Origin of the sequence: Fictibacillus sp. 7GRE50 (genome assembly GCF_015903875.1) — a bacterium.
GTDB lineage: Bacteria > Bacillota > Bacilli > Bacillales > Fictibacillaceae > Fictibacillus > Fictibacillus phosphorivorans.
Genome location: NZ_JACZDW010000003.1, coordinates 115,099 through 172,769 on the forward strand (window position 1 = coordinate 115,099; position 57,671 = coordinate 172,769).

51 protein-coding genes and 2 riboswitches (2 of these 53 only partly in view) are annotated in these 57,671 nt (G+C 37.4%); of the genes, 10 read left to right on the forward strand and 41 right to left on the reverse strand.

Going from position 1 to position 57,671, the window contains the following annotated elements; genetic code table 11:
• The 8 genes from IHV12_RS11825 to IHV12_RS11860 all read right to left on the reverse strand — a co-directional run.
• A protein-coding gene (locus IHV12_RS11825; RefSeq protein WP_197191334.1) for an aldehyde dehydrogenase crosses the window boundary here: on the reverse strand, window positions 1–171 show its beginning. 1,215 nt of this gene lie to the left of the window's left edge; 171 of the gene's 1,386 nt are visible here — the first part of the coding sequence; the start codon lies at window positions 169–171; its stop codon lies off the left edge, out of view.
• Window positions 172–395: 224 nt separating this feature from the next.
• On the reverse strand, window positions 396–821 hold the full coding sequence (locus IHV12_RS11830; RefSeq protein ID WP_197127968.1) for a VOC family protein: 426 nt from the start codon (window positions 819–821) through the stop codon (window positions 396–398).
• Window positions 822–988: 167 nt separating this feature from the next.
• Window positions 989–2,986, reverse strand: a complete 1,998-nt coding sequence (locus IHV12_RS11835) for a bifunctional 2',3'-cyclic-nucleotide 2'-phosphodiesterase/3'-nucleotidase (RefSeq protein WP_370568803.1) — start codon at window positions 2,984–2,986, stop codon at window positions 989–991.
• 576 nt (window positions 2,987–3,562) lie between these two features.
• Window positions 3,563–4,867 carry a nucleobase:cation symporter-2 family protein gene (locus IHV12_RS11840; RefSeq protein WP_197191016.1) on the reverse strand — a complete coding sequence of 435 codons (1,305 nt, stop codon included), beginning with the start codon at window positions 4,865–4,867 and terminating at the stop codon, window positions 3,563–3,565.
• Window positions 4,864–5,454 (reverse strand): xanthine phosphoribosyltransferase, encoded by a 591-nt coding sequence (locus tag IHV12_RS11845; RefSeq protein WP_197191017.1) that lies wholly within the window; start codon window positions 5,452–5,454, stop codon window positions 4,864–4,866. Before IHV12_RS11845 ends, IHV12_RS11840 begins: the two co-directional genes overlap by 4 nt.
• Window positions 5,455–5,588: 134 nt before the next feature.
• Window positions 5,589–5,690: riboswitch (purine riboswitch) on the reverse strand.
• 62 nt (window positions 5,691–5,752) lie between these two features.
• The gene (locus IHV12_RS11850) at window positions 5,753–6,469 is read right to left on the reverse strand and encodes a GDSL-type esterase/lipase family protein (RefSeq protein WP_197191018.1); all 717 of its coding nucleotides are present in this window, start codon (window positions 6,467–6,469) and stop codon (window positions 5,753–5,755) included.
• Window positions 6,470–6,650: 181 nt separating this feature from the next.
• Window positions 6,651–7,277 (reverse strand): class D sortase, encoded by a 627-nt coding sequence (locus IHV12_RS11855; protein WP_197191019.1) that lies wholly within the window; start codon window positions 7,275–7,277, stop codon window positions 6,651–6,653.
• Complete coding sequence (locus IHV12_RS11860; RefSeq protein WP_197191020.1) at window positions 7,277–8,611, reverse strand: processed acidic surface protein; 1,335 nt, start codon at window positions 8,609–8,611, stop codon at window positions 7,277–7,279. Before IHV12_RS11860 ends, IHV12_RS11855 begins: the two co-directional genes overlap by 1 nt.
• Window positions 8,612–8,842: 231 nt before the next feature.
• Between IHV12_RS11860 and IHV12_RS11865 the strand changes: the two genes are divergently transcribed.
• Both IHV12_RS11865 and IHV12_RS11870 read left to right on the forward strand, forming a co-directional pair.
• Complete coding sequence (locus IHV12_RS11865; RefSeq protein ID WP_197191021.1) at window positions 8,843–9,559, forward strand: DsbA family protein; 717 nt, start codon at window positions 8,843–8,845, stop codon at window positions 9,557–9,559.
• A gap of 2 nt (window positions 9,560–9,561) precedes the next feature.
• The gene (locus tag IHV12_RS11870) at window positions 9,562–9,969 is read left to right on the forward strand and encodes a disulfide oxidoreductase (protein ID WP_197191022.1); all 408 of its coding nucleotides are present in this window, start codon (window positions 9,562–9,564) and stop codon (window positions 9,967–9,969) included.
• Window positions 9,970–10,048: 79 nt separating this feature from the next.
• On the opposite strand, the gene IHV12_RS11875 is transcribed toward IHV12_RS11870, so the two are convergent.
• From IHV12_RS11875 to IHV12_RS11915, 9 genes are all read right to left on the reverse strand, one after another.
• Window positions 10,049–10,765 (reverse strand): YebC/PmpR family DNA-binding transcriptional regulator, encoded by a 717-nt coding sequence (locus tag IHV12_RS11875; RefSeq protein ID WP_197191023.1) that lies wholly within the window; start codon window positions 10,763–10,765, stop codon window positions 10,049–10,051.
• Window positions 10,766–10,880: 115 nt separating this feature from the next.
• Window positions 10,881–11,570: a response regulator gene (locus tag IHV12_RS11880; protein WP_197191024.1), complete on the reverse strand. Its 690-nt coding sequence runs from the start codon at window positions 11,568–11,570 to the stop codon at window positions 10,881–10,883.
• 12 nt (window positions 11,571–11,582) lie between these two features.
• Complete coding sequence (locus IHV12_RS11885) at window positions 11,583–13,154, reverse strand: ATP-binding protein (RefSeq protein ID WP_197191025.1); 1,572 nt, start codon at window positions 13,152–13,154, stop codon at window positions 11,583–11,585.
• Between the two features lie 65 nt (window positions 13,155–13,219).
• Complete coding sequence (locus tag IHV12_RS11890) at window positions 13,220–14,746, reverse strand: tripartite tricarboxylate transporter permease (protein WP_197191336.1); 1,527 nt, start codon at window positions 14,744–14,746, stop codon at window positions 13,220–13,222.
• An 11-nt stretch (window positions 14,747–14,757) separates the two neighbouring features.
• Window positions 14,758–15,219, reverse strand: coding sequence for a tripartite tricarboxylate transporter TctB family protein (locus IHV12_RS11895; protein WP_197191026.1), 462 nt, complete (start codon window positions 15,217–15,219; stop codon window positions 14,758–14,760).
• A gap of 57 nt (window positions 15,220–15,276) precedes the next feature.
• Complete coding sequence (locus IHV12_RS11900; RefSeq protein WP_197191337.1) at window positions 15,277–16,287, reverse strand: Bug family tripartite tricarboxylate transporter substrate binding protein; 1,011 nt, start codon at window positions 16,285–16,287, stop codon at window positions 15,277–15,279.
• 167 nt (window positions 16,288–16,454) lie between these two features.
• Window positions 16,455–17,273 carry an adenosylmethionine decarboxylase gene (speD, locus tag IHV12_RS11905; protein ID WP_197191027.1) on the reverse strand — a complete coding sequence of 273 codons (819 nt, stop codon included), beginning with the start codon at window positions 17,271–17,273 and terminating at the stop codon, window positions 16,455–16,457.
• Window positions 17,274–17,648: 375 nt separating this feature from the next.
• Entirely contained in the window at window positions 17,649–18,866 is a 1,218-nt protein-coding gene (locus IHV12_RS11910) for an MFS transporter (protein WP_197128238.1), read from the reverse strand.
• Between the two features lie 62 nt (window positions 18,867–18,928).
• On the reverse strand, window positions 18,929–22,249 hold the full coding sequence (locus IHV12_RS11915) for a hypothetical protein (protein ID WP_197191028.1): 3,321 nt from the start codon (window positions 22,247–22,249) through the stop codon (window positions 18,929–18,931).
• A gap of 233 nt (window positions 22,250–22,482) precedes the next feature.
• Between IHV12_RS11915 and IHV12_RS11920 the strand changes: the two genes are divergently transcribed.
• A complete protein-coding gene (locus tag IHV12_RS11920; RefSeq protein WP_197191029.1) occupies window positions 22,483–23,883 on the forward strand; it encodes a hypothetical protein in 1,401 nt (466 codons plus the stop codon).
• A gap of 272 nt (window positions 23,884–24,155) precedes the next feature.
• Here the strand turns inward: IHV12_RS11920 and IHV12_RS11925 are convergent, their stop codons facing one another.
• Window positions 24,156–24,695 (reverse strand): AAA family ATPase, encoded by a 540-nt coding sequence (locus IHV12_RS11925; RefSeq protein WP_197127941.1) that lies wholly within the window; start codon window positions 24,693–24,695, stop codon window positions 24,156–24,158.
• A gap of 644 nt (window positions 24,696–25,339) precedes the next feature.
• The gene (locus IHV12_RS11930; RefSeq protein WP_197127940.1) at window positions 25,340–26,014 is read right to left on the reverse strand and encodes a hypothetical protein; all 675 of its coding nucleotides are present in this window, start codon (window positions 26,012–26,014) and stop codon (window positions 25,340–25,342) included.
• A 441-nt stretch (window positions 26,015–26,455) separates the two neighbouring features.
• Between IHV12_RS11930 and IHV12_RS11935 the strand changes: the two genes are divergently transcribed.
• Window positions 26,456–26,593, forward strand: coding sequence for a hypothetical protein (locus IHV12_RS11935; RefSeq protein WP_197191030.1), 138 nt, complete (start codon window positions 26,456–26,458; stop codon window positions 26,591–26,593).
• Window positions 26,594–26,772: 179 nt separating this feature from the next.
• On the opposite strand, the gene IHV12_RS11940 is transcribed toward IHV12_RS11935, so the two are convergent.
• Together IHV12_RS11940 and IHV12_RS11945 are read right to left on the reverse strand one after the other, a co-directional pair.
• On the reverse strand, window positions 26,773–27,948 hold the full coding sequence (locus IHV12_RS11940; protein ID WP_197127939.1) for an alanyl-tRNA editing protein: 1,176 nt from the start codon (window positions 27,946–27,948) through the stop codon (window positions 26,773–26,775).
• A 118-nt stretch (window positions 27,949–28,066) separates the two neighbouring features.
• Entirely contained in the window at window positions 28,067–28,828 is a 762-nt protein-coding gene (locus tag IHV12_RS11945) for a MerR family transcriptional regulator (protein ID WP_197127938.1), read from the reverse strand.
• Window positions 28,829–28,966: 138 nt separating this feature from the next.
• Here IHV12_RS11945 and IHV12_RS11950 point away from each other — a divergent pair, with 138 nt between their 5' ends.
• Window positions 28,967–29,245, forward strand: a complete 279-nt coding sequence (locus tag IHV12_RS11950) for a hypothetical protein (RefSeq protein WP_197191031.1) — start codon at window positions 28,967–28,969, stop codon at window positions 29,243–29,245.
• A gap of 63 nt (window positions 29,246–29,308) precedes the next feature.
• On the opposite strand, the gene IHV12_RS11955 is transcribed toward IHV12_RS11950, so the two are convergent.
• From IHV12_RS11955 to IHV12_RS23080, 3 genes are all read right to left on the reverse strand, one after another.
• Window positions 29,309–29,884, reverse strand: a complete 576-nt coding sequence (locus IHV12_RS11955; RefSeq protein WP_197127937.1) for a hypothetical protein — start codon at window positions 29,882–29,884, stop codon at window positions 29,309–29,311.
• A 191-nt stretch (window positions 29,885–30,075) separates the two neighbouring features.
• Complete coding sequence (gene aac(6') / locus IHV12_RS11960; protein ID WP_197191032.1) at window positions 30,076–30,468, reverse strand: aminoglycoside 6'-N-acetyltransferase; 393 nt, start codon at window positions 30,466–30,468, stop codon at window positions 30,076–30,078.
• Window positions 30,469–30,725: 257 nt separating this feature from the next.
• Window positions 30,726–30,854, reverse strand: coding sequence for a hypothetical protein (locus IHV12_RS23080; RefSeq protein WP_370568804.1), 129 nt, complete (start codon window positions 30,852–30,854; stop codon window positions 30,726–30,728).
• Window positions 30,855–30,999: 145 nt separating this feature from the next.
• Here IHV12_RS23080 and IHV12_RS11965 point away from each other — a divergent pair, with 145 nt between their 5' ends.
• Window positions 31,000–32,100: an AbrB family transcriptional regulator gene (locus IHV12_RS11965; protein ID WP_197191033.1), complete on the forward strand. Its 1,101-nt coding sequence runs from the start codon at window positions 31,000–31,002 to the stop codon at window positions 32,098–32,100.
• Window positions 32,101–32,183: 83 nt separating this feature from the next.
• On the opposite strand, the gene IHV12_RS11970 is transcribed toward IHV12_RS11965, so the two are convergent.
• The 3 genes from IHV12_RS11970 to IHV12_RS11980 are packed head-to-tail and all read right to left on the reverse strand — an operon-like array spanning window position 32,184 to window position 34,146.
• Window positions 32,184–32,648, reverse strand: a complete 465-nt coding sequence (locus IHV12_RS11970) for an aminoacyl-tRNA deacylase (protein WP_370568805.1) — start codon at window positions 32,646–32,648, stop codon at window positions 32,184–32,186.
• A gap of 14 nt (window positions 32,649–32,662) precedes the next feature.
• Window positions 32,663–33,229 (reverse strand): DUF6944 family repetitive protein, encoded by a 567-nt coding sequence (locus tag IHV12_RS11975; RefSeq protein WP_197191034.1) that lies wholly within the window; start codon window positions 33,227–33,229, stop codon window positions 32,663–32,665.
• 41 nt (window positions 33,230–33,270) lie between these two features.
• Window positions 33,271–34,146 carry a chemotaxis protein gene (locus IHV12_RS11980; protein WP_197127933.1) on the reverse strand — a complete coding sequence of 292 codons (876 nt, stop codon included), beginning with the start codon at window positions 34,144–34,146 and terminating at the stop codon, window positions 33,271–33,273.
• A 97-nt stretch (window positions 34,147–34,243) separates the two neighbouring features.
• Between IHV12_RS11980 and IHV12_RS11985 the strand changes: the two genes are divergently transcribed.
• Window positions 34,244–34,852, forward strand: a complete 609-nt coding sequence (locus IHV12_RS11985) for a DUF2238 domain-containing protein (protein WP_197191035.1) — start codon at window positions 34,244–34,246, stop codon at window positions 34,850–34,852.
• A gap of 90 nt (window positions 34,853–34,942) precedes the next feature.
• The gene (locus tag IHV12_RS11990) at window positions 34,943–35,242 is read left to right on the forward strand and encodes a hypothetical protein (RefSeq protein ID WP_197127931.1); all 300 of its coding nucleotides are present in this window, start codon (window positions 34,943–34,945) and stop codon (window positions 35,240–35,242) included.
• Window positions 35,243–35,271: 29 nt separating this feature from the next.
• Here the strand turns inward: IHV12_RS11990 and IHV12_RS11995 are convergent, their stop codons facing one another.
• The 7 genes from IHV12_RS11995 to gltB form a co-directional block, all read right to left on the reverse strand.
• Window positions 35,272–36,069: an energy-coupling factor transporter transmembrane component T family protein gene (locus tag IHV12_RS11995; RefSeq protein ID WP_197127930.1), complete on the reverse strand. Its 798-nt coding sequence runs from the start codon at window positions 36,067–36,069 to the stop codon at window positions 35,272–35,274.
• Window positions 36,053–37,504: an ABC transporter ATP-binding protein gene (locus tag IHV12_RS12000; protein WP_197191036.1), complete on the reverse strand. Its 1,452-nt coding sequence runs from the start codon at window positions 37,502–37,504 to the stop codon at window positions 36,053–36,055. The genes IHV12_RS11995 and IHV12_RS12000 overlap by 17 nt, the downstream gene beginning before the upstream one ends.
• Window positions 37,505–37,517: 13 nt before the next feature.
• Entirely contained in the window at window positions 37,518–38,099 is a 582-nt protein-coding gene (locus tag IHV12_RS12005; protein ID WP_197127928.1) for an ECF transporter S component, read from the reverse strand.
• Between the two features lies 1 nt (window position 38,100).
• On the reverse strand, window positions 38,101–38,805 hold the full coding sequence (tenA, locus tag IHV12_RS12010; protein WP_197127927.1) for a thiaminase II: 705 nt from the start codon (window positions 38,803–38,805) through the stop codon (window positions 38,101–38,103).
• A gap of 85 nt (window positions 38,806–38,890) precedes the next feature.
• A riboswitch (TPP riboswitch) is annotated at window positions 38,891–38,998 on the reverse strand.
• Between the two features lie 135 nt (window positions 38,999–39,133).
• A complete protein-coding gene (locus IHV12_RS12015) occupies window positions 39,134–40,063 on the reverse strand; it encodes a manganese-dependent inorganic pyrophosphatase (protein ID WP_197191037.1) in 930 nt (309 codons plus the stop codon).
• 105 nt (window positions 40,064–40,168) lie between these two features.
• Complete coding sequence (locus IHV12_RS12020; protein ID WP_197191038.1) at window positions 40,169–41,647, reverse strand: glutamate synthase subunit beta; 1,479 nt, start codon at window positions 41,645–41,647, stop codon at window positions 40,169–40,171.
• A 25-nt stretch (window positions 41,648–41,672) separates the two neighbouring features.
• A complete protein-coding gene (gene gltB, locus IHV12_RS12025; protein ID WP_197191039.1) occupies window positions 41,673–46,229 on the reverse strand; it encodes a glutamate synthase large subunit in 4,557 nt (1,518 codons plus the stop codon).
• A gap of 139 nt (window positions 46,230–46,368) precedes the next feature.
• On the opposite strand from gltB, the gene IHV12_RS12030 reads away from it, so the two are divergent.
• Window positions 46,369–47,271, forward strand: a complete 903-nt coding sequence (locus IHV12_RS12030) for a LysR family transcriptional regulator (RefSeq protein WP_197127924.1) — start codon at window positions 46,369–46,371, stop codon at window positions 47,269–47,271.
• Between the two features lie 124 nt (window positions 47,272–47,395).
• On the opposite strand, the gene IHV12_RS12035 is transcribed toward IHV12_RS12030, so the two are convergent.
• The 7 genes from IHV12_RS12035 to IHV12_RS23085 all read right to left on the reverse strand — a co-directional run bounded on the left by IHV12_RS12035 (window position 47,396) and on the right by IHV12_RS23085 (window position 56,458).
• On the reverse strand, window positions 47,396–48,655 hold the full coding sequence (locus IHV12_RS12035; RefSeq protein ID WP_197191040.1) for an L-lactate MFS transporter: 1,260 nt from the start codon (window positions 48,653–48,655) through the stop codon (window positions 47,396–47,398).
• A 22-nt stretch (window positions 48,656–48,677) separates the two neighbouring features.
• The gene (locus IHV12_RS12040; RefSeq protein WP_197191041.1) at window positions 48,678–49,223 is read right to left on the reverse strand and encodes a DUF1641 domain-containing protein; all 546 of its coding nucleotides are present in this window, start codon (window positions 49,221–49,223) and stop codon (window positions 48,678–48,680) included.
• Window positions 49,216–52,200: a formate dehydrogenase subunit alpha gene (gene fdhF / locus IHV12_RS12045; protein WP_197191042.1), complete on the reverse strand. Its 2,985-nt coding sequence runs from the start codon at window positions 52,198–52,200 to the stop codon at window positions 49,216–49,218. The genes IHV12_RS12040 and fdhF overlap by 8 nt, the downstream gene beginning before the upstream one ends.
• Window positions 52,201–52,313: 113 nt before the next feature.
• Window positions 52,314–53,054: a CBS domain-containing protein gene (locus tag IHV12_RS12050; RefSeq protein ID WP_197127920.1), complete on the reverse strand. Its 741-nt coding sequence runs from the start codon at window positions 53,052–53,054 to the stop codon at window positions 52,314–52,316.
• A gap of 181 nt (window positions 53,055–53,235) precedes the next feature.
• Complete coding sequence (locus IHV12_RS12055) at window positions 53,236–54,441, reverse strand: GTP-binding protein (RefSeq protein WP_197191043.1); 1,206 nt, start codon at window positions 54,439–54,441, stop codon at window positions 53,236–53,238.
• A 160-nt stretch (window positions 54,442–54,601) separates the two neighbouring features.
• Window positions 54,602–55,099 carry a hypothetical protein gene (locus IHV12_RS12060; RefSeq protein ID WP_197127918.1) on the reverse strand — a complete coding sequence of 166 codons (498 nt, stop codon included), beginning with the start codon at window positions 55,097–55,099 and terminating at the stop codon, window positions 54,602–54,604.
• 87 nt (window positions 55,100–55,186) lie between these two features.
• Window positions 55,187–56,458: a M24 family metallopeptidase gene (locus IHV12_RS23085; protein ID WP_197191044.1), complete on the reverse strand. Its 1,272-nt coding sequence runs from the start codon at window positions 56,456–56,458 to the stop codon at window positions 55,187–55,189.
• 128 nt (window positions 56,459–56,586) lie between these two features.
• Between IHV12_RS23085 and IHV12_RS12070 the strand changes: the two genes are divergently transcribed.
• Window positions 56,587–57,671, forward strand: partial view of an oligosaccharide flippase family protein gene (locus IHV12_RS12070; protein ID WP_197127916.1) — the 5' portion only. The gene runs 244 nt beyond the window's last position; 1,085 of the gene's 1,329 nt are visible here — the first part of the coding sequence; the start codon lies at window positions 56,587–56,589; its stop codon lies off the right edge, out of view.

A 57,671-nucleotide genomic window follows, 5' to 3' on the forward strand; every position in this document is an offset into this window, starting at 1 on the left:
TAAATCTTTCTTTAATGCATGAAGAATCTTCGCTTCGTTGTTTCTAACAAGCTTTGAAAGGTTGTTTAAAGCTTTCATACGGAAATCATATGATCGAGTTACGCCGCTTCGAAAGTAAGTTCTTTGAGCAAGTACAAGTTTATCAATTGATTCCTTTGTGCTATCTTTCATCGTGTTTGGCTGATTCAAGCTTTACGCCTCCTACAACATAAAATTAAGTGTTTAAACTTATGAACATGTATTAGTGAAATCACTATAATATGTTTATGATAGGTAGTCAATCATTTTGACTTTCTCATTTATTATAATGATACATTACTAAAATAACCTTTAAAAAAGAGAACTAAACAAAAAGACCCTCTCCATGTAAAAGAAAGGGTCTGCTTAATTTGTATTTAGTCTTGAGGAACGGCAGAAACTTGCCACTCTACACCATATTTATCTGTTACTTGGCCATATGATGGACTCCAGAATGTTTCTTGTAAAGGCATTGTCACTTTACCCTCTTTAGAGAGTTTCTCAAAAACTTGTTTTGAAGAATCCACTGAATCGATTTGAATCGCGATGGTTACTTGATTTCCAATGTTATAAGGCATCCCTGGAAAATTATCAGAAAGCATCATAACAGTATCGCCTACTTTAAATTGAGCGTTCATTACGCGGTCCTTTGCTTCTTCTGGAAGTGGATGATTAGGATCTTCTGGCATCTCTCCGAATGTTTGAAGTGAGATAAGCTCTGCGTTAAAAGCGTCTACATAAAACTCTACTGCTTCTTTTCCGTTTCCATTTGTTACTACATAAGGATTCACTGCTACAATCATTTTTTAGCACCTCATCGTCTCATTTTTTCGACACAAGAACATTTGTTCGTTTTTATTGTATCAAACTTTATTTATCTTTGCTACAATTTTTATATTTCTACTAAAACTGATTTACACCTTCTTTTCCATATAAAAAAGAGAACCATTTAGGCTCTCTTTCCTCTTCTTTATTTTAAATCAATACTATAGATTCCAAATCCGTTTGCGTCTGTTTTGTTCGTGTATTGAATCTTGCCTGTCTCACTTGTATATTTTTGGCCGTTCGGTGACGATAAGAACGTTACGTTAGCATTTCCACTAATCGGAGCAATCGACCAATTATTGTCCGCAGTTGGCGTGATCTCTTTCATCTCTGTAATGTAATCCATTAAGATCTGACGGTTCTCATCAGCAGAGTCAACTACATATTCGCTGCCTTTAACTCCTGGGAAGTTTCCGCCGCCACCCGCTCTGTAATTGTTTGTTACTACGATAAAATCTTGGTTAGGATCAACTGCTTTTCCGTCATACGAAAGATTCACGATACGATTGCTATTAGCGTTAATCACTCCTCCGTTTTTATCATACTTAGGAGCTTTTGTTACATCGACTTGATAATTAACGCCGTCGATTACGTCAAAGTTATAAACAGGGAAACCTGCATCTAAGAGTTCTTGTGCTTCTGTTTTGTTAGGATCGATCGTCTTAAATTTACCAGCGGACATTTCTAACCACTCTTTTACAACAGATCCTTTTACTTTAAGTGCTTTTAACGTGTTGTCATAAAGGTAGAGGTCACCTGCACTGCGAATCGTTAGTGGTCCTTTTTGAATCTCGGTAAATTCACTAACTCCGTTTCTTCCAGCTTTAAATGGTGCTCCAACTGAGAGAATAGGAAGATCTTTGTATTCTGGTTTGTTTAACGAGATGTATTTTTCTACGTACCATTTTTGTGCGTTCGTTACGACTTGAACAGATGGGTCATCTTGAACGAGTGCAAAGAAGCTATGAATATCGTCTGTCGTTGAACCGATTGGTGTGTTTACGTACTTGATCGTTGCATCATGTACATTTTTTACAGTCTTCACCACTTTTTCGTCTGGTTTAACGGTAGCTGCACTTCTAACTGAAGACTGAGAAGAAACGACTTTCCATCTTCCACGATCTTGTTGAAGGGTTAAGTCGATCAGACCAAGTGATCCTCCACCATAGCCTGCTTGTACAGCTGGCACACCGTTAATCGTACCTTTCGCATTATCAATCCCAGGAAGAATATTGCCCTTAGCATCTTTAAACAACGCATCTAATGATTTCTCATCAGCTGCTGGGAATATTTTATGTGTATGTGAGAATGTGATGGCACTGATCCCTTTTACTTTGCTGAGGGAATAGATAACATCTTCTGTGTTCGCTTCACTTCCGTTAAAGCCAGAGTGAGCTTGTGCGATGATAATATCTGCACCTTTTTTCTTCATCTGCGGGATAAACTTTTCTGCACTTTCAATGATATTCTTCGTAATTACTTTCCCATCAAGGTGTGATTTATCCCATTCGTTGATCTGCGGTGGCACGAAACCAATATAACCAATTTTCAAAAGCTTCGGTCTGCCGTACTCATCTCTAACGAATTTCTTTACAATTTTGTATGGTGAGTATTTGTTTACATCATTTTTAGGATTATTATCATGATCATCTACGTACACGTTAGCGTTTACAAAAGGAAAATTAGCATCATCGTACGTTTCTGCTAAAAAGTCGAGGCCGTAATTGAACTCATGGTTACCGAGTGTTGCCATATCATAATCCATTAGATTCATAGCTGCGATTGCTGGATGAACTTCCCCGTCTTTTAATGGAGCGATCTTTGCTTTATATGTGCCGAGTGGTGTACCTTGAATGAGGTCTCCGTTATCAACTAACACACTGTTCTGACTGTACTTTAAATCTTCTCGAGCTGTTTTAACAAGTGTAGCTGTCTTTGCTAGCCCAACGTTTTCAGATGCTGCATTTTTGTAATAATCGAAGTTAAGTAGGTTTGTATGAATATCTGTTGTTTCCATGATTCTGAGGTTAACTTTACTTTTGTGTTTTGCTGGCATTTTAGCGATGGCTTGGCCAGCTAAAGGTGAACTTAATAGACTGATAGCTAAAGTAAGTGAAGCTACTTTCTTAACATTTTTATTCACAACAATAACCCCTTTATTTCATATGATTGAGACTAACTGGTCAGATCAAGGAGGATCGTCTGCTACTTCGAATATATGCCTCCTGTAGCTACGTGCCTTTAGAAGCATCTTCCACTTCAATCAGCTGTGGATGAGGCGAAAAACAAAAGCTATTTCAAAGCAACTTACTTGAATTATCCGAAAATCCTAACATTTTGGTCCCAAGGAAGATTATAATCTTCCTTTTCTGATAATGCTAGCTTGTTTTTTCAAGATTCTGTGCATTTCTACACAACGTGTATCTTTTCATCGTATAAATATAGTATAGTAATCTTGTATCATCCATTAACTTCCATCGAGTGAATTGAAAGGAATGAAGAAAATGGCAAAATCAAAAGCAAAGAAAATGAGAGAAAAACGCGTTCGTGCAGGTAAACGAAATCCTATTCTGGAAAGAAGTGCTTTTGCACATCCCGAGATGTATAATTTGATGACATCGAAGAGAACAAAATCGAAAAAGGAAAAATTAGACCACATCAAGCATAAAAAGCGGCTATCATCCACTGGTTTCAGTGAGGATCATAGCCGCTTCTTCGTTTATACCGCTTCCTTCTGGCTTTTTTGCACGTGAGAAACGATCACTTTTTTAGACTTGGTATTAAATAAAAGATTTAATGTAACAGCCATCAAACTTCCAGCTACGATTCCATTTTCTGTGAGAATCTGAATACTCTCAGGAAGACTTTTGAAAAGTTCAGGTTCAACCGTTACGCCTAATCCCATACCTACGGAACAAGCAATAATGAGAAGATTTTCTTGTTTGGCAAGGTTTACTTCACTGAGCATTTTGATACCTGATGCAAACACCATCCCAAACATGGCAACCATCGCCCCGCCCATAACGGCTGTTGGGATTAATGTTGTAAGTGCAGCAACTTTTGGCATCAAACCAAGGAAGATTAACATACCTCCTGCAACATAGATTACCTGCTTTGCTTTAACGCCAGATAACTGAACAAGTCCGACGTTCTGTGAATATGTCGTATAAGGAAAGGCATTAAAGATTCCACCTAATATAATAGCAAGTCCTTCCCCTCGATATCCTTTTGTTATATCTTTCGGTGTTAAATCTCTATCACATATCTTACCTAAAGCCATAAACACCCCTGTAGACTCAATCAAACTTACGATTGCAACTAAAATCATTGTGATGATCGCACCAATTTCAAAGGTTGGAACTCCAAAATAAAAGGGTTTTGGCATATGAACCCATGAGGCCTCCATGACTGGTGTGAAATTCACTAAACCGAGAAATGATGAAGCAACAGTTCCGGTAATTAGACCTAATAGAATAGATACGGATCGAATGAAACCTTTAGAAAAACGATATAAAAGAAGGATGAATGCTAAAACGCCAAAAGAAAGAATTAAGTTTTGTGGTGAGCCAAAGTTTTCGCTTCCCGCTCCACCCGCCATGTCTTTGATCGCGACTGGGATTAAAGTTATTCCAATTATCGTAACTACGGTTCCGGTAACGATTGGAGGAAACAGCTTAAGGATTTTTCCGAACGCTCCAGCAAAAATAACAACGAACAAACCTGCCGCAATAATAGACCCATAAATGGCACTCATCCCATACTGTCCACCAATCGCGATCATTGGCCCTACAGCTGTAAACGTACAGCCTAAAACAACAGGAAGACCTACTCCAAAGAAACGATTCTGCCAAACTTGTATAAGAGTAGCTAATCCACATGTTAGGAGATCGATGGCAACTAAATAAGCTAGTTGTTCAGAAGATAATTTTAAAGCACTTCCTACGATTAGTGGTACGATAACCGCTCCTGCATACATTGCTAGAACGTGTTGTATACCTAGAGAAACCACTTTACCCTTCTTCATGAAGACATCACCTCAGATTGGATGAACGTTATCCCATTTGTGTTCATTTCTTTAACTCTTGCGATCGATTCAACACGATATCCTTTTTCCTCAAGTTTTTGACGACCGACTTGAAACGATTTTTCGATCACGATCCCAAAACCGGCTATTGTAGCATCTGCTTGGTTAACAAGGTCTGCCAGACCAAGAGCTGCTTCACCGTGTGCTAAAAAGTCATCGATGATCAGCACGTTGTCACCTGGTTGGATAAATTTCTTTGCAACGGAAATCTCGTTCTGCTCTTGTTTTGTGAAAGAATAAACACTTGATGTTAATAGTCCTTCTGTTAAGGTTAACGATTTCTTTTTACGAGCAAAAACAACAGGAACGGAAAGTTTTAATCCTGCGAAAACGGCAGGTGCTATACCGGACGATTCGATCGTTACTATTTTTGTTATTCCTTCACTGATAAAACGATACGCTAATTCATTACCAATTTGAACCATGAGTTCAGGATCGATCTGATGATTCAAAAACGAGTCTACTTTTAAAACGGACGAGGATAAAACAATACCTTCATCACAAATTTTCTTTTCTAAAAAATTCATTTTCCCACCTCATACTTTTTTATTAAATACAAAAAACCGGAGAACTCCTTCTCTCTGATCGAGTGAAGCAATTCTCCGGTATAACAAAATCGGAACACATAAATAGCCCAATACATCTTGAAATACAAAATGCATGGAAAGTTTGCGTCACTCGTAGTCAAACCCTTAACGGGGGCTTGGTAGAAACTTGCAGGCCATATCCCTGCGATTATACGAGCTTTATGAAGTTAACTCACATTATACGATAAAGGTCTGAAAATGAAAACCTCTTTATGTGACTTTACTTTAATGAAGTGACTTATTTATAATCCGTACTTTGTCGGATGGTTTCGTAAACTCTTTTTCCGATTAACGCATAGCCCTTTTCGTTAGGATGAAGTTTGTCAGAGAAATAATCACGTTTATTTTTGTCGATAAAAAGGTCATCAGTGCGTATATAAGCAGTATTTTTATTTTTCTTCGTAACTTCTTTTGTGGATTGATTCCAATTTGATACGGCTTCGTTAACGACCGACATATCACTCCATTCAGCTTTTGGGTTATAGATACCTAATATATAAATGGTCTTCGGGTACTCTTGATTTTGTACATTTTGAATGATTTGGTTCAAATTTTCTTTGTAGATTTCCTCGTTGGCTGCTAGCTCTTCTCTGTTAAATTTGGTCAATAAATCCGTACTTTTCAAAAAATCATTCGTACCTATATTTATAAAAATCACATCTGAGCTTTTAGCCGTTTTTGCTATCTCAGGATTATTCAGCCGCTTAAGTAGATCTGTGCTGGTATCATTTGGAACTCCAAAATCATGTACAACGAGGTGTTTGTTTAAATCTTCTTCATAGCGATCTTCCACATCTCCTATATACCCATTATCCTTTGTATCACCTAATCCGTAAGCGAGTGAATCCCCAAGAGCTGTTACTTCCATTTCTTTTGAGTTAATGGAGTATACGCCAAAAGCAACGCCTAACACGACAATCATACACGCTGCTATAATCAATGATATTTTCTTCATGTTTAAACCTCCGACTTCTAGTTGTTTATTCTAAGTATGTATCAGGGGGGATTTCTTTAGACCCTTTGGCATTATTGGTATTCATACCTGTTTTGATTAACTTTTAAACAAAACAGGTACACACCTCTTGCAAAATGGACTAAAAAAAGACAACATAAATCGTTCATGTTGTCTAAGTAGATTATGTTAACTTTTGTGATATCAAATCTGCTACAAGAATATAGCGCTCAGGTGATGCACCAATAAAATTAAAAGGATAGCATGTTGAAACAGTTAATGTTGCTCTTGGTTTAGGAACAATTACAGTTCTGTCATCTTTGTCTACGATGCGCACATTCCGAATTTTATAGGTAAAGGTTCCCGCTGAGGTTTTCACAATCAGCGTATCCCCCTTTCCTACTTCACCAAGCTTTCGAAAAACCGTATCTCGGTGTCCAGATAGAACAGCATTGTCTTGTTCTCCTGGTAATACACTTTTCTCGAAATGACCAACACCTCTTTCTAATTCTTCTTCATCTGTTCCATGAAAAATAGGAAGTGTAGCATTTAATTTTGGTATGAGTAGGTTACCGATATTCTCACCTTTTTTCGGTCTTACCGAATAGAATGTTTCCTTCTGATCAGAATGCTTTATGTGTATTTTGGATGGCTTTTCTGAACTCTTTCCGATCTGTGTCTGGCTCGTTTGAAAGAGCATGTATCCTTTAATAAATGTATAAGCGTTTGTAGTACTAAACCAAAAACCAAGCAATATTAAAACAAGTGAAAAAATAAGAAGTGTCGTTCGAATGCTACTTCTCGTTTTCATTAGATGCCTTTTACCCGAAATCTTCTAAATAAGAATATTCCCGCCGCTAAAATACCTAGACCCATTAAAGTATTCTCTAAATGGTTTGTTGCGGTTGTTGGAAGTTTTCCGCCTCTCACTGTTTTTACAGGTGGACTCGCTTTAGTCGGAGTTGCAGAGACAATCTTTTCAACTTTTTGAATATCTTTACCTGTTTCTTGAATCATTTCAGAGCCAAACATCTCAGCTGTGATTCGAATATCAGCTAATAACTCACCATTTAGATTATAAATTTCCATGATAAGATCATTTCCATTTGTCGTTTCCATCGTCATCAATGTATCCATCGACACAGGTTGTTTTTGTCCATCTACAACTAGATAGTATTTTGTTTCAAGTTGTAACAGCTGCTTCATCTCAGAAAAGATGGATAATAGTTCAGCAACTTGTTCAGAAGTAAGTTCATCAGCAGTTTCAAAATCATCAAATGCCATCATTCTTTCGGCAAGTACCATCATTTGATCAAGAAATGCTGGATCTTCCCAATTAAGAGTTTCCATATGAGTTAAAAGCTTCTCTATTTCTTCCTCTGTTAAACCAATCTCTGTAAATAGATCCTCGATATCATCACCCATATAGTCATCGCCATTTATATAGAAATCAACGGCTCCTTCAAGATCTTCAATGTATTCGTAATTTTCTCTTGCATCATCATTTTCTTTTAATAAAGCGTCCAGTTCCGCGAGAGAAGCTAAGTTGTAATCTCTTAATAATTGTTGAAGATTTTCATCATTAATAAGAGTTCCTTCCCAGTCATCTCCATTGATATAATAATCAACAGACCATTCTAGGTGTTCGATATATTCATAGTTGTCACGTGAATCATCGTTCTCTTTTAATAAAGCATCCAGTTCTTCAATGGATTTTAAATCGTAATCACTTAACAACTTTTGGAGATTAATGTCATCTATAGGTGTGCCGATCATAAAATCAACTTCCTCAAACAATTCCTCTTCAAAGATAATATAAGTTCCGTCAAGAACGTCTTGTCCTTCTTCTATATTTCCATATTCAACAAGAAGTTCATTGAGTCTATCACGACTGATGTCAAACTCTTTTAACACTGCTTGAACACCTTTTTCTGATAAGGGTGTACCAAGTTCATCGACAGAATCAAATTCTCTTAATGCCCACTCTTTACTGTCTAGATAAGCAACAAAATCCTTCGAGTTCCAACCAATCTCTTGTAAGAACGCTTTATACTCTTTGTCGTTTGCATTTATCGCGAACGCTGACAACGGCAAGATGCCGAGGCTAATCGTAATAGCCAATAAGAAAGTTACAACCTTTTTCATCCCTGACCCCCAGAAAACTAGTTTAGTATAATTTCTAGAAAATTATACTGCCAAAATCTGCTTTTGCATACAAGTTTTTTTAGAATTAGATTTTGTAACCTTCAGGTGCTATGCATAATCTAAAAGACATAAAAACATAATGTTCGATATTTCTTCATTGTAAATACCGTCAACTTTGTTTACGATAAAAGTAACTTCTTTTTATTTAGTAAAAATTCTACGAGGTGAACAATGGGTAAACAAAAAAAGAATAAGGCTTATGTAAACAGCTCAAAGAACAAGAACAACTCTTCTCCTGTTTGGCTTTTTTGGACGATTGGTATTTTGACTCTAGGATTGATCATTTTTCTGTTCAGCGGTGCACTTGATAATAATGATACGTCCACAGCTGATATATCCTATGAAAACCAGCCTTACTTAGGTGAGAAAGATGCGACAGTTAACATTGTTGAATTTGGAGATTACAAGTGTCCCGCATGTAAAAACTTTAATGAGTCATTCTTCCCGCTTATTGATAAAGAACTGATTCAAACAGGGAAAGTGAAATTTTATTTTTTAAACTATCCGTTTATTAATGTAGATTCTGAACGATCAGCTATATTTGCGGAAACTGTTTATAAGGAATTAGGAAATGAAACGTTTTGGAAGTTTCATAAGACGCTATATGAAAAGCAACCTGACGATCAGAGTCTAGAACGACAGGACATTTTTACAGAGAAATTCTTAACAGAAACACTTGGTGAAGTGACTTCAGAAGAAGATGTTAAGAAAGTTACTGAAACATGGGAGAACAAGGAAAATGAAAAAGCGCTGAAAACAGATGAAGCACTAGTAAGTGAACTTGGTGTAACGAGTACGCCAACATTGTTTGTTAATGGTAAAAAGTTTGAAGGTACCTCTTTAGAAGATTTAAAGGAAATGGTTGATGATGCGAAGGAGAGTAAATAAAGGTGGGTAATAAACCTTTATTGATCGCTTGGATTGCTTCGATCGTTTCCATGGTAGGAAGTCTGTTTTTTAGTGAAGTCATGAAGTTTGTGCCATGTAATTTTTGCTGGTATCAACGGATTTTGATGTATCCGTTAGTCATTCTGCTAGGTGTTGCCTTTTATCAACAAGATCATAATGTCACACGTTATGTCCTTCCTCTATCCATTATGGGCATCATCGTTTCAGGCTATCATTATGCTCTTCAAAAAATTCCTGCACTAAAAGCTTTTGAAGTGTGTACATCTGGTGTTCCATGTTCAGGTCAGTATATTAACTGGCTAGGATTCATCACGATTCCACTATTAGCTTTTGTTGGATTTACAACTATAACAATTTGTATGTTATGGATGAGAAAGCAATCGAATTAATCGGTTGCTTTTTCTTTTTGCTCTGACAATAAAAAAGAGCCAGTCCTGTAATAGAAACTGACCCTTTAATTATATAGAATTATTGTAAATCAACGTTATGATACACTTGCTGCACGTCTTCTAGATCTTCTAAAGCATCGATCAATTTCTCAAATTGACTTTGTGATTCTTCAGTGAGTTCCACATCGCTTTGTGCAAGCATCGTAAGTTCTGCTACTGAAAACTCTGTTATACCCACATTCTTAAATGCTTCTTGCACAGCATGAAACTGATCAGGTTCAGCATAAACAATAACAGATTCATCCTCTTCGATCACATCTCGAACATCTAGGTCTGCTTCCATCAACAGCTCCAATACATCTTCTGTTGACTTTCCTTCTAGACCAATTACAGCAGTTGCATCGAACATGTATGATACTGCACCAGAAACACCCATGTTTCCATTATTTTTATTAAAAGCAGAACGCACTTCCGCTACTGTTCGATTGACATTATTCGTCAAAGTATCCACAATTATCATCGATCCGTTCGGACCAAAACCTTCATAACGAAGCTCGTCATAGTTCTCGTCTGAACCGCCTTTCGCTTTTTCAATCGCACGGTCGATGATGTTTTTAGGAACGCTATATGTTTTTGCTCGTTCTAAAACGACTTTTAAAGACTGATTGGATTCTGGATCAGGCTCTCCTTGTTTTGCAGCCACATAGATTTCACGACCGAACTTTGCATAAATACGGCTCGTATTTGCGTCTTTTGATGCTTTTTTCTCTTTAATATTATTCCATTTACGTCCCATATTGTTCACTCTCTTTCAACTTTAAATCTATGTAGAACATTATACATCAACTTAACTAATTTTTAGTAGTATAAGAATCAAAACAAAAGCAACCCGATAAACAGGTCGCTCTGAACTATAGTCCATATTTGTAGATTCTTTCTGGTCTGCCTACACCTCCATAAGTGATGTCCGCTTTTGCTTTTTGTTCTGACACGAGATATTCTAAGTAGCGTCTTGCCGTTGTTCGACTAACTCCGGTACGCTGTCCAAGGTCTTCTGCAGTAAAGCCTTTTTGATGGTGCATCAATATGGACAAGATCTTTTCAAGTGTAATAGGATCGATGCCTTTAGGGAGTAAGTATGGTTCCATCTCGACCTTCTCGCGTTTTAATAAAGAATCGATCATATTTTGATTGACTTCTTTATCTGCTGACAGTTGAGAGATAGATCGCTTATAATCGTTAAATTGTAATAAAGTATCTTTAAACCGCTGAAAGATGACGGGCTTTACTATGTAATCAAAAATCCCATCTTCAAGAGCAACCTTTAGCGTTTTCACCTCTGTTGCCGCTGTTACCATGATGACTTCGATCCCTCGAAATTCACTCCTAATCCATCTTAGTAGATCTAGTCCATTCATATCTGGAAAATAAATATCTAAGATTACTAAGTCAGGTCTTAAAATCGAAATCTGTTCTTTTGCCTCTTCCTCGTTTAATGCTATGCCACATACCGAAAAACCTTCTACTTTTTCAACAAATTTTTTGTTGATCTCGGCAATTCGAATGTCGTCTTCAACGATAAAAACTTCCCATGAACTCATGATGTCTTTCCTCTATTCTTTTGGGATTATTACAGTGAAAAGCGTTGTTCCCGCTTTTGTTCTCTCAAAAAAGATATGACCGTCTAATACTTCCACAGCTTGGTTGATTAGATATAAACCATACCCGCGATTCTGTCCTTTTGTAGAGAATCCCTTTTTATATAACATATTAGCGATATCTCCAGGAATTCCTTCTCCATTATCTTCAACTTCAATGATCAGCTGTTCTCCAAAATCAGAAAGATTGATTGTTACTATTGGGTCATATGTTCCTGACTCTATTACAGCTTCCATGCTATTATCTATTAGATTACCTATGATCGTAACTAGTAATTGTCTGTCGATTGAGTCTGGAATATCTTTTAGGTGACTTGAAGGATCAATCGAAAATTCTACTCTTAGCTCATTCGAACGATTGAACTTACCAATTAATAGACCACCTATATAAGGATCAGAAATATGCTTCATAATAAATTGTGTAAAATGATGATGAACATTTGATTCTTTTGTAATAATATCTTGTGCCTCCTGATAAGAACCTAGCTGAATAAGTCCGGATATTAAATACAGTTTATTTGAAAATTCGTGTGTTTGAGCTCTTAAGCCCTCACTATAGCTTTTCACTTGCGCAAGTTCTTCACTTAATCGATAAAGCTCATCTCTGTTTCTAAATGTCGCTACCGCCCCAATGACTTGATTATGATCATCTAGTATTGGAATACGATTCGCGATAACTTTCGTGTTTCCGAGTTTCATCTGTTCGTCAAATTCATTTCTTCCAGAAGCAATAACATCAAGTAATCTTGTATTCGGAATAGCTTTTAACACATTTTCACCCAATAACCTCTCACTTTCTGTTTGTAGCATCTGAAGTGCAGTGTGATTGGCAAGGGTTATTTCACCTTCTCGATTAACAGCAATGACCCCTTCTCTAATCGCTTCTAAGATCGCGCTTTTTTCTTTGTATAACAAGCCGATCTCTTTTGGTTCTAATCCATGGGTGGCTCTTTTTACTCCTTTTGCAATCAGTACAGAACCGAGTGTTCCTAGCAACAAGGTAATCGTGCCTATAATGATTATTTTTATTTTATACGGCCAAATGTCCTCTTTGATCTGATCAGTTAGAAAACCTACTGATACCAATCCAATGATTTCGCCGTCTTTATTTATAACGGGTGATTTCCCTCGTACAGCTGGACCAAGTGAGCCTGTTGCTTCAGTGATACTCGGTTCACCAGATAAAGCTTTTTGGTTGTCACCACCAACCATCTTCTTACCGATTCGTTCTTTAATGGGGTGTGAATAACGAACACCTTCTTTGTTTCCAACTACGATGTAATGAGCCCCTGTTTTCTTTCTGATTTTCTCTGCATAAGGCTGGATTGTTTCAGAGGGATCATCACTTTCAAACGCATCAATAACAAGTGGATTGTTACTTACTGCATAAGAAACACTTAGTGCTCTCTCCCCAATTTGACTCTTCATCGTGTCTTCAAACATATTCTGAAAGATAAGTGCTAAAATCGTGACCACAATAAAAATTAGGGAACAGCTGATGAGAATTAATTTTGTTTGCAGTTTCATAGTTTCCCTCCGTAAAAATAGAAAAGACTTTCTTAGAATAGAAAGTCTTCTCTACGTATCAACTCTTATCCTTCAACGTTCACAACAACATTTTTTCCTTTTAATCGCAGAAAGAATGGAACGAGAATCCATAATACCGCACAAACCAAGAAAAATGCAGAAATGGGTTGTTGAACAAATACCATAAAATCACCGTTTGATGTTGTTAATGCACGTCTCATATTGTTTTCAATCATTGGTCCTAGTACTAAGCCGAGTACAAGAGGAGCAATCGGATAGTCATTCTGTGCTAAGAGATATCCTGCAAGTCCAAAGCCGATCAATAAAAACAGATCGAACGTCGTTACTTGTACGGCGTAAACACCAAAGACAGAAATAGCAATAATAATAGGCAGCAAGTATTTCGCAGGTGTTTCAATAATTTTCGCAAAAACCTTAACAAGCGGCATATTAAGGATGAGAAGCATCAAGTTTCCGATAAACATCGAAGCGATTAACCCCCATGCTACGTCAGGATGATCACTAAATAATAAAGGACCTGGCTGTACGTTATACATGATAAGAGCTCCCATAAGAATTGCTGTCGTTCCTGAGCCCGGAATTCCGAGTGTTAATAATGGAATCATCGCTCCTCCAGAAGCTGCGTTATTGGCTGATTCAGGAGCCGCAACTCCAGCAATCGCACCTTTTCCAAACTTCTCAGGATTTTTACTTATCTTCTTCTCAGCGATATATGAAAAGAAAGAAGCAAGTGTTGCACCAGCACCTGGTAAGACACCAATAAAGAACCCTAAGAATGAGCCACGTGCTATCGGCCCAGCACTTTCTTTTAGATCTGCTCTAGAAGGGATAACTCTCCCAACTTTCGCCACCTTTTCAGCCTCTTCTTCCTTATGCAGAACAGTCTTAAACACCTCACCCAATGCAAAGAGACCAACAGCAACCGTTAAAAATTCAAGTCCTCCAAACAGAACAGGAATGTCATAAGTGAATCGAGCAACACCTGAGACCGCATCGATTCCGATTGTGGCGAGCAAAAGGCCGGTTACGGTCATCATCCATGCCTTCGTGATCGAACCGCCCGCCAAACCGCTAACTGCTGCTAGACCTAACAGCATTAAAGAAAAATATTCAGCTGGTCCGAATTTCAATGCCATCTCTGAAAGTGGTTCAGCTAATAACACCAACCCAATGATGGAAACGATTCCGGCAAAAAATGACCCGATCGCAGCGATTGATAGTGCGGCCCCGGCTCTTCCTTGTCTGGCCATTTGATAACCATCAAGTGTTGTAACGACAGATGAAGATTCGCCAGGTGTGTTTAATAGAATGGATGTAGTAGATCCACCGTACATGGCTCCATAATACACACCCGCTAAAAGGATAATTGAGCTTGTAGCTGCTGCAGAAGGATCCATTCCGCTCGTGAAAGTAGCGGTTACAGGAATTAATAGTGCAACACCACTCATCGGTCCAATACCAGGTAAAACGCCTACTGCGGTTCCAATTAAAACGCCGATAAAAGCAAAGAATATATTTTGCGGCTGAATGGCCGTCTGAAATCCTTGCATTAAAAAATCCATAACACCCATCATTAATCCTCCTAACTAAACCAAATTGGCATTCCAGGCAATGAGCCTTTCAATACAACAACAAATAAATAATAAACAAAGAATGAGAATGCCAAAGCAATGACTCCATTTTTTATCCAACTTCCTCTTTCCATCGCTTGAAAGGAAACAAACAAAAATAAGAAAGTACTTAAGATATAACCAAGTGTTTCGATGAAACCTGCGTACAGAAGACTTGCGGTCAAGATAATGATAAATCTTTTTATCTGTAAGTTTTCTTTGTCCTTCTTTTCTTTCTGTATGTTTTTAAATGATTCAAGAAAGAGTTTAACGCTTAGTAAGATAAGAATAAGTCCTAAGAGAAAGGGAAAAACGTTAGGTCCGACTTCACTTCCATAAGCACTTTTCGAAATGTTGCGGCTTTCGATTAAAAAAGCTGCTCCAAGTAAAGCAAATAAGATGCTTGCATAACGATCAAATTTTCCTGTTTGCAAAGTACTTCCCTCCTTGTTTGAAAAAAGGAGAAGTAGAAATACTTCTCCATGTCATATCTATTTATTCATTCCTAGTGATTTCAAAAGGTCTTCAACTTGTTTTTCTTGCTCTTTTAAGAAGGTTTCAAATTCTTTGCCATCCTTAAATTCTGATTCCCAACCGTTGCGTTCTAGCTCGTCCTGCCATTCTTTGCTCTCATTTAGCTTCTTTAATGTTTTATTCCAATAAGCGACAGCACGATCAGACATTTCTTTCGGTCCGAAGACACCTCTCCAAATTGTAAAGTCAGCGTCGATTCCAGCTTCTTTAAAAGTTGGAACATCAGCAAGGTCACCTTTTAATCGTTCCGTTGAAGAAATACCAAGCACTTTTACTTTCCCAGCTTTTAAATATTCACCTACCGCAGAAGCATCAGTTGCAATATAATCTGCATTGCCTCCCAATAGGGCTGCAATTGCTTCACCACCGCCATCGTATGAAACATACTTAACTGTTTTTGGATCAATGTCAGATTTGTAAGCAGGTAGAACAGCTACGAGATGGTCCATGGATCCAGGTGCAGATCCTCCAGCTGCTGTGACAGACTTTGGATCTTTTTTAACAGCGTCCATCAGTTCTTTTAGATTGTTGTATTTCGAATCTTCCTTAACAACGATTGCTCCAAAGTCTTTTGTTAATTGTGCAAGTGGTGTTGTATCCTTAAAACCGTATGGACTATTACCTTCTTTTTTCAAGTTGTTGATCAAGATTGGCGGAGAGTTTACATAAAGCTTGTAATCATCTTTTTTATGTTGTGTCGCAAATTCTGCAAGATAGACAGCTCCACCTCCACCAGGTTTGTTTTCAACAGTCATCGTTTGATCAACGGTTTTCGTTTCACCTAGAATTTTGGTCAGTGAGCGCGCTGTTAGATCCCAACCACCTCCAGCACCCGACGGAGCAACAACTGTTATTGGTTTTTTCGGATAATCGGATTCTCCAGCATTTGACCCAGACGTACTACAAGCTGTAAGTGAAGATAAGATAACGCCTGCTATAAGCCATTTTTTCCATTTCTTCGTTTTCATCATGTTCACATCCCCTTCTTAATGTTAGCGCTTTCATTTACTTTTCATAATCCTAACATTCAGAATTTCAAATGGAAGTTTAACAGCATAAAATGCATTTTGTTCATATTGTTCACGCAAAAAAAGACCACTAAGACTCTCTTAGTGATCCATCTTCCTATAAGCTATTAACGTTTAGATGAGTTAATGTTTCTTCCGTAAAAAATCTCGTCCATCTCAGCATTGATCAAACCTGTGATGTGTTTTTGAGTTTCGCTATCAATTTCATCCTTTGTATAACCGAAAAGGTAGTTATTCAGTTCAAAATTCTTTAATTTGCACTTTGTATGAAAGATATTTTCTTGATAAATATTTGTATCAATCATTGTATATGTCTCTTTAATATCAGAAGAAAGATAGTTTTGTATCGAATTGATATCATGATCAATGAATAGCTTGTGACCTTTAATATCTCTCGTAAATCCTCTAACTCGATAATCCATCGTCACAATATCCATATCAAATGAATTTATAAGATGATTAAGTGCTTTAAGCGGCGAGATTTCTCCACAAGTAGAAACATCTATGTCCGCTCTAAACGTACTGATTCCTTCTTCTGGATGAAACTCTGGATATGTATGAACCGTTAAGTGACTCTTATCAAGCTGCATCACAACAGACTCTGGCATGGCTGTGGAATTCTCATCAAATGTATCAGTTGGTACTTCAACAATGGGTCCTTCTGAGACAAGTACAGTGACACTGGCTCCTTGGGGTACATAATCTTGTTTCGCTATATTAAGCACATGAGCTCCAATCGTATCGGAGACAGTTTGCAAAATATTCGTAAGCCTTTCCGCGTTGTATTGCTCATCAATATACTCAAGGTAAGCTTCTCGCTCTTCTCTCGTTTTCGTATAACAAACATCATACAGATTAAAGCTAAGTGATTTAGTAAGATTATTGAATCCGTGTAATGTTATTCGTTGATCTGGTGAGATAGACATATGTTAGATTCCCCTTATATTTTTAGACATTCAATATTCATTACAACAATGATGGAAATATATCTATAATACCCATTTAAATGATTTGAAAAACAGTATGAGGTTGAAAAAGCGTCAACAGTGCTGTGTGATGGTTTGTTTCTGGCCGTAAATTAAGCATGTAAGTGGTGAATCCAAAAGTTTTGACTCTCAATCCACGAGTTCAGGGTGTAAATCCAAAAGTTTCTTACATCAATCCACGAGTTTTTGCTGTTTATCCGCGAGTTTACAATCCTCGACGTTTATCGACACACACCTCTTTGCGATTCAGCTAAAGCAAACATGAAACACAAAAAAAACCTCAAAAGCTAAGGTAGCTTTTGAGGTTTTTTACATTTAGGCTTTCTCAACTTCAGCCACTGGAACAACTTTTTGTCGAATAAGTGGTAGCATCGTTAATATACCGATAGCAAAAAGAAGTGCTGCTCCTTCAAACATCAATACAAGTGAAAATGTTTCTTTTAGCCAACCGGTAATGGACATCGTAAGAACCATTGCACCCATAAATAGTGGATTTAATATTCCGTTCACACGACCTATAAATTTAGCCTCTGTATTCTGGAGAATTAGTGTATTAATACCAATGTGAACACATGGCATGAAAAGACCACTTATGAACTCGGCGGATAAGGTTAACCAAAAATGTTCGGAGAATCCCATAATCATAAATCCGATCGCACTTGCTCCCATTCCTAAAGCCAATAATAATTGTGGCTTTACTTTGCTCGCGATTCCGATGGTTAAACCTCCACCTAAGATCATTCCAGTACCGAATGCAGCCATGAGCCATTGAAGTTCTTCTTTAGGAAGACCTAGTTGTTCTGTTACTAAAAAGACGGTTAACGGCTGTGTTAAGCCTAAAGCTAATCCGGCTACGGCGAAACACGCACCAAGTAAGGTTAAAGAGCGCCTGTTGAGCACATAGCTGAAACCTTCTTTCATCTCTAACCAGATCGATGGTTTCTCTTCCGTTTTTTCAACTTCTTCATCAGGAGGAAGTAATAGAAGAATAACGGCAGACAATACGAACGCGATTCCCATAATTGCTATCGCAGCTGTAATACCAAATTGCTGGTATACGTAAGTCCCGAGAATAGGTCCTAGAATCATAAATACTGCAAAAAGTGTTTGATACATTGACATCCCTAACTGTACCATTTCCTCAGGTACATGAATCTTAAATAACTTCATACCTGATGGCTGAGAAAATTGAGACAAGATGGATGAAACGAGCGTTGCAAAGAATATAACTTTCCAGCTTCCAAAAAGCAACGTTAATAATACGACAAAGATAGATACAGCGCTTAATAGATCACACCAAATCATCGTCTTTTTTGGTTTCCACCTATCAGCGAACGTTCCACCAATAAATGAAAACAAAAATATCGGAGCGAATTCTGCTACAGATATTAATGATACAGCGATTGGATTTTCGTTCGTTTTTTCTATCACATACAATAAGATGGAATAGTTACGAACCCATATCCCAATCTGTAAGAAGAGTACTGAAAAAAGTATGGTACGAATGACTTTGTTTTGAAAAAGCATACCCATCGTAATCTTGGGTTTGTTTTGATCTTGTTCCACTTCATTAATCCCCCTTATTTGAAGAGTTGTTATTTCCACTCTCCAAACCAATGTTTCCATTTATTTAAAATTATATCCTTTAATGGTGGAGAATCAATTCCTTTTTGTTTCTTGAACTCATTAAAACTAGCAAAACCTATGAGCAGGATACCTGTTAACAATAAGTATACCCACCATGGCATGTTCCCCCAATATGGGCGAGTTTGGACCAAAACATTCAGAAGTAGTACGATCAATCCAGTAAAGAAATAACTTTTTTGCTTTGAGATAAATCCATAGATGATACTCCCAAATGATAAAGAACCGAGGATGATCGCATCCATGACTTGATAGCTCTCTATCGCATCGATCATCAATGTTATCCCTATTACACCAAGCAAAACATATTGAATAAGGTTAGCTATTTGTTCCGATATGTCCCACATTTTCCTTGTAATTACATAACTTAATAAGATCCACGGCAATACAATAAGCTCAGTTTGAATAATCACTGGGACCTCAAATTGATCAAGAAATGAATAATATGAGAACAGGACAAGCAAACTGGAACCTGATTGAAGTATTCTCTTTCCGATCAGAACATCCAATAATCGATTTCCTTGAACATAGAAAAGGATAGCAAGTATGACCAGACCAAACGTTGTTACGAAATTTTCCGATCGCACCAATCCAATAAGTACAGAAATCATTCCAAAAACTGCAAAGAAGTCAAATTGAAGAAAATCAGATTGGCTGTATAGCTTTTTGAAGAAATACATACCTGCCAGTGAAATGAGTATACCTGAGGTGAACCAAGCAATTGAGTACATTTCATTGGCTATTCGATTTATTAACAACCATTCCTCTAAATCTATCATGAAGTAGATCAACAAGATTACTGATGCGTATTTCCAGTATTTCTCTAACGATTGATAGAACACTATAAACCCGACTAATACAGCTGCATGGATAATAAGAAACGTCTCATCAGATCCTCTAATCGTTATATACTCTCCTAAGAAAATGACGGAAAAAGGTACAATGAAAGCTCTTAATCGCTTTCTCCATTCATTATTAACAACAAAGTAGAAACCAGCTAGAAGTATGCTGTAAACAACAGGACCTTCATGAGTGAGCCATGCTCTAATAAAGTATTGGAAACCAATAGCTAAAAATATCAAACTAACGTAAAGATTATATCTGATCTCATATTCCTTACGAGAACGAAACAGGTAAACTCCATACACTGTTGCAAGTAGTATGAACGGAGCTGCTGCAGTTGTTACGAGTAAAGTATAAAAACCTATGAGTAAAGTAATGAAGTGAGAAACAGCCTTCGTTGGATATTCACTGCTTGAGTCGATCTTCTGGGATACCTCGCTACTCATTAATAACAAATAGGAAATGATGATGAACGTAAAAACGGATTCCTCAGTACCTAATGAAACTCCAAGTAGTTCTGCAACATAACTTAGTGCAAAGAATAAGGCAATTTGAATACCAGAGAACCCGAGCGCACAATTAAAATGTTTAGTGAAAAACCATAACACTACCATTAGAAATATGGACGATGAAATCTTTATCCACGTAAAATCACTTTCGACTAAGATGACCATAAAATTCACAGTCGTCATTATTGTTGTAATGGAAACAAATGAAGTTGCAAGCTGCTTCTGCTTTCTTTGCCAGAGATAGACAATTAAAGTGACGACACTTCCAAGAAGTAAAGAGTATGATAATGTCGGTGATGGCAAGTACTTCATCCCAAGCAGGCAGAATGTAAAAAAAGTGAAAATGGGTACCAGCCAGGTGGCTACTATTTTTTCTTTTCCATTCTCGATTAAAAAATGACGAACAGTTAGTATCGTTAGAATGAAGGAAATCATACTTCCTTGCCCATAGTGAGCGAGTTCCAATGATAATAGAAAGCTAATAAGTAATCCTCCACCACCGACAAAGAGGCTTGCTCTGTTCAGTGGTTTGAGATACTGTCCGATCGAATAAGATAATGCGCTTGAGATGCCGATTGCAAGCGTCCAATAATCTTCAAAGCGATCGCCCATCATATGATAAACTTCCATAAACGCACAGAATAGGTAGAACGGTGCCAAATATTTAAAGAATAAAAACGTAGAATTATAGCTTAAGAATATAAAGTTACCAGCTAGAACAAGATACCCGAATAACAACCACATACTGCCTTCTCCTACAGACAATAACACGCCTTCAACGGTTATATATAGAAAAGCAAGTATAGAGATTGCACCATTTGCAAGCTGATAATATTTTTTTAATCCAGCATCTGAAAAATTAGCAACTACTACGAATATAATCGGTATAAGTACGATCAAAAACAAACGATATTCTACTAACAAAGAGTTTTGAATCAATTGATAAAGTCCGTACGTGATAAACCCGATAAAGAAAAGCTCATACTCTTTTCTTTGATTGACCATCCTCATCGATAAATATAATGCAGCGGTTAAGATAATATTGAAACTTTGATAAAGTTGATTCTCAAATAGAATTAAAATGAACAGCGTCGATAGTATCAAGTTCGCTTGTATAAACAAAGGCAAGATTTGAAGAAATATCGAACGGTTCACTTTTTTGAAATGATATAAAAGTATAAATCCTACATTTCCTAATGCATAAACAAAATAAAATGCTTCTTTGGTTAAGCCAAACGATAGAATTAAATACGCATATCCAATGGCGATCGCAACATAAGTAAGCCAGCTGAATAGCTTGGATTTAAAATACTGCCCGAAATAGTAATAGATTGGAGTACAGACGACAGCCGCCATAACGCCTAAAATATATCTTCCCTCGCCATAAAAACTGAGCCAACTCCCAAACAATTCAAAGTAACCCGCTGAGAGTACGGTAATCGGAATAAACAGACCAAATAAAACAAAGAACGTAAACGCCGTTTTTCTAATCTGAAGTATTTTTTCCGAAAGTACGCCTAGGCCACCAAATAATAAGGCAATCCCTCCAACTAACATTGTTTTCGTAATCGAGCTAAAAACATCCCAGTTGCTTGTGGCTAAAGTAAGTCCTCCTAATAAAAGCAGAATCACTCCCGCTGCCATAATGGTTGTAATATTTCTTTCTCTTCTCTGTTCAGATGTGATTTCCACTTTTGGATTATGTGGAGGAGTTACTGTTTTTACTGGTTGTGACTTTTGTTTAGGTTCATCCACAGTAACTTCTGCTTTATGTACAATCGTATCGCTTATTTCTTTTCTTCTTAAATCTTCTCTATATCTGTAATAGCCATGAAGCACATTTATATAATCCTTCTTTTTAACATATCCTCCCTCTTTTAACTCGTTAAGATCTTTAATGAATCTGGACTGGTCCATCATACGGCCCCCTAATCTTCTCCTTTGTTGAATGTATGTAACAAAAAGAAAAGAGATAACATGTAGTTACCTCTTTCTTATCTTCAGTATCATCGTCATCATTTTACATTAATTACCTTTACCTGTCACTAACAACTATTAGTGAAAAAGTTCCCCTCACACCCTTTTCTTTCTCATCATATTCTGTATTACATCACGAAAGGGCTAAATACCCATTTCAACGGGGAGGAATACAAATGGGCGTTGAACTAACAGCGCTGCATTGGATTTATGTTGTGTTTATCGGTTTAATCATTGGTTTTATGGTTAAGAGACGCGATACTACATTAATAAGTATTCTCGGTATCTTCTTAATCTCTATTACTGCGACTAGTTCATTAACGGGTTCTGTTAGCAGTATTTTTAATAGTTTTATTTATGCGATCACCGAGCTTCTTCCTACTATACTTGTAATCTCAATTATCGTTGCAATGAGCAGAGTACTGACCTCTACAGGCATCAATGATGTGATGATTTCTCCATTCTCGAAACTCATTAGAACACCCGGACTCGCTTATTGGACGATAGGTATTCTCATGATGATTATTTCTTGGTTTTTCTGGCCATCACCTGCAGTCGCGCTCATGGGTGCTGTGCTTCTTCCCGTTGCCATTCGGGTTGGTCTTCCTGCACTTGGCGTAGCTATGGCTATGAACCTGTTTGGCCATGGTATTGCTCTATCCGGAGATTTCATCATTCAGGCAGCACCTAAACTAACTGCTGATGCCGCAGGTTTGCCAGTAAGTGAAGTTATTTATGCGAGTTTCCCACTCGTGTTTGTTATGGGTCTTGTAACGACAGTAGCGGCTTTCTACTTTTTAAAGCGGGACTTGAAGTCTGGAAAGTTGAACGCAAATACAGGGCTTACTGCTAACCCAATAAAAAATTCAAATGAGCAGGAATTAAATTTGCTATCGAATAAGCAAAAACAATTCTTTGCTCTCTTTATCCCTGTCATGTTTGCACTGGATGTAGCCGCGATGTCCATTTTTAATCTTCAAGGTGGAGATGCAACTGCACTTATTGGCGGAACCTCTGTATTAATTCTGCTTTTCATTACGATGGTCAGCCATAAGAACAAAGGATTAGAGAAAACAACTTCTTATATGATTGATGGTTTCCAGTTTGGATTTAAAGTGTTTGGTCCAGTCATTCCGATCGCTGCCTTTTTTTATCTAGGTGATTCAGGGTTTGCTAAGATTATCGGTGATTTCCTTCCAAAGACATCTCACGGAATCGTTAACGATTTAGGTGTAGCACTTGCGTCAGTGGTCCCTTTAAGTAAAGAGGTAGGGGCAATAACACTAACTACTGTGGGGGCTATTACCGGCCTCGATGGCTCAGGATTTTCAGGAATTTCACTGGCAGGATCTGTCGCAAACATATTTGGAACCGCAATAGGAGCCGGAGCAGCCACATTAACAGCACTTGGTCAGATCTCGGCAATCTGGGTCGGCGGAGGTACACTCGTCCCTTGGGCGTTAATTCCAGCTGCTGCAATCTGCGGAGTTGATCCATTTGAACTTGCTAGAAGAAACATCAAACCTGTTTTTATCGGATTAGTTGTAACTACCATCGTGGCAATCTTTTTGATTTGATACGTAGAAAAAGAGGAGTGGGCTGGTTGCCTAGCAGGTTCTCTTTTGTAGGAGAAAATCGTATTTCGCAATTCGCAAGCCAATTAGCAGGTGAAATAGCACTATAATTGGATATGTAAATGATTAAAAACAACCAGATTTTGAACTGCACCCCAATTGTTAGACACCACTAACAATTGGGGTGCAGTTCATTTTTGTCTGGTCGTTTTCTTAAACCCTTATTCAATTAAAGCACCTGATTGCTGAAGATATAACCTCGCTTAATTAGGCAACTAGCAATTTTCTTTACTCACAGTTCTTCTTATTTCAGCATAGAGTTCATCAAGAGGTTGCGAGCCGTTGAGCTTTAATACAGGACTCTTTGATATTGTCATTTGATAGGATTGTTCTCCATATGTACCTGCCATCTTCTTATCTTCTTCTGACCAATAAGTTTTGCACCATTCTAGAAAATCATTTGTATACTCACCATTTTCATCTAGCCAGATTTGACTATTTCGTTCGATTTCTCTGTTCCTTAATCGTTGCATACGGACTTCTTCATCAAGTGAAAGAAAAACTAAAAGGTGACGGTTATTAAAGCCTTCTGGACACCACATAAAAACGGAACCCGATGCTATATAACTATCGTTAGAAAACATATCTCTTTGGTACATCTCAACCCGTTTCTCAATAGGATTATTTTCTAAAAAAGAATCATCTTTCCAAAGATAATTATCGGTATCTATCCACTTGATATCTTCCTTTTCACTGATATATTTTGCTAAAGTGCTTTTGCCAGTTCCTGATCCACCAATAATTTGGACTTTCATAAATATCCCCTCTCATACAGGTAGTTATATTTATCTCTCTGTATCAATTGATCAGTAATTCTCCTTAGGCTTTATTAACAGCTTTTTCAACACTCCTGCTCATTTGTTTAATAAATTCATTAAAAAGTGCGTTAATCCTTCTTGGATTAACGCACCCGATTGTTGAAGAAAAAGGTTAATCAGATGTTTAATTATAAATAAAATCTTTAGCTTGATGGTTGAATTTTTCCTTCACCATACATAAATCGCCCAATTATTTCAGGCTATCATTATGTATTTAAAAATGCACCCAGGTCGAAATAGAAGTAATTTTCACTTCTTCTTTAATGCATCCAATATTAAAAGTGTACACACGGTGATTGTTCCACAGAAGAACAAAATGGCGGCTATTAACATCATTAAGCCATTGTAAAAAGTACCAGCAGTAATTGGACCTTCCGAACCATTATCATAAATTGATGCGGAGAACATTATAATAACAAATCCAAGAATCATTACCACTAGACCGTATCCAATTTTTTTCAAAAAATCACCTCAAACATATTTAAGTCTTATATATATCCTTATTGGTTTCCTTCTACGTTTGTTAACTCAATAAAAAAGTGCAGATTTCCTTGTTGAAGAAATGCACCCGATTGTTGATGTTATGTGCTTTGTATTTCAGTTTTTATAACTAGACATTTTTTACATAAATAATAGTAAATGTTCATCTCACCGATTTGAAAATCGACAACTGAAATAAGTTCCGGATCACCAATATCTTGTGTTATTGAAGCAATGTACATCATTTCACATTTGCATCTCGGACACTCTAAATCATTAGGAACTTCCTCATACAAGGGTGCACCTAACAATCTACATACATATTGAGAACCAAATAAAGCAAATGCAGCATCATAATTGTCTTCATTTATTGGAACATCTTCATCTTTCATTTCAATTAATTTCACATTGGTTTCTGGAAGTGGTACAGGTAGTTGATCTTCCTCATCTTGAGCCCAATCTTCAGTATTCTCTTGACTCAATACTTGTGTAGTTCTCCCCTCATTACTTAATTGAAAATATTGAGGCTCCCACACCATCGCACAGTTTAGGCAAGAAACTAGTGGTAACATACTAATTCCATCCACTTTTAATACTGAAAGCTTTGGATCTTTCAAATCAAAACAAAATATTTGGTGCATTTTCTTTTCGCACAGTTTACAAACAGGTACTTCGTAATCTTGACCACCAAAATTATGTTTATACCTATCTATTCCTTCCATTACTCTATATCCTTTTATGTCTCTCCAGTGTTCTCCAAAAGGTTTCTGTTTCATATACATCCTCACTTATTAAAGTTAACTTCAAATGTATTAAATTCTTCATTTTATACATGGGTTCCTTCCTCAACAATCCTGCTACGTTTATTGAATAAGGACTGCAAACTATTAATCTTATTATTTATTCGATTTAGCAGTCGTCTAATCCTTTCACCGCAATAGGCAAGTCATTTAACAAGTAATTTAGTTTATCAAAACGCAGCGTGACAATAGCTATTGTCATCTTGCTAATACGTGTGAATTAGGGTACTAATGTTTTGTTATTAAAGTGGTGTAAATTTACCAAAACCCTTAAATATCATAGAAAAAACCGCAACGAATTTCGTTGCGATTTTTAATGCTTCTAAGGCTATATTGTTGCTTTTAAATTCTTTAATTAACTTCATTGAATGTTGATTGGAGTGGAAGGTGCGAGACTCCTACGGGACAGGCGGGCAGGTGAGACACTTAAAAGTGAAACGTACGAATGTGGCTCACCGCCTGCCCCGTGGAAAGCGAGCAGCCTGGAACGGAAATCAACCTTCCAAAAGCAACAAAGTTTACGAAAACAATCTTTCTAAACGATTTTGCTTTTGAATGTTTTTTTCTTCTTATGCAAGTTCATTTAAGTGAAACGTGGCGAGACTCCTATGGGACGAGCTGTCAGGTGGTGACACCTAATGGCGCAGAGCGGCAGGAGGCTCACCGTGCGCCCCATGGAAAGCGAGCTACCAGAAGCGAAAAATCAACTACTTTTAAAGAGTATCAATGAATACTTAATTATTTTTAAATGTCTCCTGAACAAAGTCCATAAATCGAATCATATCCTCTTTTGAAGCAAATCCAGCTTGAGCAGATTTATCATTTCCGCCGCCCTTACCTTTAAAAGAGCTAAGGTTTTCTTTAAAAAATGTTCCGCATGAAACATGAGACGAACCGTCATGCATGAAGATGATACGATTTTCTAATGTGGAAGCAAGTAAGATCAATAATGGTTCCTCACTCGCAATTTTTATAGCAAGTTCTTTTGTATCATTAAAGCTTTTTTCTTCAAAAACATGCATAAGTAGTCCTGCTTTTGCTTTTGAGATAAGTTCTTTACTTAGAAAATGATTGTTCTCCTCTTTTAGTCGTCTGTTCTCCAATTCTAATTCCTTTTGATTGTTCTCCCATTTTTCAAGACGGTTCATCACTTCATCTCGACCCGTATTAAACTTGCCTGAGATCATCGTAAGCAGTTTTAACGCTTCATTGTAGTCTACTAAAGCACGCTGACCACATTTAAAATACAATCGTGTGGCACCTTTTTGTTTTTCGGCTTTCAAAAGTTTGATGATTCCAATCTCAGCGGTTGAACGAACATGAGTACCGCCACATGCATTATGCTCAATACCTTCAATTTGAACAATTCGAATGTTCTCTTTCACTTTCGGCATTTTTAATAGCAGCAAATGTTGAAGCTCTTTATCAGAAACAAAGTATGTATGTACTGTTCTGTTTTTATAAATCTCCTGATTAACGGCTTTTTCAATGAAATCCATTTGATGTTGACTCAGTGTGTCTGTTTCAATATCAATCGTTGCGATTTCAGAACCTAAATGAAAACTAATGGTACGTGCTTGATATAAAGAGTAACAAACAGCAGATAATAGATGTTGTCCGGTATGATGCTGCATATGATCTAATCTTCTATCCCAGTCTAACTCACAGGTTACTGAGGAAGTTTCAGGCAGACTCCTCACCTTATGTATCACTTCTTCATTTTCGAGAAAAACATCGAGTACATCATTTCCGCCAATCGTACCTGTATCAAATGGCTGACCACCACCGGTTGGATAAAAAGCGGTACTTTCTAAGGTCACAAAAAATTCTCCGTTTTTCTCAAAAGTAGTTTTTACAGTTGTTTCCCAATTTGTTTTATATGGCGAAGAATAATATAATTTTTTAGTCATAACTGTTCATCCCTTCTTACTCATTATTCATAGTTTAACGAATTGAAGAGATGAATAAAACAAAAAGAAGAAAACCAAGATGGTTTCCTCCCTTAGAGATGGTGAAACATTTTAATATTTATTTGTAATCTGTATAAATGTGGATAGCATCTCGTAAAAATGCAGCGGTTCCTGGCTGTTCTTTATCATAATAGGCAGTGAAACGTTCGTCGTCCACATACATCTGCGCAAGATTCGCATGTGCTTCTTTGCTATATTCGTGCCAGTACAACATCAACCACTCCTTATGAAGCTCAGCTGCTTCTTGCGCTGAATCACCAGCAGGGTCTCCTGTTTTAAATGCTTCCGCAAGTACCGTGTGAATTTTCTCTGCAAGTTGTGTAGCTTTGTCATGCTCACTTTGAGTCATATTCAATACTTTTTTATTTGATTGATCAACAACTTGATCTCCATATTTATCACGGATTTCTTTACCGAATTTTTGTTCGTTTTCTTCAACCATCTGTTTTTTAAATCCTTCAAATTTCTCTTTATCTTTCATCGTTATTCTCCCTTCGTTCGCAGCGATCGTCTGCTCTACATTCAAAATGAGACGGTCTAACTGTTCTCGTTTGTTCAGGAGTTTTTCACGGTGTTCACGTAGTGCTTCGGCTGGTGAGAAGCTTTGCGATGTGATGATTTCTTTAATTTGATGAAGCGGGAGGTCGAGCTCTTTGTAAAACAAAATTTGCTGTAATCGATCCACCTCTGCTTTACCATATATTCGATATCCTGACGAGTTTATTCTTGCCGGCTTAAGAATATCTATCTCATCATAATATCTTAATGTTCTGGTGCTTACTCCTGCTAGTTGGCCAAGCTTTTGTATGGTGTATTCCAATGTGATCACCTCCTGACACATTTAACTCTACACCTTTACGCCACGTGAAGGTCAATGGGATTTTCATTTATTTTTTTATTTTAATAAGAATATCACCCTTACCCATAAAATGGTAAAATGAGATTGGAGGTAAATGCCATGAAAAAAAGTAGTACGTGGTCACTGGTCTTTCTAATGTTAGGACTTTTAATTATTTTTAATGGAGATTTAATTGGTTATTCTGAATGGAAGGTTCTAGGGGGATTTCTCATTATCCTGCTTGGGGCTATGCTATGTTTTACAGCATTTTTTCTGAATGAAAATGGAAACACAAAATTCATAACCCTTGCTCTCTCTATACTTGTGATATTTATCATCACTTGGTATAGACCTTTTGAGATTATAAGATTAATTAGTTGGCTGAAAAACATCTCTTAATTTACAAACCGTTTATATAATGGTGAAAAACGCATATTATCTAATTAATATGCGTAATACTTTTTATGACATGTTAAACCTTTTTTTCGTCCTAAAAGCAGCAATTGTTGCAATTACGATTGCTCCAGCCGTATCTGCCAGTAAATCCACCATCGTGTCAAAATTCCCTCCGCCTTGTAAGGTCATTCCAAAGAATTGATCCATGCTGAATTCGTAGATCTCCCAAACCACCCCACCAAATACAGAAAAAGACAGAACAAATAAAAACACAAGCCAATAAGAAATCTCTTTCCTAGCTTCTTGGTGCGTCATCCTCTCATAAAGGGCAATGGCTACAAAAGCCAATAATGCTCCACTTAAAAGGTGTAAGAAGGTATCCCACCACCCTAACCGATAGAAATCTAAGATAGATCCTAAATACTGCGATGCAAACAAAAAAGCAAAGTATGATATCATAATAGGCATATTGAATTTAATCTTAGTGAATAGAATTAAACATAATGGAATTAGTCCGCAGAATATACCACCGAATGCCACTTGATAACTGTGTGTCTCACCTTTTGAAAAATAATAAAAACATAGGTAAGCCATAAATATGGCATAGGCAGTACTTATAATAAGCAGAATTTTTCGTTTCAAACTATTGTCACCTCACGAAATCAATCTCTCAAACAGTAATTGACTAAAATAACCTACAACTTTTCTTAAAATATCATTGATAAACAGGTTTAACCTTTTTAATGCGATATATACTTTCGTTTCTCTCCAAATAAAAAAGACACAGAAATGTGCCTTAAGAAACCCTTTATTCATACTTATGCCTGTTACACTCACTCTATCTCTTTAATGAAAGCAATCAAACGATTCACTTCTTTAAAACCTACATTTTTATGAAAGTGATAACTCGTGTCATTGGACTGTTCAATATCAGAACCTATCTGACTGCAACCTTTTGTCTTTAACCAGCTTTCTCCTTTTTCTATTAAATTTTTTGATATGCCCTTCTTTCTATACTCTGGTTTTACATAAATGCCTTCAATAAACCCTGTTGGACTGTCTTTAGATCCTTCGACATAATCACTTCTAACGGAAATATGAATAAATGCAATGAGTTGAGCATGCATTAGATATACAATCACTTTATCCTTATCAGAATTTAGAAGTTGTTTGAATTCTTTTCTCAGATCAATGAATTCATTATCTGGCCATAATGCTAAAGCCAATTCAGTCTATGAATCAAGATCGTGTTCCTTTGCTTCTTTAATGTATTCCATATTCAACACTCCTGTTATATTTGTTAGACATTCTTATTTCGACAAATGCACATGTGAAATCCTTCATTTTTTATAAAGCCCTATAAGAATAGTAAGCAACTTCTTTTCTTTTTTTCTCATATTGCATTATAGTCAAAGATAATTATAGGGTTATTTTGGAAAAGAGGAGTTTATGGTGAAGTATGCTATTAATCTATTCTTTTTTTTTATAGAATAATTAATCTTCTCCATCCTGGTTCAAGTGCTGGATTTTCAATAAGTAGAGTAAGGATATCCATGGAGTGCCTTGTATTATTGATTGGTCTCATGATGGGTTGGCCAGTTTTTATTTTCACATTTTTTTATACTTTCATTCAAAGACCCATCTACCAAAGATCCTATTTGGTTTGTAAGAAGTGGATCGCAAAGTATATGCATAGATTTGAAGAAAAAAAGAAGTTTTTTAGTTTACACAAGCAAACATAAGAAGAAGGTTTTGCAATGAAATATAAACGTTTATATCAACAAAAAAGCTATCAACTCTTAGTAACATTGACAATTGCCTTTATTGGGGGCTTCATATTCAATGTACTCAATTGGCCGATCCCTTGGCTTTTAGGAACTATGACTGCTGTATTGATTGTAAATCAACTAAGTTGGACCCAGTTATACTGGCCAGTTTTTTTAAGAAATACGGGTTTGATCATCGTAGGTTATTCAATCGGTTTAACGTTTACAAAAGATACGTTAAAACTTATGATTACTCACTTGCCATCCATGGCATTCATGACGATCTTATTATTATTAATCTGTTCAGGGATGGCTTTTATAATATCTCGTACTACCTCGATCAATTTCCCGACTGCACTTACCAGTTCAATTCCTGGTGGTCTTTCACAAATTATTACTTTTGCAGAAGAGACTAAGGGAATTGATATTACAACCGTTACGTTTTTTCAAGTGACACGTCTCATCGTTATCATATTCGCTGTTCCCTTTCTGATTTTCAGTCCCATTTTTTCCTCAGGAAGTTCTGCTACTATTCCTGATGTGATCTCGGAAGGAACCTCTTCTGCCTTTTTTCCACAGATTATTCTATTTGGACTATTTTCAGTTGGAATGGCACTGTTAGGAAAAAAAATAAAACTACCTACAGCTTTTCTGCTTGGTCCAATTCTAGGAATTGCTGCTTTAAATATAGTTGGTTTCAAAGGACCTCCTCTTCCCGCTTCAATACTCGATGTTTCTCAATTTTTAATCGGGGGCTATATTGGATTATTATTGAAGCCTGAAAAGCTTAGAAAAAAAGCTAGTATGATTCCAATAGCCTTGATCAGCGGAATCATGTTGGTAAGTTTCGCACTTCTTCTAAGTTCTTTGCTGATGTATCAATTTAACTTTTCTTTCATTACTAGTTTCCTGAGTATGGCACCTGGTGGAGCTGATCAGATGGGGATTATCGGACATGAGCTGAAAGCGGATGTTACGATGATTACAGGTTATCAACTTTTCCGAATTCTTTTTATTTTTTTTGCAGTACCTCCTCTCTTAAAAAGGGTATTGCGCGCTCACATGCATCATATGATCTCAAAAAATGATTAATATTTCACTTTATTAAAGACTTAAACATCCCATAGATGAATGATGGGATGTTTGTTTTTTTTTTCGGGGATTATTAAGATTTTTTATTTTCTAATTCGAATGACTTGTCCTTTGTTTGCTTGTAACATACTATTTGTTTCTACTTTTATCAATGACAACTGAGAGCCGCCTCCCGTGTATATGTATGAAAGCTCTGTTACTTTTGGATCAACTAAAAAAATGGCTTTAAATCCAAATGACGGAACTCCTCCTGCAGGAAAGCCAGTATGAGCTAATATTTCATCCTCTGTTGCGAGACGAGGGCGTTCAATATTCAGAGCCTTTCCAACACGTGTGGTGCTCACCCGGTCTTCACCTTTCACAATGGCTAAGATGAGCTGTTCTTTATTATCTAAAAGACAAATGTTTTTTACGAAATCATGTTGGGATACATTTAGTGCTCTAGAAGCATCCTGTACAGAATGACATGATTCCCTTAAAACCATATGAATGCCATCTATATTATTCTCGGTTATAAAACGATTAATAGTGCTATGAAATTCCTCCACTTGTATCTCCCCTTTTACTGACGTGGTAACGCTGAAATCACGGCACCGGCAGCCTGGATCCAACTTCCTGCAAATATTAAGGATTCACTATAGCTTTTATCTTCATTCGGATGGTCAAGTTCAAATTTCCCACCTAATGCCTGTAATGAGTTTCCAGCAACTTGAAGTAAATTTGAAATAATGGTTATCCCCTGATTCGAGGGTGAATCGCCTAGTTCGTTGTCGAATTCAACACCTAGAACAATCCCTGCCCCAAATGCTTGAAGTAAGTTCCCTTTAATATTCAAGACTTGAGAAGTATCATCTTCTAATGGTAAGACCATACCTGCGATTACCGTCGTATTTCCAATGGCTTGGACTTCATTTCCGATTCTCTTGAGGGTAAACGGGATTTGTCCATCAGCAATTAAACCATTTCCAGTAGCTTGCAGAACATTTCCTATTAAATCAAGATCTTCCTGAAACTGATCACTAAAGACCGAAATCGGCGTGTTGGCAATCGCCGAAATGACTGTTCCAATTGCCTGTATAACACCGCCAATTTGTTGTTTTTGCTGATTATCCATTCGGCAACCGTCCATTTAATAAGATGTTTTAATGTATTCGTGGACGAGAAGAAACGTTATTTTCGCTGAGGTGCTAAATTTAACTGCTTCCATATTTCAGCTAAATCATCACCAATGTCATTGATGACTTCATTCGTTTTAAAGTAATTATTGTGAGAGAGTGGTGTAGAACTGCTTATAATGCCGCCGCTATTTATTTCTTTCTCAACAGCAATTGCTCGATCATAAGAGTCATTGATCGTTTTCAGAGGATAACCGAACACGTCATCTTTATCGTACATATTTACCCATTTTCCTTGAATCTCAGGGTAATGATCCTTTAAATGTGGCGATGGAACTTGTATGGGCTTATCGAAATCTGCATACCTGAGACCCCATAACGCCAATGGACTTCCTAATGTATAAAAGCTGGTTAGAGTCTCACCTTTTTCTAAAGGAGTCTTTTTCATGTTTCGCAAGACATCTTCAGCTATTTCTTCAGAAATGAATTGTAGATCATAAAAATAATTACTCGAAATCACGGTACCTAAACTATGTGCAATGACAAAGAGTGGTGCATCTTCACCAGCCACTTCACTTAATTTTCGAAGTCCCCTAGCATATACCTCATGTACTTTAATATAGTTCGGATTGTGATCGGCTACAGGCTGGTAGGCAATGGCATCACCAAAAAAGTGGATGACAAACTGTCTTAACTGCTTAAAATCTAGATTGTCTTCTTTATTAAGTCTTTGCCACAAGTGTGATTCCCTTTCGTTAAAGACACTTCCCCAGTATATAGGTTGGATGATCAGTTCTTTTTCAGGAGTCGCATAAAAAGGTTTAATCTGTTGAGAGAATCTTTTGGAAAGCACTTCAATAAATAAATCCGAAAAATCCTCGTTTTGATTACCGATTCCATGAAGAATAGCCACTGCGATTTTTTTAGTCATGATGTATCACATCCTTATTAAAAATTGTTTTTACGCAACAAAAGAATACGTTTCTAACTTCATATCAATACTAATGTTAGATTGTGAGGGATAGATCATGAAAGTTAACAAAATCCATGTGGTTCTATTAATCATCGTTTTCTTCTTTTTCCTGTGGTCACTTATTAAACCTGCACATTATCCAATATGGATACTAGAAGTTGCTCCAACTGTTATAGCTATAATCTTCGTTTTCTTCCTTTATAAAAAGCTAAGGTTCACTTCTCTTACATATTGCATCATTGCTTTATTATCGATTTTGACATTCATAGGTGGACATTATACCTATGATGACGTTCCCTTTTTCGATTGGCTGCAGCAGCACTATGATTTGAACCGCAATCACTATGATCGCTTTGGCCACTTTATGAAAGGTTTGTTGGCGATTGTTATACGCGAGATTCTGCTTTTAAATACACCTTTGCGTTTAGGAAAATGGGTCCAATTTATTGCAATAAGTATTACGTTGGCAATAGCAGCACTCTATGAAATTGCTGAATGGCTCGCTGGCAAGATAGCAAAACGTGAAACAAAAGACTTTGTTGGTGCTCAAGGAGATATTTGGGATGCTCAATGGGACATGACACTTACGCTACTCGGTTCATTCCTCGCATTGCTATTGCTCACTTCATGGCATAACAAGTTGATTAAAAAAGAAAAAAGGTAATTTTATTGTTTCATTAGTATTAGATCAATTTGATGCAAACCCTTCTATTATTTTTCCTTCTTTCGTCATAAACAAAACTGAGGTGAGAAAATGCAAAAAGTAAGCTCGACCGTTTGTACATTTATTGCGGGATTTCTGTTGTTCTTTGCATGGTCTGGTTATTTAAAGGATGAATTTAATATAAGTGAGTATCGAGGTTTCATCGTTAAAAAGGAAAGAACGGATAAAGTAATTAGCATCGGAGATTCATTCGTAACAGAACCACATTACATGGTTTTTTTTGAGAATGGTAAGAAACTTCGTGTATCTAACGCTATATATTTGAAGATTAAAGAAGGCAGACATACCGTGCTGATGAAACAAAATGATAACATCACCTTAATGAAATAAAGAGACTGAAGGAATATAGTTTCAGTCTCTCAATCAGATAAATATCTCACATCCGTATTTGGTAGGAATGGAAAATGGTTAGAAAGAAGATAGGCGACTCCTATCAGAACAAGAAAATAGCATAAGAATATTAGATCATTTCTTGAAAAACCGACCTCATAATAGAAGGTCCTCTTTCTGTTTGATTGAAATCGTTTTGCTTCCATTGATACGGCTATTCGATAAGCTCTGCGAATACTTTGTGATAATAAAGGAATCGCAAGCCTTTGCATTCTTTTTAGAAAATGATTCTTTTGTTCTAATCCTCTTACCCTTTGAGCATTCATAATGATCTGGTATTCCTCAATCATGATAGGAATCAATCGTATGGCCGCCATGAAACTATAAGCAAACTTCGGTGGCAGTTTAAGTTGTTGCATGAGAGAGTAAAACAGCATAACTGGTTTGGTAGTTAAAGCAAATATCAATCCAAGCATTGCAAATGATAAAGCTCGAAACCCTAGGTGAATGCCCCTTATCAAACTCTCCTCTGATATTTGAACATATGCCCATTTAAATAGGATGGTTTCTCCCTTTCCAAATAGAATCATAGATGAAGACGTTGAAAGAAAAACAAACAAAAAGGGCAGAGATAATAAGAATAATTGCTTATAAGAATATCCTGTACCGAATATAAACAATGTTAAGATCACGCAAGAAAAACCGACCATGAAGTTAAGATAATGAATGTTGATGGCTAATATGAACAGACCCAATATTGTTAGTAGTTTTAGAGATGGATTTATGCTGTGTAACCAAGTGTACTTCCCACTAAATAATGAATTCATGCAGAATCTCCCTCTGTACGTTACCACCTTTATTGAGTTGAAGATCAGTTACAATTCTACCGTTCTGTACCTCCCATAACCGTGTTGCAAAACGTTCGGTAATATGATGATCATGTGTGACCATGAGAATGATCGTTCCTTTTTGACGCTCTTGTTCGATCATTTCCAAAATCTTAAACGTGTTTAAAGAGTCCTGACCAAAAGTTGGTTCATCAAGAAGTAAAATATTTGGTTTTTGTAAAAAAGCAGTGGCCACACTTAGACGTCTCTTCTGACCAACAGATAATTGATAAGGATGTTGCTCCTTTTTGCTTGTCAACTCGAGAGAAGAGAGTATCTCTTTTACATCGGATTCAATTTCTTGGTCATTTTTTAATCCATAGGTTATTTCATCGTGAACTGAATTTGTTAAAAATTGATATTCAGGGTTCTGAAATACGAGGTAAAGAAGTCCAGAGATGTCTTTCGTTTTTCGAATAGGTACATCATTGATAAAATAGTCTCCAGATGTTTTTATGAGCTGCATCAGAGCCAATAATAATGAACTCTTTCCTGCTCCGTTTTCACCCATTATAGTGACCCATTCTCCTGAATGGATCACTAAGTGATCTACCACGATCTTAACTTCTTTGTTTCGATATCCTTTGAAAATCTGTAACTTCATGGTGTTTGAAAGTTCTTTCTTGTTATTCATGATTGGTTCTCGTTTATAATCATCCCATGCACCAGGGTACCAAATTCCAAACTCTTTGATCTTTTCCTTATAATGAGTAAAGACCATTGAAGTGTTTCCATCAGCTAGAATTTCTCCATCTGGAGTAAATACAATGAGACGATCAGCGAAATCTAGGATTTTCTCAATTTTATGTTCAACAATGATCAACGTCTTATCTTTCCATATTCTTTTTACCGTTTCCCAAATTTGTTCTGTACCCTTTTCATCAATAAAAGCAGTCGGTTCATCTAAAAATATTACATCTGGTTTCAGTGCTAATACAGATGCAATCGCTAATCGTTGCTTCATTCCACCAGATAGATGTTGAATCGGTGTATGAATGTTCTCAAGCTCAAGACCAACCTCTTTTAATAAAGAACAAATCTTGCTGGTCATCTCTTCTCGAGGCACTTCCAAGTTCTCAAGAACAAATGCTAATTCTTCATCAACATAGGGCATACAGAACTGAGTATCAGGATCTTGAAATACAAATCCCCATTGATCAGGGATTTGTATGTCATCACATTTCATAGGAATATCAATTGTTCGTGGTACTAGTCCAGAAAGAACCTGCAACAATGTGGATTTGCCACATCCGGAGGTGCCAAGAAGAAGCACTTTTTCACCACGATTAATAGACAAACTCATATCTCTAAACAGCATTTTTGATTCGCCCGGAAACTTTAATCTCAGATTTCTCACAGAAGTTACGCTTGTCATCCAACCACCTCAGTTATTGATCTAACGCTTCATGATCCTTTTTTGACGAAGATCGTACTAAATTCGTCACACCTGTAGCCTCTAAAGCTTTTGCAATAGAAACGGCAAACAATCCTGTAAACAAGATAGAACCGATTATTCTAAATACGATAAATAATGTTAGATTCCATGTTGAAAGATCACCGATATATCCTTTGTAAAAGTCCATGATTAAAGATCCTGCACATGAACCTAGTGCAGCAAGTGAGATGACGAAAAGGTCAAATCGTTTATAACGAAATGCGAATAGGATAAATTCTGCAAACAATCCTTGAATCAGTCCGTATAGTAACACTTCAAGTCCAAATTCAGAACCCATCAAAAATTCTCCTGAAGAAGCAGCAATTTCAGCCAATAGGGCAACTCCAGGCTTTCGAATGATTAGGAATGCAACGGTCGCCGCCATGAACCACATCCCATATATCAACTGATCGATGTGAAGGCCAAACGGTTTTACGGCATAATATAGAGGTCCCCAAATCTTATACAGTATGCCAAATGCGATAGAGATTACGATTGTTACAAGGATATCCGTTAACTTTAACCCCTTTTGCATACTACCCTTCACTCCCGATCGTCGACGTGGTCAGGCTGAATGGAATCGGCCATTTTTCCAATGTATAAGCCATCTCCCAGAAGGAATACTCGTACTGACAACTGATCAAGAAATGTTGAATCATCTTATTTCTCTCCACATCGCTTGCTTTTTCAGCCAATTGATTCAGTCTATCAATCTGCTCTTGTACAAGTTCTGTGAACCATTCACCGCCATATGCAGCGATCCACTCTTGATAGATGGATTCTTGTGGTGTCGCCCCTTTGAATGTTTCACCAATCTCTTGATAGATCCAATAACAAGGCAGAATTGCTGCGATAATTTCTCCCAAACTTCCAGACTCTGCAACTCGGTAAAGGTGAGATGTATAATGGTAAGCAGTGGGAGCAGGTTCAAAATCAGCTAGTTCTTCTTCTGTCACTCCAAGCTGTTTCATAAATGTCTCATGAAGTCCTAACTCCGCGTCATTTGTACCTTGTGCATGTGCTGCCATTCTAGAAGTCGTATACAAATCTTCAGCTCTTGCAGCCCCCATCGCTTGTATTCTTGCAAAATGAGATAAATAATACGAATCTTGTAATACATAGTACCTGAACCGTTCTAAAGAAAGGTCACCATCTGCAATTCCCTTCACAAATGGATGTTGAAGGTTCGCTTCCCAAATAGAAGCCGCTCTTTCTCGCAAGATATCAGTAAATGTGTTCATATGAATCCTCCTTGTTTTATCCAACAAAAAAACCACTCTCAGCTAAGAAAGTGGTTGTATATGGAGAATTCAAAACAGGAATAAAGACTCCGCAACACCACTTCCCTACGCTGGTATAATCCAGATCAGGTTCTAAGAGTCTCAAAGTCGCACTTTGATCTCAGCCTTATAAAAGGCACCCCTAGTGGTTCGTTTTTATATAGTTGGTTTCTGTCTTAAATGATAGCAGTCTCTTTTAGATTGTCAACTATTTTTAAGAAACACGAACTTTGTATAACAAAGTAAAAGGGCAAAGCCGTAGTATGGCATTACCCTTTAAAATCTTCATTTATTTGCTCATCGCTTCTGTTAAAACAGGTACGATTTGTTTTTTACGGGAAACAACACCTTTAAGGATGGCTGTATTGTTTTCTAATTTAACGTTATAAGCTTCTTCAACAGATTGTGATCTCTTACCAAGAGCTAACGCTGTCGAGTCATTGGTTAAAATATCTGTTACCACAAACATAAACAGGTCTAGACCTTTGTCTGCAATCACTTTCGTAATCGCTGATTCCAAGTCTTCTTGATGCTTTAATACATCGCTAGCATCAACCGTATTCACTTGAGCAACTTCAATTTTGTTTTCACCAATGTTAAATTCTTTAGCATCAAGTGAAATCAATTCTTCAACAGATTTATCACTTAAGTCAGCACCTGCTTTTAGCATTTCTAGACCATACTTTTCCGCATCTACACCAGCAATTTCAGCAAGCTCGCGTGCTGCGGCAACATCTTCTTCTGTACAAGTAGGTGATTTAAACAACAATGAGTCAGAAATAATGGCAGAAAGCATAAGTCCGGCAATGTTCTTCTCAACTTGAACGCCTTTCTCTTTGTACATCTTGTTTAGGATTGTAGCTGTACAGCCAACAGGTTCAGCACGATAGTATAAAGGATCGCTTGTTTCAAAATTCGCGATACGATGATGGTCAATAACTTCTAATACTCTTACTTTGTCAATGTCATTTGCACTTTGTTGACGTTCATTATGGTCAACTAAGATTACCGCGTTTGCTTCAGCAGAGACATGTTCAACTAAACGAGGAAGTTCAGCTTTAAAATAATCTAATGCATATTGTGTTTCACCATTGATCTCACCTAGGCGAATAGCTTCTACATTTTGTCCTAATTTAGTCTTCAAGTCAGCGTAAACGAGAGCTGATGTAATCGTGTCAGTATCTGGATTTTTGTGTCCAAAAATAAGTACTTTTTCCATGCGTCTACTCCTTATAAATAAAAGAATTGTTTTAGCCTAAGACCTATTTTATCATATATAAAAAGCTTTTGGCTTTTGGAGTTTATTGTAGCATGGAAAAAAGTATTAAGGCAAAACCGTACTTCCCATCAACGATAGATCCACTTGACGTGCACAATCACGTCCTTCTTGGATCGCCCAAACGATTAAACTTTGACCACGTCTAGAATCACCTGCTGCAAATACTCCATCTACATTTGTTCTATAGTCACCATGTTTAGCATCTACTTTGTTATGTTTGACTTCAACACCAAATTCTTTTAAGACTGGCAGTTCTGTACCCTCAAAACCGATCGCGATGAAAACAAGATCAGCTGGCCAGATTTTTTCAGATCCAGGAATTTCTTCAAAAACCATATTTCCTGCATCATCTGATGTTCTTTTCATCTGAATCGTATGAAGTTCTTTTAATCGACCATTATGATCTGATACGATTTTTTTCGTTTGAACGGAGTACTCTCTTGGATCATGTCCGTATTGAGCAGTAGCTTCTTCATAGGCATAATCCATTGTGAAAATGTTAGGTTGCTCTGGCCACATGTTTGCATCACTGCGCACATCAGGAAGCTTAGGGTGCTTACCAAATTGAACTACACTCTTACACTTTTGTCGAAGAGCCGTTGCCACACAGTCAGCACCAGTATCGCCACCACCAATTACGATTACATTTTTACCTTCTGCATCAATAAGTGGTTCAGAAACTTCGATGTTCAACAGCCTCTTCGTTGCTTGTGTTAAATAGTTCATTGCAAAATGAACACCATCAGCTTCTCTTCCTTGAAGAGTTAAATCTCTTTGTTTCTGTGCACCTGTACATAGAATTATAGAATCATATTGATTCTTTAGTTCCTCAGAGGTAACATCTTTTCCCACCTCTGTGTTAAGAATAAAATCAATACCCTCTTGTCTTAATAATTTGATTCTTCTTTCCACAACATCTTTATCCAACTTCATGTTGGGAATTCCATACGTTAACAATCCGCCGGCTTTGTCTGCTCTCTCATAAACGGTAACAGAATGACCCGCTTGGTTCAGCTGGTCAGCAGCAGCAAGCCCAGCTGGTCCTGAACCTACAATAGCGACTTTTTTTCCTGTTCTTCTTTCTGGAATCCTAGGTTGGATCCAGCCGTTTTCAAACCCTTTATCAATAATTGCTTTTTCAATGTTCTTTATGGTTACAGCAGGTCCAGCTAATTCAACTGTACATGATCCTTCACAAGGAGCAGGACAAACCCGTCCTGTGAATTCAGGAAAATTGTTTGTTTTCATCAAACGGTCAAGCGCTTCTTTCCATTTTCCACGATAAACCAGATCATTCCACTCAGGTATCAGATTGTTAATAGGGCAGCCTGCAGCAGCCCCATTAATCTCGATACCAATATGACAAAAAGGTGTACCACAATCCATGCATCTAGCGCCTTGCCTTTTCAACATATCTTCTGGTTGTTTTTTTGTATACTCTTTCCAATCTTTAAGACGTTGGAGAGGCTTTCTCTCTATCGTTTCTTCTCTCGGGTATTCCAAAAATCCGGTTGGTTTTCCCATGTAAAATCTCTCCTCTCATCTCAATTTATTTCAGGATTAATTTTGTCGGTCCAGGTCTGCCACTTGCTTTCGCTGCGCTTGAACCTGCTTCAAAAGCGTTCATAATTGCTTCATCTTCGGAATATCCAGCTATTTTCTCTTCTTCTATTTTCTTAATCATTTCTTTGTAATCATGTGGAATGATTTTCACAAAATGTGACTGTTCTACTTTCCAGTTTTGAAGGATTGCTGAAGCTTTTTTACTTTGAGTGTATGAAAAATGATTAATAATCATCTGCTTGACTGTTTCTGTTTCTTCAGAATCCATTAATCTCTCAAACTCAATACCTTCTTTGTTGCACAATTGTTTTAATAAAAGGGGCTGATGTGTGTAGATATAAGCGATACCTCCACTCATACCTGCTGCAAAATTCTTTCCAACATCTCCAAGGACAACTACTCGACCACCAGTCATATATTCACAGCCATGGTCTCCGATTCCTTCGACAACAATGTTAGCCCCACTGTTTCTAACTGCAAATCTTTCTCCAGCTAAGCCGTTAATGTAAGCTTCACCACTCGTTGCTCCATAAAAAGCAACATTTCCTAAGATGACATTATCATCAGCTAAATATTCAGCCATTTTAGGAGGTGCAACAATCAATTTTCCTCCTGATAAGCCTTTTCCGAAATAGTCATTACTGTCACCGTTCAGATAGAGAGTCATGCCTCGTGGCACGAATGCTCCAAAGCTTTGTCCAGCAGATCCGGTAAAGTTAAGCGTTACAGTATCTTCAGTAAGACCTTCTTCACCAAATCGTTTCGTTATTTCACTACCAGCAATCGTACCTGCTACACGATTCGTGTTCTTGATTGGAAGGTTGAATGAAACAGCCTTCTTCGTTTCTAAGGCAGACTGCAGTTTCGGTAAGATCTCATTCATATCGAGTGATTGATCAATCTTATGATTTTGAGAAGTCTGTTTCGTACGAATACCGTTTGCTTGATAAAGAAGCTTTGATAAGTCGAGATGCTTCGCTTTCCAGTGACTTTTCGCACGATCTCCAACTGTTAAAACGTCAGTGCGCCCGACCATTTCTTCCATCGTACGGAAACCGAGTTCAGCCATGATCTCACGAATTTCTTCAGCCACGAATCTCATGTAATTGACAACATGATCAGGGTCACCCATATATTTTTTTCTTAATTCAGGATTCTGTGTAGCTACACCTACTGGACATGTATCAAGATGGCAAGCACGCATCATGATACAACCTAATACAACGAGTGGTGCTGTAGCAAAACCATATTCCTCAGCGCCTAACAATGCAGCAAGCACAACATCTTTACCTGTCATCAGCTTCCCGTCTGTCTCGAGGGTTACACGTTCTCGAAGTCCATTAAGCATCAACGTTTGATGTGTTTCAGCAAGTCCTAACTCCCAAGGAAGTCCAGTATGTTTGATACTTGTCTTCGGTGAAGCTCCAGTTCCACCGTCATAACCACTGATAACGATTACATCAGCTGCGCCTTTTGCAACACCGGCAGCTATCGTTCCAACACCGGATTTCGCCACAAGCTTAACACTAATTCTTGCTTCGCGATTAGCGTTCTTAAGGTCATGGATCAATTGGGCCATATCCTCGATCGAATAGATATCATGATGTGGCGGCGGGGAGATCAGACCTACTCCTGGCGTTGATCCACGAACATCTGCTACCCAAGGATAGACCTTATTGCCAGGCAACTGTCCACCTTCACCTGGTTTAGCTCCTTGTGCCATCTTGATCTGCAGTTCATCTGCATTTACAAGATAGTGGCTTTTTACACCAAATCTACCTGAAGCAACTTGTTTAATGCTGCTTCTTCGGTTATTGCCAAGTTCATCTGGAACAAAACGCGCTGGATCTTCTCCGCCTTCACCACTATTGCTTTTTCCGCCTAGACGGTTCATTGCTATAGCAAGAGACTCATGTGCTTCTTGACTGAGAGAACCGAAAGACATAGCACCAGTTTTGAAGCGCTTTACAATCTCTTCTACAGGTTCAACTTCATGGAGTGGTATAGATTTTGTTTCAGGAGCAAATGAGAATAAGTTTCTTAAGAAAGTTGTTCTCTCGTCATCTGCCAATTTTGAAAACGTTTTAAAGAGTGAATAATCATTCTTCCGACAAGCCCATTGAAGGGTATGAATCGTTTTTGGATTAAAAGCATGATGTTCACCAGTATTCCTCCATTGAAAGTCACTACCTGAATCTAAAGTGTCATCAATGGTCTCTTTAAAGCCTTGTTGATGTCTAAGGGTAGCTTCTTTTTCAATCTCAGCTAACGTGATTCCATCGATTTGAGAAGCCGTAGCTGGAAAATATCGATCGATCACTTCTTTGCCGATTCCGACTGCTTCAAAAATTTGAGCGCCTCTATAGCTTTGAACGGTTGAAATACCCATTTTTGACATCACTTTAACGATGCCATCTGTTATTCCTTGTTTATAGGTTTTGATAGTCTCTGATAACGAAAGTTTAATATGTTCATCAAGGATCGCTTCTTCAAATGTTTTATAAGTTAAATATGGATAGATAGCATCTGCACCGTATCCAATGAGCGCTGCAAAATGATGAACTTCTCTAACTTCACCTGATTCAACCACCAAACTTACTTTGGTGCGCAATCCTTCTTTTACGAGATGATGATGTAGAGAACTAACAGCAAGTAAGACAGGAATCGGAATAGAAGATTCACTCATTTCTCTGTCTGACAAAACTAATAAAGTTGCTCCATCTTGTATCGCTTCTTCTGCACTTTTAAACAAGTTTATTAAACCGAGTTCCAAATCTTCCGAAAATAAAGTCTGTAGAACAGTTGTTTTGAATTCATAAATCAAGTTGTCTGTGATTTGTTTAAACTCATTCGTTGTTAACACAGGAGAATTCAATTGTATTCTTTTAGCATTCTGCGGTCCTGGATGTAAGAGATTTCCTTCAGCCCCAAGCAGCGTCATCGTTGAAGTAACAATCTTCTCACGAATAGCATCGATCGGCGGATTCGTAACTTGCGCAAAGAGCTGCTTGAAATAATTGAATAGTGATTGAGGATTATCGGACAGAACTGCTAAAGGTGTATCATTACCCATAGAACCAATCGGATCTTTTCCTTCAGTAATGACAGGAATTAAATATTTATGAATATCTTCATACGTATATCCAAAAGCTCTTTGCTTCCTTCTTACATTTTCTACTATGATCTCCGTCTCTTCGCTATCTTGATCTAGGTGATGAAGCCCATTTGTAAGCCATAGTTCGTATGGTTCCTTACTCGCCATTTCTGTTTTGATCTCATTGTCCGTTATGATACGTCCTTCTTCGAGATCAATCAAAAGCATTCTACCAGGACTTAGTCGCTCTTTATAAAGAACATTCTCTTCTTCAACATCAATAACTCCAACCTCAGAAGAGAAGATAATATAATCATCCTTCGTTACATAATACCTCGCTGGACGAAGACCATTTCGATCGAGTATCGCGCCAATTTGTTTACCGTCTGTAAACGAGATTGCTGTCGGTCCATCCCATGGCTCCATCAAACAACTATGATACTCATAAAAAGCTTTTCTCTCTTCTTCTAGATGAGGGTTCTCACTCCATGGTTCTGGGATAAGCATCATCGCCGTATGTGAAGGTTTTCTCCCAGCCAGTACAAAAAATTCAAAGGCTTGATCAAGGATCGAAGAATCACTGCCATCTGCATCAAGAATAGGAAGCAGTTTTTCGATATCTTCCCCAAATGCTTCTGAAACAAATTGTTTCTCTCGTGCCTTCATCCAGTTCATGTTGCCTTGTAGGGTGTTGATTTCTCCGTTATGGATAATGTATCGATTCGGATGAGCACGTTCCCACGTCGGAAACGTATTTGTGCTAAAACGGGAATGCACTAAAGCGAATGGAGACACAAAATCCGTATCTTGTAGATCGTAATAAAAGGCATCTACTTGTTCAGGTGTTAAAAGCCCCTTATAAACGATGGTTTGTGAAGATAAACTTGCAAAATACGTTTGAAGTCCTTCTTCTCTTGCCCAATGCTCTGCTTGTTTTCTTATCACAAATAATTTTCTTTCAAAAGCTAAATCTTCAGAATAAGTATCATTACAAGCGACAAAAACTTGTTTAATTAAAGGGCAAGTTTCTTGAGCCTTTTTCCCGATCGTTTCAACATTTACAGGTACTGTTCTCCAGCCTAAAAGTTTTTGGCCTTCTTGATTAATAAAATGGTTGATTTGATTTTCTAATTTCTGTTGAGCTGCTATATCGTTAGGGAAAAAGATCATCCCTACACCATACCGTCCTTTTTCAGGAAGATCAAAGTCAGTAACCTTTGTAAAAAAATCATGCGGTATCTTTGTCATTAAGCCGGCTCCATCTCCCGTTAAAGGATCACTTCCTTGTCCTCCACGGTGGTCAAGCTGGCATAGCATATGAAGTCCTTTTTCAACAATTTCATGGGTAGCATGCCCTTTTAAATGAGCATATAGACCAATTCCACAAGCGTCATGTTCGTTCTTCGGATTATATAAACCTTGTGGTTCTGGAAATTGACTAAAGGTCATTTTGAACTCCCCCTTAAGTTTTTCAACTTGAAATATTCGAAACTTTCTTTCATTTAGTTTAGGTTTTATAATTAATCGAAACAATATATAATTTAGATTAAAACGATCTCAAATTGAGAATGATTGGTTGTGACAAGGCATGGAAATCAGACAATTACAGTATTTTATTGAAGTTGCAGAACGAGAACATGTTTCGGAAGCAGCGATTGCTTTGCATGTTGCGCAATCTGCAGTAAGTCGACAGATCGCAAATTTAGAATCCGAATTAGGCGTAGAGTTGTTTGAAAGAGAAGGTCGAAATATTAAACTCTCTCCTGTTGGGAAGTTATTCTTAATTCATGCAAAAACTGCAATGAAAGCGATAGACCATGCAAAAAAACAAATTGATGAGTACTTAGATCCCGAAAGAGGGACGATTAAGATTGGATTCCCTACTAGTCTTGCAGGACACCTTCTGCCCACAGTCGTTTCAGCCTTTAAACGGGAACATCCCAATATCGCCTTCCATTTAAGGCAAGGGTCTTACAGATTTCTTACAGAAAGTGTTAAGAGCGGTGATATTGATCTCGCTTTTTTAGGACCAGTACCTACAAACGATCCTGATTTGGAAGGACATATTCTTTTTACTGAAAGGATATCAGCACTATTACCCGAACAGCACCTTTTAGCCGAAAAACGAAGTTTATTATTGAGCGATTTACGAAATGATGAATTTGTTCTATTTCCGGATGGGTATATTTTACGAGATGTAGTAGTTAATGCTTGCAAAGAATCAGGCTTCGTTCCTAAGATCGCATGTGAGGGTGAAGATCTAGATGCGATAAAAGGGCTAGTTACAGCTGGTATGGGTGTTACCCTTTTACCCGATAGTTCCTTTTATGAAACGAAACCACGTTATACAGTGAAGATACCGATTGACATACCAGATGTAAAACGCACGGTGGGAATCATTACGCCTCGCAGTCGTGAACTAGCTCCTGCTGAACAAGTGTTCTTTGAATTTGTGATTAAGTTTTTCTCTGTTTTAGAGCAATATCAATAGATTTATGCTATATCTAGAAGTTGAGAATTAGAGCTTAGTTTCTCTTGATAAATAAATAAAAAATTTATCACAAAAAGCTTGGCAAAAAAGTGCCAAGCTTTTTCTAAATCTTATTCTTTTAACATCAACTAGCTACATGAGATTGACTGTTTTCTTTTCTAATGTTCCGAATGTTGATGCGAATAAGCAGCGAGATGGCAAGCGCTACAACAAAGGCTCCTGTAAAGATATACAGAGTCAAGGAATAACTGTTAGTAGATTCACGTATCCACGAAACAACTAAAGGACCTACTAGTCCTGCCGCTGCCCATGCGGTTAAAATATAGCCATGAATAGCCCCAAGCTGCTTCGTGCCAAACAGATCACCAATATATGCTGGTATGGAAGCAAAACCTCCACCATAACAGGTAAGGATTAAATATAGAAGTAACTGAAAGAAAAAGGCATTCGTAACATTCGGTAAAAGTACGAACGCTACCGTTTGTATCACGAAAAACGTGGTGTAAACGTTCGGGCGACCGATATAATCTGAAATCGACGCCCAACCAATTCTGCCAAAACCGTTAAACAACCCCATGATTCCAACCATCGTGGCTGCTGAGGCAGCACTTAGATTTGCAATATCTTGTGCCATTGGAGATGCTACAGAAATAATGGCGATACCACATGTAACATTTATGAATAACATTCCCCATAAAGCCCAAAAACGAATCGTCTTAACTGCTTCATTAGCAGTTAACTGCGCAAGATCTTTTGAGTTACTTTCTTCTTTCTTACTATTTTCGTTCATGCCATGTGGCTGCCAATCTTTTGGAGGGGGTGTAAGATATAATGAAGAAAGAAACATGATTGTAAAATAAACAGCACCTAATAAGTAGAAGGTATTCGAAATTCCTATACCTGATATCAGCCTTGCGATAACAGGACTAGCAATAAGTGATGCAAAACCAAACCCCATAATCGCAAGACCTGTTGCTAATCCTCTCCGATCAGGAAACCATTTTACAAGTGAAGAGACAGGTGTAATATAGCCAATGCCAAGTCCTATCCCACCTAAGGCACCGTAAAAAAAGTAGAGCAGATAAATCGAATTTATTTGATCAGCAAAGCCTGAACCTAATAGACCGGCACCAAAACAAACTGAGGCTATGATACCAGATTTACGAGGTCCATGCCGTTCAACAAAATGCCCCATAAAAGCAGCTGATAATCCTAGAAACAAGATTGCGATACTAAATGTTAAAGAGATTTCACTTAGCCCCCAATTGTGTTTTTCTCGGAGTGGATTTGTGAATACACTCCATGAATAGACAGACCCGATCGATATGTGAATACCTACAGCAGCTGCAGCAATCAACCAACGGTTTTTTACTTTTTTAGCCATCCGTTCTACTCCTCTACACGTTTTATTCTAAGGTTTTCTCCTTGCTCTGATTCACCCGTTTTTCAGGTGTGTCTCCTGTTGTTTTTTCATAGTGTTCTGTTTCTTGGCCCATGCCTTTTAAGAACTGCATGAGAATGGTAACTGCTTTGTTGATCTCTGGATCTTTTAGGGAACGTACTAAATCGAAGTAGCTTGTTTTTTCATCCGTATCTTTGTATTCAGCCACTCGGGCAATCCCTGCATCAATTTTTAATAGGAAAGGTTCAAGCTGCTTTACATTGATCATACCTAAAGTTCCTAAGAGCAAGAGAAGATTCTTTAGTGTGTTTGTGTTCTCAGGCTTGTCTATCGCTTTCACAGCAATATCCATCACCTTATCACCTTGTCCGAACAAACCATTTAAAAGAGGGAGAATTCCTTTTTCGTTCATATGGTTCATGATCTCTAGTGTTTGCAGAATCGCGGTCTTGTTCTGAATAAGAGCATCTTCTACTTCTCGGAGGTCATTAGAACGTTTCTCTTCAGCTGTTATCTTTTGTTTTTGAACGTTTTTAATCGCTTTAGCCATGTTGATTTCTCTCCTTTTTCACAGCATCGCCTGGGAAAATATAATCCTTTCTTGCCCATTTCTTCTCTACGTTAACTCCTACTTGAGGTTGTGGATTACCATACCTGAAATTTGTTTTTGGCAACGGATTCACACCCTCTTCCATCAAGATCTCAAGTTTTGCACTTGTCTCTTTGTATGCGGGTGTATCTGTATCTTTATCTGAATAACTGCTCGTAAGTAGATTAATAGCCGCTTCTCCACTATCGTTCATAGGAAGATATACTTCTTTACCTTTAACACGATCTGTTATTAAACAATGCACTTTTACATTTCCATACGGTGAAGATAATCTTACTAGTGTCCCATCCTTTATTCCTCGATCTTCAGCTAGTTCAGGTGAGATCTCAAGAAAAGTGTTAGGCGTCTTGGATGTAATGCCTTCTGACTGATATGTCATATTTCCCTCATGAAAATGTTCTAAAAGGCGTCCATTGTTAACATGAATATCATATTCTTCACCGAATTCTACTGGTTCTGTCCAATTTACTGGAAAAAGTCGCGCTTTCTTATCTTCAAACGGAAATCCATCTTTGAAAAGAATAGGTGTATCTGTTCCGTCCTCAGCCACTGGCCATTGAAGGCTTTTGTACCCTTCTAATCTTTCATAGGATACTCCGGCAAATAGCGGCGCTAGTTGAGCAGCTTCTTCCATAATGTCACTCGGATGTTTGTAATCCCATCCAGCTCCAAGTCGATTTGCAATATCACGGATTATCTCCCAATCTGGTTTAGAATCTCCAAGTGGCTCTAGCACCTGATACAATCGTTGTATTCTTCTCTCCGTGTTTGTAAAAGTACCTTCTTTTTCGAGACTTGGACTTGCTGGGAGAACAACGTCAGCAAACTGAGCAGTTCTTGTAAGAAATAAATCTTGAACCACAAAAAAATCTAGTTCCTCATAAGCAGCATGAACATGGTTTATGTTTGAGTCAACGATTCCCATGTCTTCTCCCTTTAAATACATCGCTTTTACATGGCCATCATGGATGCCTTGTACCATTTCATGATTATTAAGACCAGGTTCTTCTGGAATCTTTACACCCCACGCATTCTCATACTTTTCTCTTACCTTGATGTCTGCCACTTTCTCATATGATGGAAAACGATCTGGCATGCTACCGAAGTCACTGGCTCCTTGAACATTGTTATGTCCCCGTAATGGATAAGAGCCTACACCTTCTCGTCCATAGTTTCCTGTTACTAAAAGTAAATTGGATATGGCGGTACTCGTATCACTTCCACCCGTATGTTGAGTAACTCCCATTGCCCAGAGAACACAAACACTTTTTGATTCTGAAATGGTTTTCGCTAACTGGATAAGGATATCTCCAGAAAGTCCTGTTACTCTTTCTGCATATTTTAATGTGAATTTTTCAAGGTTCTCTCTAAAATCATCTAATCCATTCACATGGTTTTGCAAAAAATCATAATCCGCTAATCCTTCATCCAAAATATACTTCGTAACGGCAGAAAGCCACACGAGATCCGAACCAGCCTTTGGCTGAATAAATAGGTCAGCACGCTCAGCCATCTCATGTTTTCGAAGGTCAGCAACGATTAGTTTTTGGTTGTGTAGTTTATGTGAGCGCTTAACACGCGTCGCCAAGACGGGATGAGATTCTGATGTGTTCGAGCCAATCACGATAACAAGCTCTGACTTTTCAATATCCTTAATAGACCCCGAATCCCCGCCATGACCTACAGTTCGAAATAGTCCCATAGTGGCAGGAGTCTGACAATAACGCGAACAGTTATCGATATTATTTGTTCCTATAACACTACGTGCCAACTTTTGCATCAAATAGGATTCTTCATTCGTACATTTAGATGAACTAATGAACGTTAATGCTTGCGCGCCATTCTTTTCCTTAATCTCAGTAAATTTAGAAGCAATTAAGTTATACGCTTCGTCCCAAGTGGCTTCCCTAAACACATCACCTTCACGAATTAAAGGTTTGGTCAATCGTTCTTCACTGTTAACGAAATCCCAACCAAATTTTCCTTTAATACACGTGGATATCCCGTTTGCCGGTGCATCAATCTGTGGATCTACTTTTAATATTTCTCTTCCTTTTGTCCACACATCAAAACTGCATCCCACGCCGCAGTAAGTGCAAACGGTCTTTGTTTTCTTTATTCTTTGTTCTCTCATCGCAGCTTCCATATCGGAGATAGCGAGTATGGAGCCATAACCCGTCTCAACGCCTTTTGTGATCTCAATCATCGGACGGAGTGTCTCTCGATTAATTCCCGTCATATAACCCGTTTCACCCTCCATGCCTTTTTCCATCATGGCATTACATGGGCAAACTGTAGAGCAATGACCACATGATACACATGAAGATTCATTGATCGGTACATCTTTGTCCCAAATGACTCTTGGCCGCTCTCGTTCCCAATCTATTGTGAGTGTCTCTGTTACTTGTACATCTTGACAAGCTTCTACACATCGCCCACACAATATGCATTGATCAGGATCGTATCTATAAAATGGGTTTGAGTTATCTACTTCATATGGCTTGTGTTCAAAAGGAATGCTCTGGTGGTTGATCTTCATTTCTTTAACTGTGTTATGTACTTCACAACCGCCATTGTTATAATCACAAACTGTACAATATAACTCATGATTAAAAAGAATTCTATCCATTCCGATCACTTGAGCTTCTCTTACCTCATCAGAATTTGTATCAATGTCATCTCCGTCATTAACTGTCGTGGAACACGCTCTAACAAACTCACCATTCACATTAACGATACATGTATCACAGGTTTCAATTGGTCCTAGGCTCGGATGATAACAAACATGAGGGATTTGATCTGGAGATCCATCTAGCAGATTTAATACGGTTTCTCCACTACTAGCACTTCTTTTTGTTCCGTTTATTCTAATCGTTAAATCTTTCAAATGACCTTCACCCTTTCCTAAGGTAAACATACAAAACATTCTGACATCTCAAACATCCGTTTCCCTAATCGTTATTTCCTTAAACAAATGCTTTTTTCATTCCTTGACAGATAAAGAGACACTCTTTATGAGTGCCTCCTTGTTTAGTCATCTAAATCAATCTCAATAAGATCATAAGAAGTAAAAATCCCTAATGGCTTTTCATTCTCACTTCCATTTAAAGTAATAATGATTGCCTCAAGCTTTTTCCCTTCCTTATGAATGCTTTCAAAGATCTCTTCAGCTTTAAAGATACTAGAAGTTTTAGAAATAAAAGCAACCAGCTGTTTTTGCTCATTGTCTGCAATATCAGATATTCTTGCATTGTTTAGATCGATTACTTGATCGGCCAGCCGGTCAGTTAACCAATTCAATAAGTATGTAGCCGTTAAAAGCCAAAGGTACTCTCCTTTTTCATTATAAATAGGAAAACGTGAATACGATGTTTTTCTAATACAGCTTAAAACATCTTCAAGACGGTCACTTTCTTTAAAATGATGGACCTTTTTTGTTGCAATGTTCAACGCTGTTTCAGGTTTCATAAAATAACCTGCTATTTTTTCTATTCTCTCTACGATCTCTAAATGAGGTTCAGCAATGTAAAAATCATGATCAACTTTTTCATGGACTATAGCATTTCTAAGCTTCGCGAACTGACCCAGCTCATTATAAAAAGATCTGATAAGAGAATGCTTTTTCATTCCTGTTTCCACCAGGTTTTTAAACCGATCATCTTTCGTATCTTTAACTTTGTCGATTAAACATTTGTGTATCTGGTTAAAGGCGATCTCAAAGCGTTCTGAAAGACTGTTTTCTGTATTTGATTTTATATGAGTTACGTTCATGGATTGATCTCTCCTTCTATCTATCAATACCATTTTACTACCCAATTTTTTAACAACTTCAAACTAAAATTTCTAGTGAATATGTAAGGTTATGGAGAGTGCTCATGCTAACATTTTGTTAATCCTTTATAAAGTTTTGAGCAGAATAAAAACGAACCCAGAATGGATTCGTATGTTAATTTTATTCACTTTCAGGAAAACGAGGTAACGGGTCGTTAAACTCACCCCAATCTTCGTTATTCATTTCAGAGTCAGTTAATAAGCAATGATCTAACTGTTCTAACAGTTGTTCTTTGTTATAATCAATTCCTATAAACACTAGTTCAGTAATTCGATCACCATATTCTTCATCCCAGTTTGGATTATGACTCTTTTCTTCTTCTACTATTTCTTCTTGTTCTTCTTTCTTCAGTGCTGCCACCCATTGACCTGCTGGCTGGAAGATAATACTCGTACCTGCTTGACTTAACAAAATTGCCCAATCGTTTCGAGAGGCTACCCAAATAAATCCTTTTGCTCGAACAATTTCAGCTGGCCAATTCTCTAAAAAAGTAAAAAGTCTTGCTGGGTGAAAAGGTCTTTTCTTTCGGTATACAAAAGAAGAGATTCCATACTCATCGGTTTCTGGAATATGATCTGTTTCAAGCTCTTTCATCCATCCTGCTGATTCACTTGCCTTCTCGAAATCAAAAAGACCTGTAGATAGAATGTCTTTCGGATCTATTTTACCGAATTCTGTTTCAATTAGTATTGCTTGTGGTTGTAATTTTTTCAATACTCTTTTGAGTTCTTCTCGGTCCTCTTTCTTCAATAGATCACACTTATTTAAAACTAAAACATCACAAAATTCTATCTGATCAATTATCAGATCTACCACTTCTCTCTTATCGGTCTCATCTAATGCTGCTTGTCGATCCCATAAGCTTTCTCCGGATGAAAAATCGTTCCAGAATCGATTTCCATCAACTACTGTTACCATCGTATCTAACTTGCATAGAGAAGCAAGATCTACACCTGATTCTTCATCTAGATAAGTGAAAGTTTGTGCAACTGGAATCGGCTCACTTATACCCGTTGATTCTATGAGAATATAATCAATATCACCGTTTTTTACGATTCTTTCTACTTCTATCAGTAGATCCTCTCTTAGGGTGCAGCAAATACAGCCATTTGTCATCTCTACGAGTTTTTCTTCTGTTCTAGATAACTGCGTCTCATTTTTTATCAATGCAGCATCAATATTGATCTCACTCATGTCATTAACGATAACAGCAACTTTTAATCCGTCTCTATTTGATAAGACATGGTTCATTAATGTGGTTTTACCTGCTCCTAAAAATCCACTCAACACGGTAACTGGAACTCGTTTTGTCAGTGTATGTAACATGTATGAAACTCCTTTTAAATCGTAATGATTACGATTAATATCGTAGATCAGGTTTCAAAACAAGTCAAGGCTTAAATGCTTACGTTCTTACTTTTCTCATGTTTATGAATAAAAAAGCACAAAAAAAAGACGTGTGTTCACTACGATACACGTCTTTTTCTTAAAAATCGTTCCATTCAATTTTTCCGCATTTGTTTTCTGGATCAAGTTCAATAGCAAAATTATGCTTCTCATAAAAATGGATAAGCCGCTCTACATGTCCCCAATCTCTTTTTGCAATATCGCCTTTGATTGTTGGAATATTCTTATCTGATGCCGTCTCTTTCAAATAATGCATACAGATTGAGCCGTAACCTTTGTTAGCAGGTCCTTTAATATCACCAATATGCAGAGTGTTTTCATCTTCATAAACTGCATCAATTGAAAAGTCCCATCCATCATACCTTGATTCACAGTCATTAATCATAATTTTACATTGATCCAATTGTTCAGATTTATATACGATCACAAGGTTATCGTCCTTTGTTTGATCCACACCGATCACATCATAACTTTTAGCAATTTGCTTCATATCGTTCTGCATACGCAATAATTGAAACTCGAGTTCGTTGCGATCGAGTTTTGTTTCTTTGTCTTGTTCTTGTCCAAGCAATAGCATTTAATCTAATCTCTCCCCTACAACAAGCTGAAACACACACAGTTTCTCATTGTACTAGAGGTGAATAGATATTTCAAATGTATTTTATTACCACTTAGGCTCGATTAAATAGAATTCTGTTTGCCTGCCTGTAAAAAATTGCATTTTTCCTTCTATAAAACAAACCGTCTCTTCTAGATAGATTGGAACAGCTTTGTTCCATTCAGGTATGAAATGTCTAATGTTAAATTCTAGTGCATAGCATGTGTTATTCTCAATCCTTAGCTCTCCCCGAACAGGAATATATTCTTGTTTATCATACAGTCCGATAATCGGTCCTGCTCCATGACAATGATAGCCGATCGGATGTGAATAAAGCATGGCGTCCATATGATTTAGTTTTGCTTTTTTTAGTACACTTAAAAAAACTTCATTACCCGTCATTCCTACTTTACTTTCTTCAAAGAAAAAATCTTCAAATTTGTTCGCCTCACTTAATGCGTTTATTAGCCCTGCAGGAGGTTCTTTTTCGTTATCTCTAAGAACATAAGCTAATTGTTGTGTATCTGTGCAAAGACCTAGATATTCAATGCCAAAGTCAAGATGTAGAATATCGCCTGGACGTATAACGTCTTCCAATCGGTCTGAAGATCCATCTTTTCTTTGAATATCTACAGTAGGATGAAAGGATGTTTTCAACCCTAGATCTCTAACGTATTGTCTGATCCACCCAACTATTTCTTTTGTTGAGGTTACATGAGGTTTGATTAGTTCGTTCGTAAACGTTTGTTTCACAATTTCTTTTGTTATGCCTTCTAATGTTTTATACGAATTAAGTTCAGACTCTGTCCTTGTTTGAAACCAGTCAATTGCAATGGATTCAGATGACATCAATTTTTCTTTATGTCGCTTCCCTAAGACTTTCACTAATTCCTCATAATTTGAGTGACTTAATCCATCACAAAAAGCATAATGCAATGAAGTATTAATTGCTATGGATTCAGGGTCGTATTTATCAACCAATCGTTTTAAACCGGTAAAAGAGTCTTCACTATCTCTCAGTGGGAAGCATGAGTAATAAGGTTCGAAGTTTTTGTTTGAAGAGATAACAAACCGTTTAATTTCGTCAGAATGGATATCCTTAACAAATGCAAGTATGGTTAGTCTTCTTGAACTATCGATCGAAGATGGAAAGAAAGTTTTCCCTATTGGATCTTCCTTGTATTCTTTGCCGATTGTTACCCACATATCAACGTTATGCTTCTTCATTAAAAAAGGCAATAAATGCTCTAGCCTTTCAAAAAGCCACTGATCCATAATCTTTTCTTGTTCTGATAATGATAGAATTTGATTTGCATTTTGTTCTGTATGTAATGTCACATTAATCTCTCCTTGTTCTGCTATATGCTTATCTTTCTCTTTCAATGTTTAAAGTCCTTCGAGGTCTTGTTTCCTTTTTTTTGCATATGAATAAAAGGACAACGTGTACAAGGAGATGCACTCATCGTATGAATATATTTTTTAGAGGAGTATTGCTGCTTGCTGCTGCTGCATTAGTTGGTGAAAGTCTAGAATTCATTGTGAACATGGTGTTAGCAAGAGAACTAGGTGAATTAGGACTCGGGCATTATATGTCGATCTTTCCAACGGTCATCTTAATCATTATTGTAGCGAGTTTGGAATTACCGATCTCCATTTCAAAGTTCGTTGCAGAAAAAGAGGAGAAACAACACTATAGCATGTTGAAACATGCTACAAAGATGACTATATTGTTGACTGTAGCTATGATTGTGCTCGCTTTAGTGATCCTGCCTTTCATACCCGTATTCAATAGTTATCATCCTTTAGTTAGATGGCTTATGGTCATATTAATCCCTTTAATCTCCCTAACATCTATTGCTAGAGGGTTCTTTATGGGTAAACAACAGATGGGCAAACTGGCATTCTCAAACTTATTTCGGAAATTAGCTCAGCTCATCTTATTAACAGGCATCTATCAATTGTTCTCGTTTGATAATGAAACGGCAATCCTTATAGCCCTAGCAACTTTTGTAGGCAGTGAACTCATCGTTTTCGTCTATCTCTTCACGGCTTATTTAATTCAATACAAAAGAATGCAAAATCACAACAATGAACATCTTTCATCAAACGAAGTGACTAGGAGCCTTATGGCTGTAACCATTCCTACTACTGGCTTACGTCTGTTTCATGCTGTTACAAACGCCATACAGCCGTTTTTGATCAAATATTCACTGTCACTTGCAGGGTTTTCAGGAGTTGCCGCAACAGAAGAGTTTGGTTTATTAGCAGGTGTAGCAATATCAATTGGCTTCTTCCCAGCATTTATTGCTCACTCTCTTTTAGTCGTCTTAATACCCACAGTTTCAGAAGCTACGGCTAAAAAAGATGTAGAAAAATTAAAAAGCCTTCTTATTCGTGTAATGGGCATAACTGCATTATACGGTTTTCCAGCTGTTGCAATCTTCTTAATGTTTTCAGAAAAACTTACCTTAATGTTCTTTCATTCACAATCCGCAGCTACGTATTTAGAATTGTTGTGGCCAAGTTTTTTATTTACTTTTTTCCTAATACC

What these genes read in the sequence shown, in the direction of transcription:
- IHV12_RS11830 (WP_197127968.1), bottom strand. Translation starts at nt 821, where the DNA reads ATGATTGTAGCAGTGAATCCTTATGTAGTAACAAATGGAAACGGAAAA.
- IHV12_RS11840 (WP_197191016.1), bottom strand. Translation starts at nt 4,867, where the DNA reads ATGAAGAAGGGTAAAGTGGTTTCTCTAGGTATACAACACGTTCTAGCA.
- IHV12_RS11845 (WP_197191017.1), bottom strand. Translation starts at nt 5,454, where the DNA reads ATGAATTTTTTAGAAAAGAAAATTTGTGATGAAGGTATTGTTTTATCC.
- IHV12_RS11850 (WP_197191018.1), bottom strand. Translation starts at nt 6,469, where the DNA reads ATGAAGAAAATATCATTGATTATAGCAGCGTGTATGATTGTCGTGTTA.
- IHV12_RS11855 (WP_197191019.1), bottom strand. Translation starts at nt 7,277, where the DNA reads ATGAAAACGAGAAGTAGCATTCGAACGACACTTCTTATTTTTTCACTT.
- IHV12_RS11860 (WP_197191020.1), bottom strand. Translation starts at nt 8,611, where the DNA reads ATGAAAAAGGTTGTAACTTTCTTATTGGCTATTACGATTAGCCTCGGC.
- IHV12_RS11865 (WP_197191021.1), top strand. Translation starts at nt 8,843, where the DNA reads ATGGGTAAACAAAAAAAGAATAAGGCTTATGTAAACAGCTCAAAGAAC.
- IHV12_RS11875 (WP_197191023.1), bottom strand. Translation starts at nt 10,765, where the DNA reads ATGGGACGTAAATGGAATAATATTAAAGAGAAAAAAGCATCAAAAGAC.
- IHV12_RS11880 (WP_197191024.1), bottom strand. Translation starts at nt 11,570, where the DNA reads ATGAGTTCATGGGAAGTTTTTATCGTTGAAGACGACATTCGAATTGCC.
- IHV12_RS11885 (WP_197191025.1), bottom strand. Translation starts at nt 13,154, where the DNA reads ATGAAACTGCAAACAAAATTAATTCTCATCAGCTGTTCCCTAATTTTT.
- IHV12_RS11890 (WP_197191336.1), bottom strand. Translation starts at nt 14,746, where the DNA reads ATGGGTGTTATGGATTTTTTAATGCAAGGATTTCAGACGGCCATTCAG.
- IHV12_RS11900 (WP_197191337.1), bottom strand. Translation starts at nt 16,287, where the DNA reads ATGAAAACGAAGAAATGGAAAAAATGGCTTATAGCAGGCGTTATCTTA.
- speD (WP_197191027.1), bottom strand. Translation starts at nt 17,273, where the DNA reads ATGTCTATCTCACCAGATCAACGAATAACATTACACGGATTCAATAAT.
- IHV12_RS11910 (WP_197128238.1), bottom strand. Translation starts at nt 18,866, where the DNA reads ATGGGTATGCTTTTTCAAAACAAAGTCATTCGTACCATACTTTTTTCA.
- IHV12_RS11915 (WP_197191028.1), bottom strand. Translation starts at nt 22,249, where the DNA reads ATGATGGACCAGTCCAGATTCATTAAAGATCTTAACGAGTTAAAAGAG.
- IHV12_RS11920 (WP_197191029.1), top strand. Translation starts at nt 22,483, where the DNA reads ATGGGCGTTGAACTAACAGCGCTGCATTGGATTTATGTTGTGTTTATC.
- IHV12_RS11925 (WP_197127941.1), bottom strand. Translation starts at nt 24,695, where the DNA reads ATGAAAGTCCAAATTATTGGTGGATCAGGAACTGGCAAAAGCACTTTA.
- IHV12_RS11930 (WP_197127940.1), bottom strand. Translation starts at nt 26,014, where the DNA reads ATGAAACAGAAACCTTTTGGAGAACACTGGAGAGACATAAAAGGATAT.
- IHV12_RS11940 (WP_197127939.1), bottom strand. Translation starts at nt 27,948, where the DNA reads ATGACTAAAAAATTATATTATTCTTCGCCATATAAAACAAATTGGGAA.
- IHV12_RS11950 (WP_197191031.1), top strand. Translation starts at nt 28,967, where the DNA reads ATGAAAAAAAGTAGTACGTGGTCACTGGTCTTTCTAATGTTAGGACTT.
- IHV12_RS11965 (WP_197191033.1), top strand. Translation starts at nt 31,000, where the DNA reads ATGAAATATAAACGTTTATATCAACAAAAAAGCTATCAACTCTTAGTA.
- IHV12_RS11975 (WP_197191034.1), bottom strand. Translation starts at nt 33,229, where the DNA reads ATGGACGGTTGCCGAATGGATAATCAGCAAAAACAACAAATTGGCGGT.
- IHV12_RS11980 (WP_197127933.1), bottom strand. Translation starts at nt 34,146, where the DNA reads ATGACTAAAAAAATCGCAGTGGCTATTCTTCATGGAATCGGTAATCAA.
- IHV12_RS11985 (WP_197191035.1), top strand. Translation starts at nt 34,244, where the DNA reads ATGAAAGTTAACAAAATCCATGTGGTTCTATTAATCATCGTTTTCTTC.
- IHV12_RS11990 (WP_197127931.1), top strand. Translation starts at nt 34,943, where the DNA reads ATGCAAAAAGTAAGCTCGACCGTTTGTACATTTATTGCGGGATTTCTG.
- IHV12_RS11995 (WP_197127930.1), bottom strand. Translation starts at nt 36,069, where the DNA reads ATGAATTCATTATTTAGTGGGAAGTACACTTGGTTACACAGCATAAAT.
- IHV12_RS12000 (WP_197191036.1), bottom strand. Translation starts at nt 37,504, where the DNA reads ATGACAAGCGTAACTTCTGTGAGAAATCTGAGATTAAAGTTTCCGGGC.
- IHV12_RS12005 (WP_197127928.1), bottom strand. Translation starts at nt 38,099, where the DNA reads ATGCAAAAGGGGTTAAAGTTAACGGATATCCTTGTAACAATCGTAATC.
- tenA (WP_197127927.1), bottom strand. Translation starts at nt 38,805, where the DNA reads ATGAACACATTTACTGATATCTTGCGAGAAAGAGCGGCTTCTATTTGG.
- IHV12_RS12015 (WP_197191037.1), bottom strand. Translation starts at nt 40,063, where the DNA reads ATGGAAAAAGTACTTATTTTTGGACACAAAAATCCAGATACTGACACG.
- IHV12_RS12020 (WP_197191038.1), bottom strand. Translation starts at nt 41,647, where the DNA reads ATGGGAAAACCAACCGGATTTTTGGAATACCCGAGAGAAGAAACGATA.
- gltB (WP_197191039.1), bottom strand. Translation starts at nt 46,229, where the DNA reads ATGACCTTTAGTCAATTTCCAGAACCACAAGGTTTATATAATCCGAAG.
- IHV12_RS12030 (WP_197127924.1), top strand. Translation starts at nt 46,369, where the DNA reads ATGGAAATCAGACAATTACAGTATTTTATTGAAGTTGCAGAACGAGAA.
- IHV12_RS12035 (WP_197191040.1), bottom strand. Translation starts at nt 48,655, where the DNA reads ATGGCTAAAAAAGTAAAAAACCGTTGGTTGATTGCTGCAGCTGCTGTA.
- IHV12_RS12040 (WP_197191041.1), bottom strand. Translation starts at nt 49,223, where the DNA reads ATGGCTAAAGCGATTAAAAACGTTCAAAAACAAAAGATAACAGCTGAA.
- fdhF (WP_197191042.1), bottom strand. Translation starts at nt 52,200, where the DNA reads ATGTTTACCTTAGGAAAGGGTGAAGGTCATTTGAAAGATTTAACGATT.
- IHV12_RS12050 (WP_197127920.1), bottom strand. Translation starts at nt 53,054, where the DNA reads ATGAACGTAACTCATATAAAATCAAATACAGAAAACAGTCTTTCAGAA.
- IHV12_RS12055 (WP_197191043.1), bottom strand. Translation starts at nt 54,441, where the DNA reads ATGTTACATACACTGACAAAACGAGTTCCAGTTACCGTGTTGAGTGGA.
- IHV12_RS12060 (WP_197127918.1), bottom strand. Translation starts at nt 55,099, where the DNA reads ATGCTATTGCTTGGACAAGAACAAGACAAAGAAACAAAACTCGATCGC.